At 41.4% G+C, this 54,981-nt stretch carries 58 protein-coding genes, 17 tRNA genes, 1 pseudogene and 1 other annotated feature (1 of these 77 only partly in view); of the genes and pseudogenes, 68 read left to right on the top strand and 8 right to left on the bottom strand.

Annotation, left to right across the window (positions count from 1 at the left end; translation table 11 throughout):
- The first annotated feature begins 181 nt into the window (after nucleotides 1-181).
- From ACVC7R_RS04580 to ACVC7R_RS04690, 23 genes and pseudogenes are all read left to right on the top strand, one after another.
- Nucleotides 182-254 (top strand) — tRNA-Val (locus ACVC7R_RS04580).
- A 2-nt stretch (nucleotides 255-256) separates the two neighbouring features.
- Nucleotides 257-329 (top strand) — tRNA-Asp (locus ACVC7R_RS04585).
- Between the two features lie 18 nt (nucleotides 330-347).
- A tRNA-Lys gene (locus ACVC7R_RS04590) sits at nucleotides 348-420 on the top strand.
- A 5-nt stretch (nucleotides 421-425) separates the two neighbouring features.
- Nucleotides 426-507: transfer RNA gene (locus tag ACVC7R_RS04595), tRNA-Leu, on the top strand.
- Between the two features lie 12 nt (nucleotides 508-519).
- Nucleotides 520-592: transfer RNA gene (locus ACVC7R_RS04600), tRNA-Thr, on the top strand.
- Nucleotides 593-619: 27 nt separating this feature from the next.
- Nucleotides 620-691 (top strand) — tRNA-Gly (locus ACVC7R_RS04605).
- Nucleotides 692-698: 7 nt separating this feature from the next.
- Nucleotides 699-784, top strand: a tRNA-Leu gene (locus tag ACVC7R_RS04610).
- Between the two features lie 7 nt (nucleotides 785-791).
- Nucleotides 792-865: transfer RNA gene (locus ACVC7R_RS04615), tRNA-Arg, on the top strand.
- A 14-nt stretch (nucleotides 866-879) separates the two neighbouring features.
- Nucleotides 880-953 (top strand) — tRNA-Pro (locus ACVC7R_RS04620).
- A gap of 5 nt (nucleotides 954-958) precedes the next feature.
- A tRNA-Met gene (locus ACVC7R_RS04625) sits at nucleotides 959-1,032 on the top strand.
- A 13-nt stretch (nucleotides 1,033-1,045) separates the two neighbouring features.
- Nucleotides 1,046-1,119 (top strand) — tRNA-Ile (locus tag ACVC7R_RS04630).
- 10 nt (nucleotides 1,120-1,129) lie between these two features.
- A tRNA-Ser gene (locus ACVC7R_RS04635) sits at nucleotides 1,130-1,219 on the top strand.
- Nucleotides 1,220-1,233: 14 nt separating this feature from the next.
- Nucleotides 1,234-1,307: transfer RNA gene (locus ACVC7R_RS04640), tRNA-Met, on the top strand.
- A gap of 4 nt (nucleotides 1,308-1,311) precedes the next feature.
- Nucleotides 1,312-1,384, top strand: a tRNA-Phe gene (locus tag ACVC7R_RS04645).
- 19 nt (nucleotides 1,385-1,403) lie between these two features.
- Nucleotides 1,404-1,474, top strand: a tRNA-Gly gene (locus tag ACVC7R_RS04650).
- 33 nt (nucleotides 1,475-1,507) lie between these two features.
- Nucleotides 1,508-1,581: transfer RNA gene (locus ACVC7R_RS04655), tRNA-Ile, on the top strand.
- Between the two features lie 6 nt (nucleotides 1,582-1,587).
- Nucleotides 1,588-1,675 (top strand) — tRNA-Ser (locus ACVC7R_RS04660).
- 308 nt (nucleotides 1,676-1,983) lie between these two features.
- Nucleotides 1,984-2,874, top strand: a pseudogene (locus ACVC7R_RS04665) (DUF4767 domain-containing protein); the annotation flags it as partial.
- 152 nt (nucleotides 2,875-3,026) lie between these two features.
- Nucleotides 3,027-3,731, top strand: a complete 705-nt coding sequence (locus ACVC7R_RS04670; protein WP_447263742.1) for a hypothetical protein — start codon at nucleotides 3,027-3,029, stop codon at nucleotides 3,729-3,731.
- Nucleotides 3,732-3,865: 134 nt separating this feature from the next.
- The gene (locus tag ACVC7R_RS04675) at nucleotides 3,866-4,315 is read left to right on the top strand and encodes a MarR family winged helix-turn-helix transcriptional regulator (RefSeq protein ID WP_447263743.1); all 450 of its coding nucleotides are present in this window, start codon (nucleotides 3,866-3,868) and stop codon (nucleotides 4,313-4,315) included.
- 18 nt (nucleotides 4,316-4,333) lie between these two features.
- Entirely contained in the window at nucleotides 4,334-5,188 is an 855-nt protein-coding gene (locus ACVC7R_RS04680) for an SDR family oxidoreductase (protein WP_447263744.1), read from the top strand.
- The gene (locus ACVC7R_RS04685) at nucleotides 5,181-5,909 is read left to right on the top strand and encodes an ABC transporter ATP-binding protein (RefSeq protein ID WP_447263745.1); all 729 of its coding nucleotides are present in this window, start codon (nucleotides 5,181-5,183) and stop codon (nucleotides 5,907-5,909) included. Before ACVC7R_RS04680 ends, ACVC7R_RS04685 begins: the two co-directional genes overlap by 8 nt.
- Nucleotides 5,902-7,422, top strand: a complete 1,521-nt coding sequence (locus ACVC7R_RS04690) for an ABC transporter permease/substrate-binding protein (protein WP_447263746.1) — start codon at nucleotides 5,902-5,904, stop codon at nucleotides 7,420-7,422. The genes ACVC7R_RS04685 and ACVC7R_RS04690 overlap by 8 nt, the downstream gene beginning before the upstream one ends.
- A 64-nt stretch (nucleotides 7,423-7,486) precedes the next feature.
- On the opposite strand, the gene ACVC7R_RS04695 is transcribed toward ACVC7R_RS04690, so the two are convergent.
- Nucleotides 7,487-7,849, bottom strand: coding sequence for a glucuronide permease (locus ACVC7R_RS04695; protein ID WP_075229363.1), 363 nt, complete (start codon nucleotides 7,847-7,849; stop codon nucleotides 7,487-7,489).
- 29 nt (nucleotides 7,850-7,878) lie between these two features.
- A complete protein-coding gene (locus tag ACVC7R_RS04700) occupies nucleotides 7,879-8,424 on the bottom strand; it encodes a TetR/AcrR family transcriptional regulator (protein ID WP_447263747.1) in 546 nt (181 codons plus the stop codon).
- Nucleotides 8,425-8,705: 281 nt separating this feature from the next.
- Between ACVC7R_RS04700 and ACVC7R_RS04705 the strand changes: the two genes are divergently transcribed.
- Together ACVC7R_RS04705 and ACVC7R_RS04710 are read left to right on the top strand one after the other, a co-directional pair.
- Nucleotides 8,706-9,602 carry a cation diffusion facilitator family transporter gene (locus ACVC7R_RS04705; protein WP_447263748.1) on the top strand — a complete coding sequence of 299 codons (897 nt, stop codon included), beginning with the start codon at nucleotides 8,706-8,708 and terminating at the stop codon, nucleotides 9,600-9,602.
- Between the two features lie 78 nt (nucleotides 9,603-9,680).
- Nucleotides 9,681-10,718 (top strand): zinc-binding dehydrogenase, encoded by a 1,038-nt coding sequence (locus tag ACVC7R_RS04710; RefSeq protein ID WP_447263749.1) that lies wholly within the window; start codon nucleotides 9,681-9,683, stop codon nucleotides 10,716-10,718.
- A gap of 67 nt (nucleotides 10,719-10,785) precedes the next feature.
- Here the strand turns inward: ACVC7R_RS04710 and ACVC7R_RS04715 are convergent, their stop codons facing one another.
- The gene (locus ACVC7R_RS04715) at nucleotides 10,786-11,787 is read right to left on the bottom strand and encodes a LacI family DNA-binding transcriptional regulator (protein WP_414294159.1); all 1,002 of its coding nucleotides are present in this window, start codon (nucleotides 11,785-11,787) and stop codon (nucleotides 10,786-10,788) included.
- Between the two features lie 169 nt (nucleotides 11,788-11,956).
- Between ACVC7R_RS04715 and ACVC7R_RS04720 the strand changes: the two genes are divergently transcribed.
- From ACVC7R_RS04720 to ACVC7R_RS04745, 6 genes are all read left to right on the top strand, one after another.
- On the top strand, nucleotides 11,957-13,135 hold the full coding sequence (locus tag ACVC7R_RS04720; RefSeq protein WP_447263750.1) for a galactokinase: 1,179 nt from the start codon (nucleotides 11,957-11,959) through the stop codon (nucleotides 13,133-13,135).
- 18 nt (nucleotides 13,136-13,153) lie between these two features.
- Nucleotides 13,154-14,635, top strand: coding sequence for a UDP-glucose--hexose-1-phosphate uridylyltransferase (locus tag ACVC7R_RS04725; protein ID WP_447263751.1), 1,482 nt, complete (start codon nucleotides 13,154-13,156; stop codon nucleotides 14,633-14,635).
- A gap of 69 nt (nucleotides 14,636-14,704) precedes the next feature.
- A complete protein-coding gene (locus ACVC7R_RS04730; RefSeq protein ID WP_447263752.1) occupies nucleotides 14,705-15,109 on the top strand; it encodes a PaaI family thioesterase in 405 nt (134 codons plus the stop codon).
- A gap of 178 nt (nucleotides 15,110-15,287) precedes the next feature.
- Nucleotides 15,288-16,052, top strand: a complete 765-nt coding sequence (locus ACVC7R_RS04735; RefSeq protein ID WP_447263753.1) for a DpnI domain-containing protein — start codon at nucleotides 15,288-15,290, stop codon at nucleotides 16,050-16,052.
- On the top strand, nucleotides 16,049-16,345 hold the full coding sequence (locus ACVC7R_RS04740) for a hypothetical protein (protein ID WP_447263754.1): 297 nt from the start codon (nucleotides 16,049-16,051) through the stop codon (nucleotides 16,343-16,345). The genes ACVC7R_RS04735 and ACVC7R_RS04740 overlap by 4 nt, the downstream gene beginning before the upstream one ends.
- Entirely contained in the window at nucleotides 16,342-16,509 is a 168-nt protein-coding gene (locus tag ACVC7R_RS04745; RefSeq protein ID WP_447263755.1) for a DpnD/PcfM family protein, read from the top strand. The genes ACVC7R_RS04740 and ACVC7R_RS04745 overlap by 4 nt, the downstream gene beginning before the upstream one ends.
- Before the next feature lie 107 nt (nucleotides 16,510-16,616).
- On the opposite strand, the gene ACVC7R_RS04750 is transcribed toward ACVC7R_RS04745, so the two are convergent.
- The gene (locus ACVC7R_RS04750; protein ID WP_447263756.1) at nucleotides 16,617-17,003 is read right to left on the bottom strand and encodes a bleomycin resistance protein; all 387 of its coding nucleotides are present in this window, start codon (nucleotides 17,001-17,003) and stop codon (nucleotides 16,617-16,619) included.
- An 11-nt stretch (nucleotides 17,004-17,014) separates the two neighbouring features.
- Nucleotides 17,015-17,842 carry an exodeoxyribonuclease III gene (locus tag ACVC7R_RS04755; RefSeq protein WP_447263757.1) on the bottom strand — a complete coding sequence of 276 codons (828 nt, stop codon included), beginning with the start codon at nucleotides 17,840-17,842 and terminating at the stop codon, nucleotides 17,015-17,017.
- Nucleotides 17,843-18,104: 262 nt separating this feature from the next.
- On the opposite strand from ACVC7R_RS04755, the gene ACVC7R_RS04760 reads away from it, so the two are divergent.
- The 6 genes from ACVC7R_RS04760 (at nucleotide 18,105) to ACVC7R_RS04785 (ending at nucleotide 25,847) form a co-directional block, all read left to right on the top strand.
- Nucleotides 18,105-19,850, top strand: coding sequence for an ABC transporter ATP-binding protein (locus ACVC7R_RS04760; protein WP_447263758.1), 1,746 nt, complete (start codon nucleotides 18,105-18,107; stop codon nucleotides 19,848-19,850).
- Nucleotides 19,840-21,582, top strand: coding sequence for an ABC transporter ATP-binding protein (locus ACVC7R_RS04765; RefSeq protein ID WP_447263759.1), 1,743 nt, complete (start codon nucleotides 19,840-19,842; stop codon nucleotides 21,580-21,582). Before ACVC7R_RS04760 ends, ACVC7R_RS04765 begins: the two co-directional genes overlap by 11 nt.
- Nucleotides 21,583-21,687: 105 nt before the next feature.
- A complete protein-coding gene (locus ACVC7R_RS04770; RefSeq protein WP_214261541.1) occupies nucleotides 21,688-22,380 on the top strand; it encodes a sugar transferase in 693 nt (230 codons plus the stop codon).
- 38 nt (nucleotides 22,381-22,418) lie between these two features.
- Nucleotides 22,419-23,642: a DegT/DnrJ/EryC1/StrS family aminotransferase gene (locus ACVC7R_RS04775; RefSeq protein ID WP_447263760.1), complete on the top strand. Its 1,224-nt coding sequence runs from the start codon at nucleotides 22,419-22,421 to the stop codon at nucleotides 23,640-23,642.
- Between the two features lie 41 nt (nucleotides 23,643-23,683).
- Nucleotides 23,684-23,914 (top strand) — a binding site (T-box leader).
- A gap of 160 nt (nucleotides 23,915-24,074) precedes the next feature.
- A complete protein-coding gene (gene trpB, locus ACVC7R_RS04780; RefSeq protein WP_447263761.1) occupies nucleotides 24,075-25,256 on the top strand; it encodes a tryptophan synthase subunit beta in 1,182 nt (393 codons plus the stop codon).
- 27 nt (nucleotides 25,257-25,283) lie between these two features.
- Nucleotides 25,284-25,847, top strand: coding sequence for an aminodeoxychorismate/anthranilate synthase component II (locus ACVC7R_RS04785; protein WP_447263762.1), 564 nt, complete (start codon nucleotides 25,284-25,286; stop codon nucleotides 25,845-25,847).
- A gap of 41 nt (nucleotides 25,848-25,888) precedes the next feature.
- Here ACVC7R_RS04785 and ACVC7R_RS04790 read toward each other — a convergent pair whose 3' ends face one another.
- Nucleotides 25,889-26,551, bottom strand: a complete 663-nt coding sequence (locus tag ACVC7R_RS04790; RefSeq protein WP_447263763.1) for a prepilin peptidase — start codon at nucleotides 26,549-26,551, stop codon at nucleotides 25,889-25,891.
- A 71-nt stretch (nucleotides 26,552-26,622) separates the two neighbouring features.
- Here ACVC7R_RS04790 and ACVC7R_RS04795 point away from each other — a divergent pair, with 71 nt between their 5' ends.
- The 7 genes from ACVC7R_RS04795 to ACVC7R_RS04825 all read left to right on the top strand — a co-directional run bounded on the left by ACVC7R_RS04795 (nucleotide 26,623) and on the right by ACVC7R_RS04825 (nucleotide 30,096).
- A complete protein-coding gene (locus tag ACVC7R_RS04795) occupies nucleotides 26,623-27,078 on the top strand; it encodes a GNAT family N-acetyltransferase (RefSeq protein WP_447263764.1) in 456 nt (151 codons plus the stop codon).
- A gap of 85 nt (nucleotides 27,079-27,163) precedes the next feature.
- On the top strand, nucleotides 27,164-27,913 hold the full coding sequence (gene truA / locus ACVC7R_RS04800; protein ID WP_447263765.1) for a tRNA pseudouridine(38-40) synthase TruA: 750 nt from the start codon (nucleotides 27,164-27,166) through the stop codon (nucleotides 27,911-27,913).
- Nucleotides 27,903-28,676, top strand: a complete 774-nt coding sequence (locus tag ACVC7R_RS04805) for a bifunctional hydroxymethylpyrimidine kinase/phosphomethylpyrimidine kinase (protein WP_447263766.1) — start codon at nucleotides 27,903-27,905, stop codon at nucleotides 28,674-28,676. The genes truA and ACVC7R_RS04805 overlap by 11 nt, the downstream gene beginning before the upstream one ends.
- Nucleotides 28,654-29,121 (top strand): ECF transporter S component, encoded by a 468-nt coding sequence (locus tag ACVC7R_RS04810; protein WP_447263767.1) that lies wholly within the window; start codon nucleotides 28,654-28,656, stop codon nucleotides 29,119-29,121. The genes ACVC7R_RS04805 and ACVC7R_RS04810 overlap by 23 nt, the downstream gene beginning before the upstream one ends.
- Nucleotides 29,122-29,172: 51 nt before the next feature.
- Complete coding sequence (locus tag ACVC7R_RS04815; RefSeq protein ID WP_006148960.1) at nucleotides 29,173-29,397, top strand: YqgQ family protein; 225 nt, start codon at nucleotides 29,173-29,175, stop codon at nucleotides 29,395-29,397.
- Nucleotides 29,398-29,402: 5 nt separating this feature from the next.
- The gene (locus ACVC7R_RS04820) at nucleotides 29,403-29,783 is read left to right on the top strand and encodes a rhodanese-like domain-containing protein (RefSeq protein WP_447263768.1); all 381 of its coding nucleotides are present in this window, start codon (nucleotides 29,403-29,405) and stop codon (nucleotides 29,781-29,783) included.
- 85 nt (nucleotides 29,784-29,868) lie between these two features.
- Nucleotides 29,869-30,096: a DUF4190 domain-containing protein gene (locus ACVC7R_RS04825; RefSeq protein WP_447263769.1), complete on the top strand. Its 228-nt coding sequence runs from the start codon at nucleotides 29,869-29,871 to the stop codon at nucleotides 30,094-30,096.
- A gap of 40 nt (nucleotides 30,097-30,136) precedes the next feature.
- Here ACVC7R_RS04825 and ACVC7R_RS04830 read toward each other — a convergent pair whose 3' ends face one another.
- Nucleotides 30,137-30,862 (bottom strand): 16S rRNA pseudouridine(516) synthase, encoded by a 726-nt coding sequence (locus ACVC7R_RS04830; RefSeq protein ID WP_447263770.1) that lies wholly within the window; start codon nucleotides 30,860-30,862, stop codon nucleotides 30,137-30,139.
- 161 nt (nucleotides 30,863-31,023) lie between these two features.
- On the opposite strand from ACVC7R_RS04830, the gene typA reads away from it, so the two are divergent.
- From typA to ACVC7R_RS04845, 3 genes are all read left to right on the top strand, one after another.
- Nucleotides 31,024-32,865 carry a translational GTPase TypA gene (gene typA, locus ACVC7R_RS04835; protein ID WP_447263771.1) on the top strand — a complete coding sequence of 614 codons (1,842 nt, stop codon included), beginning with the start codon at nucleotides 31,024-31,026 and terminating at the stop codon, nucleotides 32,863-32,865.
- Nucleotides 32,866-32,884: 19 nt separating this feature from the next.
- The gene (locus ACVC7R_RS04840; RefSeq protein WP_447263772.1) at nucleotides 32,885-33,130 is read left to right on the top strand and encodes a DUF3165 family protein; all 246 of its coding nucleotides are present in this window, start codon (nucleotides 32,885-32,887) and stop codon (nucleotides 33,128-33,130) included.
- Nucleotides 33,131-33,361: 231 nt separating this feature from the next.
- Entirely contained in the window at nucleotides 33,362-34,510 is a 1,149-nt protein-coding gene (locus tag ACVC7R_RS04845) for a hypothetical protein (RefSeq protein ID WP_447263773.1), read from the top strand.
- Between the two features lie 157 nt (nucleotides 34,511-34,667).
- Here the strand turns inward: ACVC7R_RS04845 and ACVC7R_RS04850 are convergent, their stop codons facing one another.
- Nucleotides 34,668-35,633, bottom strand: a complete 966-nt coding sequence (locus ACVC7R_RS04850; protein ID WP_447263774.1) for an aromatic acid exporter family protein — start codon at nucleotides 35,631-35,633, stop codon at nucleotides 34,668-34,670.
- A 228-nt stretch (nucleotides 35,634-35,861) separates the two neighbouring features.
- Between ACVC7R_RS04850 and ACVC7R_RS04855 the strand changes: the two genes are divergently transcribed.
- The 21 genes from ACVC7R_RS04855 to ACVC7R_RS04955 form a co-directional block, all read left to right on the top strand.
- Nucleotides 35,862-36,428, top strand: coding sequence for a mechanosensitive ion channel family protein (locus ACVC7R_RS04855; protein WP_447263775.1), 567 nt, complete (start codon nucleotides 35,862-35,864; stop codon nucleotides 36,426-36,428).
- A 51-nt stretch (nucleotides 36,429-36,479) separates the two neighbouring features.
- Nucleotides 36,480-37,388, top strand: coding sequence for a magnesium transporter CorA family protein (locus ACVC7R_RS04860; RefSeq protein ID WP_447263776.1), 909 nt, complete (start codon nucleotides 36,480-36,482; stop codon nucleotides 37,386-37,388).
- Between the two features lie 14 nt (nucleotides 37,389-37,402).
- Nucleotides 37,403-37,930, top strand: a complete 528-nt coding sequence (locus ACVC7R_RS04865; protein WP_447263777.1) for a YqeG family HAD IIIA-type phosphatase — start codon at nucleotides 37,403-37,405, stop codon at nucleotides 37,928-37,930.
- Nucleotides 37,931-37,932: 2 nt separating this feature from the next.
- On the top strand, nucleotides 37,933-39,039 hold the full coding sequence (yqeH, locus tag ACVC7R_RS04870; RefSeq protein WP_447263778.1) for a ribosome biogenesis GTPase YqeH: 1,107 nt from the start codon (nucleotides 37,933-37,935) through the stop codon (nucleotides 39,037-39,039).
- A 215-nt stretch (nucleotides 39,040-39,254) separates the two neighbouring features.
- A complete protein-coding gene (gene yhbY / locus ACVC7R_RS04875) occupies nucleotides 39,255-39,566 on the top strand; it encodes a ribosome assembly RNA-binding protein YhbY (RefSeq protein WP_000060171.1) in 312 nt (103 codons plus the stop codon).
- Between the two features lie 48 nt (nucleotides 39,567-39,614).
- On the top strand, nucleotides 39,615-40,244 hold the full coding sequence (locus ACVC7R_RS04880) for a nicotinate-nucleotide adenylyltransferase (protein WP_447263779.1): 630 nt from the start codon (nucleotides 39,615-39,617) through the stop codon (nucleotides 40,242-40,244).
- Nucleotides 40,244-40,837 carry a bis(5'-nucleosyl)-tetraphosphatase (symmetrical) YqeK gene (gene yqeK / locus ACVC7R_RS04885; protein WP_447263780.1) on the top strand — a complete coding sequence of 198 codons (594 nt, stop codon included), beginning with the start codon at nucleotides 40,244-40,246 and terminating at the stop codon, nucleotides 40,835-40,837. The genes ACVC7R_RS04880 and yqeK overlap by 1 nt, the downstream gene beginning before the upstream one ends.
- On the top strand, nucleotides 40,838-41,191 hold the full coding sequence (gene rsfS, locus ACVC7R_RS04890) for a ribosome silencing factor (RefSeq protein ID WP_447263781.1): 354 nt from the start codon (nucleotides 40,838-40,840) through the stop codon (nucleotides 41,189-41,191).
- A 451-nt stretch (nucleotides 41,192-41,642) separates the two neighbouring features.
- Entirely contained in the window at nucleotides 41,643-42,383 is a 741-nt protein-coding gene (locus ACVC7R_RS04895; protein ID WP_447263782.1) for a class I SAM-dependent DNA methyltransferase, read from the top strand.
- 9 nt (nucleotides 42,384-42,392) lie between these two features.
- The gene (locus ACVC7R_RS04900) at nucleotides 42,393-43,490 is read left to right on the top strand and encodes a nucleotidyltransferase (RefSeq protein WP_447263783.1); all 1,098 of its coding nucleotides are present in this window, start codon (nucleotides 42,393-42,395) and stop codon (nucleotides 43,488-43,490) included.
- Between the two features lie 285 nt (nucleotides 43,491-43,775).
- The gene (locus ACVC7R_RS04905; RefSeq protein ID WP_447263872.1) at nucleotides 43,776-44,030 is read left to right on the top strand and encodes a type II toxin-antitoxin system Phd/YefM family antitoxin; all 255 of its coding nucleotides are present in this window, start codon (nucleotides 43,776-43,778) and stop codon (nucleotides 44,028-44,030) included.
- Nucleotides 44,031-44,033: 3 nt separating this feature from the next.
- Nucleotides 44,034-44,288, top strand: a complete 255-nt coding sequence (locus tag ACVC7R_RS04910; protein WP_447263784.1) for a Txe/YoeB family addiction module toxin — start codon at nucleotides 44,034-44,036, stop codon at nucleotides 44,286-44,288.
- A gap of 216 nt (nucleotides 44,289-44,504) precedes the next feature.
- Nucleotides 44,505-46,118, top strand: a complete 1,614-nt coding sequence (locus ACVC7R_RS04915) for a ribonuclease Y (protein ID WP_447263785.1) — start codon at nucleotides 44,505-44,507, stop codon at nucleotides 46,116-46,118.
- A 135-nt stretch (nucleotides 46,119-46,253) separates the two neighbouring features.
- On the top strand, nucleotides 46,254-46,880 hold the full coding sequence (gene gmk / locus ACVC7R_RS04920) for a guanylate kinase (RefSeq protein ID WP_447263786.1): 627 nt from the start codon (nucleotides 46,254-46,256) through the stop codon (nucleotides 46,878-46,880).
- A 24-nt stretch (nucleotides 46,881-46,904) separates the two neighbouring features.
- Nucleotides 46,905-47,219, top strand: a complete 315-nt coding sequence (gene rpoZ / locus ACVC7R_RS04925; protein ID WP_006152731.1) for a DNA-directed RNA polymerase subunit omega — start codon at nucleotides 46,905-46,907, stop codon at nucleotides 47,217-47,219.
- Between the two features lie 84 nt (nucleotides 47,220-47,303).
- A complete protein-coding gene (locus tag ACVC7R_RS04930; RefSeq protein WP_447263787.1) occupies nucleotides 47,304-49,700 on the top strand; it encodes a primosomal protein N' in 2,397 nt (798 codons plus the stop codon).
- 11 nt (nucleotides 49,701-49,711) lie between these two features.
- Entirely contained in the window at nucleotides 49,712-50,647 is a 936-nt protein-coding gene (fmt, locus tag ACVC7R_RS04935; RefSeq protein WP_447263788.1) for a methionyl-tRNA formyltransferase, read from the top strand.
- Nucleotides 50,640-51,953 carry a 16S rRNA (cytosine(967)-C(5))-methyltransferase RsmB gene (gene rsmB, locus ACVC7R_RS04940; protein ID WP_447263789.1) on the top strand — a complete coding sequence of 438 codons (1,314 nt, stop codon included), beginning with the start codon at nucleotides 50,640-50,642 and terminating at the stop codon, nucleotides 51,951-51,953. The genes fmt and rsmB overlap by 8 nt, the downstream gene beginning before the upstream one ends.
- Nucleotides 51,954-51,968: 15 nt before the next feature.
- On the top strand, nucleotides 51,969-52,706 hold the full coding sequence (locus ACVC7R_RS04945; RefSeq protein WP_447263790.1) for a Stp1/IreP family PP2C-type Ser/Thr phosphatase: 738 nt from the start codon (nucleotides 51,969-51,971) through the stop codon (nucleotides 52,704-52,706).
- Entirely contained in the window at nucleotides 52,703-54,571 is a 1,869-nt protein-coding gene (gene pknB / locus ACVC7R_RS04950) for a Stk1 family PASTA domain-containing Ser/Thr kinase (RefSeq protein WP_447263791.1), read from the top strand. The genes ACVC7R_RS04945 and pknB overlap by 4 nt, the downstream gene beginning before the upstream one ends.
- A gap of 86 nt (nucleotides 54,572-54,657) precedes the next feature.
- Nucleotides 54,658-54,981: the 5' end (the start) of a threonine/serine exporter family protein gene (locus ACVC7R_RS04955; RefSeq protein ID WP_447263792.1), read on the top strand. 435 nt of this gene lie beyond the right edge of the window; only the first 324 of its 759 coding nucleotides appear in the window; the start codon lies at nucleotides 54,658-54,660; the stop codon falls past the right edge of the window.

The following is a 54,981-nucleotide window of genomic DNA, read 5'->3' on the forward strand; positions in this document are numbered from 1 at the left end:
CGAACACAGAAGTTAAGCCCTAGAACGCCGGAAGTAGTTGGGGGTTGCCCCCTGTGAGATATGGAAGTCGCTTAGCTCTAGGGAGTTTAGCTTAGTTGTAATTGAGAGGAAATCGAAATTACAATCGGCGGATGAGAGAAACGAAGTTTCTCACTGTTGGCTGAGCTAGACTCCATCCTTTGGGAGTTTAGCTCAGCTGGGAGAGCATCTGCCTTACAAGCAGAGGGTCAGCGGTTCGATCCCGTTAACTCCCATAGGTCCCGTAGTGTAGCGGTTATCACGTCGCCCTGTCACGGCGAAGATCGCGGGTTCGATTCCCGTCGGGACCGTAATAACGAAAGTTATTTGACTCGTTAGCTCAGTTGGTAGAGCAATTGACTTTTAATCAATGGGTCACTGGTTCGAGCCCAGTACGGGTCATATTTGCGGGTTTGGCGGAATTGGCAGACGCACCAGATTTAGGATCTGGCGCTTAACGGCGTGGGGGTTCAAGTCCCTTAACCCGCATAATAGAAATCAGCCGGCTTAGCTCAGTTGGTAGAGCATCTGATTTGTAATCAGAGGGTCGCGTGTTCAAGTCATGTAGCCGGCATTTTTTTTAATATAAACCAGAGTCGATGCGAACGTAGTTCAGTGGTAGAACACCACCTTGCCAAGGTGGGGGTCGCGGGTTCGAATCCCGTCGTTCGCTTATAGAGGCCGGGGTGGCGGAACTGGCAGACGCACAGGACTTAAAATCCTGCGATTGGTAACGATCGTACCGGTTCGATTCCGGTCCTCGGCATAAATGAGCACCCTTAGCTCAACTGGATAGAGTACCTGACTACGAATCAGGCGGTTAGAGGTTCGACTCCTCTAGGGTGCATTATCAATTTAATTCGGGAAGTAGCTCAGCTTGGTAGAGTACTTGGTTTGGGACCAAGGTGTCGCAGGTTCGAATCCTGTCTTCCCGATTAATGGCGGTGTAGCTCAGCTGGCTAGAGCGTCCGGTTCATACCCGGGAGGTCGGGGGTTCGATCCCCTTCGCCGCTATAATGATCTTGTTGGACCTTTAGCTCAGCTGGTTAGAGCTCTCGGCTCATAACCGAGTGGTCGTAGGTTCAAGTCCTACAAGGTCCATTGGAATGATGGAGGATTACCCAAGTCCGGCTGAAGGGAACGGTCTTGAAAACCGTCAGGCGTGTAAAAGCGTGCGTGGGTTCGAATCCCACATCCTCCTTTATTTATTATTAACGCGGGATGGAGCAGCTCGGTAGCTCGTCGGGCTCATAACCCGAAGGTCGTAGGTTCAAATCCTGCTCCCGCAATATTGGCTCGGTAGCTCAGTTGGTAGAGCAATGGATTGAAGCTCCATGTGTCGGCGGTTCGATTCCGTCTCGCGCCATATTTTTATTTAGTTTCATGCGGGTGTAGTTTAGTGGTAAAACTACAGCCTTCCAAGCTGTTGTCGCGAGTTCGATTCTCGTCACCCGCTTTGAACTTTGTTCAATTACCAAGTATTTAACTTGGGCGCGTAGCTCAGGTGGTTAGAGCGCACGCCTGATAAGCGTGAGGTCGGTGGTTCGAGTCCACTCGTGCCCATTAATAGGAGAATTACTCAAGAGGCTGAAGAGGACGGTTTGCTAAATCGTTAGGTCGGGTAACCGGCGCAAGGGTTCGAATCCCTTATTCTCCGTAATGAAAGAGCTTTTAGCTCTTTTTTTATTTTCAAATTTTCAAATTTTCATATTTTTATTTAGTTATAGGTTTCTGTTTTATTATTCTATGTCAATCTCTTTTCATTTGATATAATGTAAGAGTGATTTAAGTATCAAGTAACTGGTACTATAAAGGAGATTATTATGAAGACTAAAAAAGTCTTAGGAACCTTGTTTGTTCTGTCCTTAAGTTTATTTACAACTGGTTGTAGAGATCAAAATGCTGATATTTCAAGTTAGGATAGTAGTCTATCATATACTACTAGTCAGTCTACAACATAAAACTTTGAATGCAACTGATCGACCTATCAATAGTTGGTCAGCTGAAAATGCAGTTTTTCAAGCAGATAAAATGCGCTATGTATATTCAGATCTGAATCAAGATGGTATAGAGGAATTGCTCATCAGTGTTGAGCAATCTAGTGGTAGTTACTTTATCTCGGGACTTTATTATTCACTGAATGAGAAGCCAGTCCTATTAGCTGAAGGCTTTGTAGCAGGCCACGGTGGTGCTAGAAATGCTATGAATATCTATCAGGGTAGGGATATCCTAGAACTAAGCTGGTCTTCTGGAACAGGTGAAGGCAGAGGAGTGCTGGATCATCTGAATGCAAACCAGCAAGCTGCAAGTAAGCTACAAGTACAGGATATTCGAGTTCCAGGGAATAACAGTTTGCGTGCAAATTTTGGAAAAACAGAAGCCGAAATGCTAGATTTCAATCAACTTGATTGGCAGAAATTTGGAACTTCGACTAGCAGCAAGACTATTTCGGGTGAAGAACAAAAAGCTCCTTGGAATGCTAGTAAATCTGCTAAATTAGAAGCCTTCATAAAAGGTTGGGGGGAAAGGTTAGGACAACCCAATTATCAAAAGGGGATCGCAGGAGGAGATGTGGGGGCTGACCATCTCTATACACTTAGGGATGATGGACCAAGTGAGAAAATGAATGCTGAGAACTCGGAAACAGGTTTAGGAAATGCCCAGTACCGAATTGTAGAGCGTTATAGCAATTGGGATAAATACCCGGATGTTCATAGTTATTTCTTTGCGATAAGCAATACAGGAGAAACGATTGTCTTCCATTCGCCAACAACGAATGGTGGTGTCATGTACTTAAAGCCAACAGTAAATACAGAGATCCAAGCGGAGTTTAAACGCTTGGTGGAAGAAGAATAAAAGAAAAAGAGTTTAGTTTTTGGTTAGGCTCTATTTTTAATATCTCTTTCTATCATTTTTATATTCTTTGAGTATTTAATGGTATACTATTGTTAGATAAAATTATATAGAATTTTTAAATGTTGGTTGTATAATTTAGGAGAACATAATTCATGACAAAAAGTGTAAAGTTTCGTAGTATTTTTTATAGATTTCTTTTATTTATAATTGTTTTGTTTTTTCTAGGCTTTAATCAAATTGTTGGTCGAGGATTTCAAACGATAACATTTTATGATTACGCATTTAGTTTTGAACAAACACAGTTAGTGTATTACCTTCTTTGTTTAATTTTAGTTGGCATTGGCATAAATTTTCTTTTTCCTTGGAAATTTTATATTTCACAGGATGGGATTTACCTTAGAAGATTAGATTTATTTGTTCCTTGGAGTGATATTAGTGGAGTCTCCCATGTTTGGATTAACAAAGCAAGTAATTTTAGCAGAGGACTTATTTTTTATAATCATAAATGTTTAGTTTTCTATCGTCATGACTACAAGCCGATTTGTATCTATAATACTTCCTTATTAGCTTTATTTCTTGTCAAACTCTTTAATCCTCAGATTAAAACGAATACCATGTCAGCTAGTTTTGCTACGGGTTTAAATATCCTATTAAATGCTACAATTTTCTTTTATTTTTATTTTTTTGAGTTGAAGGATCTTAGATTTAGTTCTTTTTTACTTTTTTGCTTAGTCTACCTTATAAAAGTATTTATCATTCCTTTATGGTTGGTTTATAGTCAAAATCGTAAGTACGGTCCTTATCTAGCTCATAGTACTTTCTTTAAGAGGAATGGTTCTGATGTGATTCCTGTTTAATTTTATAAAAATGATGGCTTTCTACTTTTTAGTAGGAAGTTTTTGTTATTTCTATATCGAAACAGTTGACAGATGTAATTGAAAATATTACAATTAATGCTGTAAAGTTCTATATAGAAGAAAAAGGAGTCGAAATGAACAAGATGATAGGGGGCTACCAAGCTCTACAGATTCGTTTGTTGAATGGGCGTATCTTTCAAAAACTGCTGAGCAAGGAAGCAGATGCTCAATACCGCAGTGAACAAGGGAAAATCTTAACAGTCCTTTGGCAAAAAGAAGATGGACGAGCAACTGCGACAGATATCTCTCTTGCTTCAGGACTAGCTAACAATACTCTGACCAGTATGATTAAGAAGTTAGAAGATCAGGGATTGGTTACTGTAAAACCTAGCACTCAAGATAAACGAAAAAAATTTGTTAGTTTGACCGAATTGGGGTGGGCACAAAAAGAAATTGGTGACCGTGTCAGCAAGGAACTGGGAGAGATTTTCTACCAAGGCTTTTCGGACCAAGAAATCCGAGAATTTGAGGCCTATCAAGAGCGTATTATCGCAAATCTAAAGGCTAAAGAAAATGACGTCTAAGGAAAGGAAGTAATAGTTATGATTGGTATTACAGGGGTAACAGGAAAATTAGGTTCCTATGTGGCGAATCTTATAGATCAAAAAGGAATTGCTTCCGTCCACTTAGCACGAAGCCCAGAGCGTGCAAAGATCTATGCGTCAGCGGAAATTCGTAAAATAGTGTATGTCAATACACCAGAGGTGGTTGAAGCTTTAAAGGGTATTGATGTCTTGTTGATGGTCTCTGCTCGGGAAAATCCAGAGCGTGTGAAGGAACACAAGAGTTTTTTAGATGCCGCAAAGCTAGCAGGGGTGAAGCATATCGTCTATACCTCCTTTTATGGGGCAGATGAACAGGCGACTTTTACCTTGTCTCGGGATCATGCCCAGACGGAAGCCTATATCAAGGAGTTAGGGTTCACCTACACGTTTCTAAGAGATAATTTTTACTTGGATTTCTTGATTGATGTTGCGCTTGAGAATGGAGAAATTCGTGGTCCGGCTGGTAGTGGCCTGGTATCAGCTGTTGCTCGTAAGGATACTTCTAGAGTTGCAGCAGAAATTCTATTAAATCCTAAAAAATGGGAAAATCAAACCTTGAATCTAACAGGGTCAGAGGATCTTTCCATGGAAGAAATCGTAGCGCTTCTCTCAAGAGAGACCGGCAACTCCATCAGGTATGTAGATGAATCACTAGAAGAAGCCTATGAGTCACGGAAAAAATGGCCAGCACAAACTTGGGAGTACGATGCCTGGGTCAGTACCTATACAGCTATCAAAGTTGGGGAACAAGCTGGAGTTTCAACAGATGTCGAAAAAGTCCTAGGGCATCCAGCAAGTGGCATACTGGATATTCTTAGAGACAGAAAATCTATTGAGGAAAAACATGATTGAATACAAACATATAGTACTGCGCTACACGGATACAAATATTTTAAAAGATGTCAATCTCCGTATTGAGCAGGGAGAATTTATGGTCTTGGTAGGACCTTCAGGATCTGGAAAAACCACCATGCTTAAGATGATCAATCGCCTTTTGGAGCCGACAGATGGCAATATCTACATGGATGGAAAACGCATCAAGGACTATGATGAACGGGAGCTACGTCTGTCTATCGGCTATGTGCTTCAAGCCATTGCCCTCTTTCCAAATCTAACAGTCGGTGAAAATATTGCTTTAATTCCTGAGATGAAGGGCTGGAGCAAGGAGCAAATTGCCTCTACAACGGAAGAACTCTTGGACAAGGTTGGTCTGCCCGCTACAGATTATGCTCATCGTTTACCGAGCGAGTTATCAGGTGGGGAGCAACAGCGGATTGGCATTGTGAGGGCCATCATTGCAGAACCAAAGATTCTATTGATGGATGAGCCCTTCTCTGCTTTAGATGCTATTTCGCGCAAGCAACTACAGGCTCTTACCAAAGATTTGCACAAAGAATTCGGTATGACAACTATTTTCGTGACTCATGATACGGACGAGGCCTTGAAATTAGGCGATCGGATTGCGGTGCTACAAGAAGGAGAGATTGTACAGGTGGCGAATGCTGAGACCATTCTAGCCCAGCCAGCCAACGACTTTGTTGCGGATTTATTTGGAGGTGCTCACCATGTCTAAACTACTTGCAACTTTTCAAGAACGCTTTGGAGACTGGATCACTGCACTGGGGCAACATTTGCAACTGTCATTACTGACCTTGCTCCTTGCTATTTTTCTGGCTGTTCCACTGGCTATTTATTTAAGTACGCGCAAGAGAGCGAGCAATTGGGTTCTACAGTTAGCTGGAATCTTCCAGACCATTCCTTCTATGGCCCTTTTGGGGCTCTTCATTCCCATCATGGGGATTGGGACGCTTCCGGCCCTAACAGCTTTGGTCATCTACGCCCTTTTCCCCATCCTTCAAAATACCATCACCGGTTTGCAAGGGATTGACCCTAGTCTCGAAGAAGCAGGGGTCGCCTTCGGGATGACCAAGTGGGAACGACTCAAGAAGTTTGAGATTCCCTTGGCCATGCCCGTCATCATGTCTGGGATTCGGACAGCAGCTGTGATGATTATCGGGACGGCTACCCTTGCGGCCTTGATTGGAGCAGGGGGACTTGGTTCCTTTATCCTTCTGGGGATTGACCGCAATAATGCTAGTCTGATTTTGATCGGTGCCCTATCTTCTGCCTTCTTAGCCATCGCCTTTAACCTTCTTCTTAAATGGATGGAAAAGGCCAAATTGCGGACCATCTTTGTGGCCTTTGCTGTGATGATCCTCGGATTAGGGGCTTCTTATACACCAAGTCTTCTTCCCAAACCCAAAAAAGAAAACCTGGTCATAGCTGGTAAGTTAGGTCCTGAACCGGAAATTCTAGCCAATATGTACAAGATTTTGATCGAAGAAAATACGGATATGACAGTGACCGTCAAACCAAATTTTGGAAAGACCACCTTCCTCTATGAAGCTCTGAAAAAAGGGGATATCGCAATCTATCCAGAATTTACAGGGACAGTGACCGAAAGTCTCCTCAAGCCGGCGCCACAAGTCAGTCATGATCCAGAAACAGTCTATCAAGCGGCCCGAGATGGGATCAAGCAACAAGACGACCTAGCATTGCTCAAACCCATGGCTTATCAGAATACCTATGCGGTCGCGGTGCCTAAGAAGATTGCCCAAGAGTATGGCCTTAAGACCATTTCCGATTTGAAAAAGGTGGAAGGACAACTCAAGGCAGGATTTACGCTAGAGTTTAACGACCGAGAGGATGGGAACAAGGGCTTACAGAAGGTCTACGGACTCAATCTACAAGTCTCCACCATGGAGCCAGCCCTTCGCTACCAGGCTATCCAGTCTGGTGATATCCAGATAACAGATGCCTACTCTACAGATGCCGAGCTTGCTCGCTATGACCTCGTGGTCCTCGAAGATGATAAGCAACTCTTCCCGCCTTATCAAGGGGCCCCACTCATGAAAGCTGTATTACTCGAAAAGCATCCAGAATTAGAAGCAGTTCTCAATAAACTAGCTGGTAAAATCACAGCAGACCAAATGAGCCAGCTCAACTACCAAGTCGGTGTGGAAGGCAGGTCAGCCGAAACAGTAGCTCGTGAGTTTCTGGTTCAAGAAGGAATTCTTCAAAAATAAGAGTAGAATAGACTTTATACTAACATAAAACCCATCTTTCTTTTTTGATAAGATGGGTTTTGTATTAGAATAAAAGTAGTATAAGTGTCAATACTATAGCAAATGTAATTCTGATGATATGGTGAGACTTTTTAAAGGTTCCTTTCTGTTTGTCATTCCAATAGGCTCCGTAGCAAATCAAACCACAGCCAATCAGCCAAATAGATAGTGCGACAATCGGCAAAAAGAAGTAGCAGAAGATAGATAAGGTAGCAAAGAAGTAGAGGAAGATAGATAAGGTAGCAAGGATACTTCCGATAAGGAGAAGCTGATTTCCTAGGGGATTCCTGCCTTTTCTTAATTCTGAAAGGCTAGCCAATAAATGATGAAGAGGAAAAGCAAGAAGTAAGAAGGCTATCAAAATAACAAGAATAATAACGAAGTTCATAAGATTTCCTTTCTAGCTAGAATGATGATTTATTTTTGTTTGTTTGTCATTGCCATGACATCCAGGTAGAATCGTACTACTTGGTCTTCCTTATAAGATTTTCCTTTTTTGAGCCACCAGGTCAAGGTCTCGATGAAATTCGTAACGACAAAGTGTTGAAGATAGGATGACGGAATCTTGGGATGAACTGTTTGCAAGTATGGGACGACCATAGGATAAACATGATGTTTGAGTTCTTTTTGCAGTTGGCGGAGAAAGTAGTCATTTTTTGATAAGAGAAGGCTAGTGATATGATCTTGATTTTTCTTAAAATGTGAAAAGATATGTGCCAGGTAAGCCTCTATAGTAATATTTCCCTCGCGTTCAAAAAGATGGTGAAAGAGATAACGACAGAGTTCATCTAGGAGTAACTCTTTACTTTCATAATGGCTATAAAAAGTGGAACGACCAACATCTGCAAGGTCAATAATCTCCTGAACCGTGATAGACTCATAATCTTTTTGATTTAGTAATTGTAAAAAAGCGGAATAGATAGCTTTGCGAGTCTTGGTAATGCGACGATCTTGAGTAGTCATATAGACAGTTTGAACAAATTGTTCAGTAACTTACAAACCGAACAGTTTGCTTCTATCCTTTCTAATGATAGTATTGGATAATAGATAATGAAGAGAAGAGATAATAGACTCATTTCTCAGAATATCTATAGAAATAAATGATTGACGCAGTAGCTGATTGGTCTCTTTTTCGCTCTTTAGCTTCAAAGAGTACCTAATCAACCTTGCGGGGGTGGGAATACGAATAAATTTTTATAAAATTTATTCTGTCCCACTCCCATTATATCAAAGGATTAAGTATTATGAAGACAAAACGTGCTGTTTGGCTGGCTTTTTTCTTAAATTTGAGTTATGCCATTATCGAGTTTATCGCTGGTGGAGTATTTGGCTCTAGTGCTGTGCTGGCTGACTCAGTCCATGACTTGGGAGATGCGGTTGCAATTGGGGTATCAGCTGTTCTAGAAACAATCTCCAATCGTGAAGAGGATAGTCGTTACACCTTGGGATACAAACGATTTAGCCTTCTAGGAGCTTTGATAACAGCTGTGATTTTGATGACAGGATCTATTTTTGTCATTTTGGAAAATATCACAAAAATTTTTGATCCACAACCTGTTAATGATAAGAGCATCCTCTGGCTTGGAATCATTGCGGTTACGATCAATGTGCTAGCGACTTTAGTGGTTCGTAAAGGAAAAACAAAGAATGAGTCTATTCTTAGCCTGCATTTTCTAGAAGATACCCTTGGTTGGATAGCAGTTATCCTGATGGCCATTATTCTCCGATTTACGGATTGGTATATCTTAGACCCTCTTTTATCGCTTGTCATTTCTTTCTTTATCTTGTCAAAAGCCATTCCTCGTTTTTGGTCTACACTGAAAATTTTCTTAGATGCTGTGCCAGAAGGAGTAGACATCGAGCAAGTCAAGAGTGATTTGGAGCAATTGGACCATGTTGCTAGCGTCAATCAGCTTAATCTCTGGACTATGGATGGTTTGGAAAAAAATGCTATTATTCATGTTTGTCTCAAAGAGATTGGACAGATGGAGAGTTGTAAAGAATCCATACGAAACTTGCTCAAAGAGAGGGGTTTTCAAAATATCACTATTGAGGTGGATGCAGATGTAGCAACTCACCGAGCTCATAAGCGTAATATGGCAGAGTTAGAAGCAAGTCATGATCACGATCATCATCATTGATAAGGCGTAGCATAAATGAGCGAAAGCTTCATAAAAAGTGTATACTTAAAGTAAGCTTAGATACAGAGAGGAAATTTTATGAAATCAGCAGTTTATACCAAGGCAGGTCAGGTCGGTATTGAAGAGATTAAGCGTCCAAGTATTCAAGAAGCGGATGATGTGATTATCCGTGTGGTTCGTGCTTGCGTTTGTGGTTCGGACCTTTGGAGCTACCGCAATCCAGATATTAAAGAGGGCCACAAAAATAGTGGACACGAAGCGATTGGAATCGTTGAAGAAATTGGAGAAGCCATTACAACGGTCAAGCCCGGTGATTTTGTCATTGCCCCTTTCACACATGGTTGTGGCCAGTGTGATGCCTGTCGTTCGGGCTTTGATGGTTCTTGTGACCGACACATTGGTAACAACTTTTCTGGTGGTGTACAAGCTGAGTATATCCGTTTCCACTTTGCCAACTGGGCACTTGTCAAAATACCTGGACAACCGTCTGACTACACAGAAGGTATGCTTAAGTCTCTCTTGACTCTAGCTGATGTCATGCCGACAGGCTATCATGCAGCGCGTGTGGCTCATGTGAAACCAGGAGATAAAGTAGTCGTTATTGGCGATGGAGCTGTTGGCCAATGTGCTGTTATCGCAGCTAAGATGCGTGGAGCGTCACAAATTGTCCTGATGAGTCGTCACGAAGATCGTCAACAAATGGCCTTGGAATCAGGTGCGACAGCCGTTGTAGCCGAACGAGGTGAAGAAGGGATTGCCAAAGTCCGTGAAATCCTTGGAGGAGGAGCAGATGCAGCTCTTGAATGTGTTGGTACTGAGGCGGCTGTTGAACAGGCTCTGGGGGTCCTTCATAATGGCGGTCGTATGGGAATTGTTGGTGTGCCTCACTACAATAATCGTGCCCTTGGATCCACCTTTGACCAAAATATATCTGTTGCAGGTGGAGCGGCTTCTGCAACAACATACGATAAGCAATTCTTGCTCAAAGCTGTTCTTGATGGTGCTATCAATCCAGGTCGCGTCTTTACTTCAAGCTATAAACTGAAAGATATCGACCAAGCTTATAAGGCTATGGATGAACGCAAGACTATCAAGTCTATGATTGTGATGGATTAAAAAAAGAAAATCCTAATAGAGATCGGAGAAGTTCTCTATTAGGATTTTTTGTATTCAACTCTTGTACTTAATGTAAGGTACTTTCTCTTAAAGTTAGTTTGGTTCCAAGCATAGTGAGGCTTGGAATTTTACGTCCATGAAGAACTTCTCTGTTAAGAATATCCATTCCTGTGCGTCCCATTTCTTCGGTGTAGACTGAGATACTGGAGAGGGGTGGGAACACTTGCTTGGTTAGAATAGTATCATTAAAGGAAATAATGCTGACGCGCTCTGGTATGCTGATGCTAGCTTCTTGAAGGGCGCGAAGGGCACCGATTGCCAAACTATCACTAGCTGCAAAAAAGGCTTGTGGAAGTTTATCTCCTAATTTTTCGATAGCCTCTTTCATCAAGTCATATCCAGATTGGGCAGTAAATAGTCCTTGGAAAATGAATTTATCGTTATAAATTCCCTTTTCTTGTGTATAGGATTTAAAGTATCCTAAGCGTTTGTCTGCGATGACTTCTTCTTGGTCAGTAGTAGTTTCAAGACCGGATAAGATACCAATCTTCTTAATCCCGTGGTCTGTAAAGTAATCGACTACCTGTCTAACAGCATTATTAAAATCTGTGATGACACAGGTGTGTCCCAAGGCTATGGTGTCACTATCTAGAAAAACTAGAGGTTTTTGGTATTCTTCAAATGATGCAATCTGTGCTTGACTAAATTTTCCAATACAAAGAATTCCAATGACTTCTTCGCTAAGCGTAAAAGGTTGATCGTTGAAATAGCGCAGGATTTCGTAATCTAATTCTTGTGCCCTATTTTCGATTCCTAGTCGAATCTGGTAGTAGTAGAGGTCTTCCAACTCACCTTGCTCGCTGACCCACTGGATAATGGCAATCTTTTGTTTCAGTTTGTGACTTTCGCCTGTTTTGAGATGCTTGGTATAACCTAGTTCTTCAGCGACAGTTAAAATACGATGTCGGGTTTCTTCTGTGACAGATAGACTCTGATCGCGATTGAGGACACGGGATACAGTTGCGATTGAGACAGAGGCTAACTGAGCAATATCTTTGAGTGTAGCCATAATTCCCCTCCTTTTTAGGTTATTATATCATATTTTTTCTATCTTTTTACTCATAGTTTAGTAAAATATCGGTAAAAATGTTGACCAAAGCAAAACCCTTGGGTACAATAGAAGAAAACGATTACAAGGTAAACTTTTTTACCTGAAAAATTGTCAAAGGAGAATTCATATGACACAACATCTTACTGCTGATGCACTTCGCAAGGACTTTCTTGCTGTTTTTGGTCAAGAAGCAGACCAAACCTTCTTCTCACCAGGCCGTATTAACCTGATTGGGGAACATACGGACTACAATGGTGGCCATGTTTTCCCAGCAGCTATTTCACTAGGAACTTACGGAGCTGCACGCAAGCGCGATGACCAAGTCTTGCGTTTCTACTCAGCAAACTTTGAGGACAAGGGAATTATCGAAGTTCCTCTAGCTAACCTTAAATTTGAGAAAGAACACAACTGGACCAACTATCCAAAAGGTGTTCTTCATTTCTTGCAAGAAGCTGGGCATGTGATTGATAAAGGGTTTGATTTCTATGTCTTTGGGAATATCCCAAATGGTGCTGGTTTGTCTTCTTCTGCATCCTTAGAGCTTTTGACTGGTGTCGTGGCAGAATACCTCTTTGACCTAAAATTGGACCGTTTAGATTTGGTTAAAATCGGAAAATTGACAGAGAATAACTTTATCGGTGTTAACTCTGGTATCATGGACCAATTTGCTATCGGTATGGGGGCAGATCAACGTGCTATTTACCTAGATACCAATACTTTAGAGTACGACTTGGTTCCGCTTGATTTGAAGGATAATGTCGTTGTCATCATGAATACTAACAAACGCCGTGAACTTGCGGACTCTAAATACAATGAACGTCGTGCTGAATGTGAAAAAGCAGTAGAAGAACTCCAAGTAGCCTTGGATATTCAAACCTTGGGTGAATTGGACGAGTGGATTTTTGATGAATACAGCTACCTCATCAAAGATGAAAATCGTTTGAAACGTGCTCGCCATGCCGTTCTTGAAAACCAACGCACGCTTAAAGCGCAAGCTGCTCTTCAAGCAGGCGATTTGGACAAATTTGGTCGTTTGATGAATGCATCTCACGTTTCTCTTGAGCATGATTATGAAGTGACTGGCTTGGAATTAGACACCCTTGTGCATACGGCTTGGGCTCAAGAAGGTGTTCTTGGTGCTCGTATGACAGGAGCAGGTTTTGGCGGTTGTGCGATCGCCTTGGTTCAAAAAGATGCTGTTGAGTCCTTCAAGGAAGCTGTTGGCAAGCACTATGAAGAAATCGTTGGCTACGCTCCAAGCTTCTATATCGCTGAAGTAGCAGGTGGAACTCGCATTCTTGATTAGTCAAAAGGAGGTTGTCTAGTGACCTTAGTAGAAAGATTTGTGACCAAAGTCATTGCAGAAAGTAGCTTTGAAGAGTTGGATCGGATTTATCTGACCAATCGTGTCTTGGCCTTGGTTGGTGAAGGAGTTTTTGACGTTGAGGCTGACCAGGACAGCTTGATTGACCTCAAAGACCAGCTTGTCGAGGAAGCCGTTCGAATCGAAACGATTGAAGATAGTCAAGCTGCGCGTGAGATTCTCGGTGCTGACCTCATGGACTTGGTAACTCCTTGTCCGAGTCAGGTCAATCGTGTCTTTTGGGATACCTATGCCCAGTCACCAGAGCAGGCGATTGCGGACTTCTACCAACTCAGTCAGAAGAATGACTACATCAAACTAAAGGCTATCGCAAAGAATATTGCCTATCGTGTACCGTCTGACTACGGGGAACTGGAGATTACCATCAATCTCTCGAAGCCTGAAAAGGATCCAAAGGAAATTGCGGCGGCCAAGTTGGTCAAGTCGAGTAACTATCCTCAATGTCAGCTCTGTATGGAAAATGAAGGCTACCATGGTCGTGTCAATCATCCAGCTAGAAGCAATCACCGGATTATACGTTTTGATATTTCTGGGCAGGAGTGGGGCTTCCAGTATTCGCCTTACGCTTACTTTAATGAGCACTGTATTTTCCTAGATAGCCAACATCGCCCTATGGCCATTAGTCGCCAAAGTTTCGAACGTTTGTTAGCCATTGTGGAGCAGTTCCCTGGTTATTTTGCAGGTTCTAATGCTGATTTGCCAATCGTGGGTGGCTCCATCCTGACGCACGATCATTATCAAGGCGGGCGACATGTCTTTCCAATGGAAGTAGCTCCTTTGCAGAAGAGCTTTACCTTTGAAGGTTTTGAAACTATCAAAGCAGGGATTGTCCAGTGGCCTATGTCAGTCATTCGATTGACTTCAGATTCAAAAGAAGATTTGACGGACCTTGCTGAGAAAATCTTACTGGCTTGGCGACAATACTCAGATCCAAGTGTTCAGGTTTTGGCAGAAAGCGATGGGACAGCACATCATACTATTACACCGATAGCCCGTAAACGAGATGGGCAGTTGGAGTTGGATTTGGTCTTGCGGGACAATCAAACCTCAGCAGAGCATCCAGATGGCATCTATCATCCCCATAAGGATGTCCAACATATCAAGAAGGAAAATATCGGCTTGATTGAGGTTATGGGTTTGGCAATCTTGCCACCACGCTTGAAGGAAGAAGTGGAGCAAGTAGCAGCTTACCTAGTCGGAGAGGATGTTTCAGTTGCAGATTATCACCAAGAATGGGCGGATGAGTTGAAGGAAAATCACCCAGACTTAAGAGACAAAGTCCAAGCGCTTGAAATCGTCCAAGAGTCTGTTGGGAACATCTTTGCTCGTGTTTTGGAAGATGCAGGAGTTTACAAGCAAACAGAAGAAGGACAAGAGGCCTTTATGCGGTTTGTAAATCATGTTGGGATTTTACCCGAATAAGTGCTTCTCCCTTGCACAGAGTCTTTAAAAGTAGTATTATAGTGTCGTTTGAAACATCAGGAGGAAAGTATGAAAGATTTTCACTTTGACGCTATTGCTGCCTTTGAAAACTACGAAATTGAAAAAATGAGAGATGGCCACGTTGTGGTGACGACAAAAGTGGTGGACTCTTCCCTAAACTACTATGGGAATGCCCATGGTGGCTATCTATTTACCCTTTGTGACCAAATCAGTGGACTTGTGGTGATTTCGCTTGGATTAGATGGTGTGACGCTCCAGTCTTCTATCAACTATTTGAAAGCTGGAAATCTAGGGGATGTTCTCACCATCAAGGGGGAATGTGTCCATAAAGGTCGCACAACCTGTGTCGTTGATGTAGATATCACCAACCAAGATGGCCGAAATGTCTGCAAGGCAACCTTTACCATGTTTGTCACAGGACAACGATCTGAAGATAGACAGGTGAGGATATAAAAGAAAGAATGAGTAGGAAAAATTATCCTACTCATTTTAATTTGTTAAAGAAGTTCCAGAGAAATATATAAGAGCAGTGAAATACCGAGCTAATGGTTACTTATATGTGGTATAATAATCTTAGTTTATTTTAATAGCTAATATCAAGTGAATTCTCATTTGTGTGAGGAAATTTTTAATGAATTTACAGTTTAATTTAGAATTAGTAGAAATTTATAAAAGTAATAGCCAAAAGTCTCGTATCTTAACAGAGGACTGGGTTTATCGTCAATCTTATTGTCCCAATTGTGGAAAGAAATCGTTAAATCATTTTGAAAACAATCGGCCTGTAGCAGATTTTTTCTGTCATCACTGTAGTGAGGAGTTTGAGCTAAAAAGTAAAAAAGGAAATTTCTCATCAACAATCAATGATGGTGCTTATGCAACAATGATGGAGCGTGTACAAGCAGATAATAATCCTAACTTCTTTTTTTTAACTTACACAAAAAATTTTGAGGTAGATAATTTTCTTGTCCTTCCGAAACAATTTGTTACACCGAAATCAATTATTAAAAGGAAACCACTAGCGCCCACTGCTATACGAGCAGGCTGGATTGGTTGTAACATTGATTTGTCGCAAGTCCCTTCCAAAGGGAGGATATTTCTTGTGCAAAATGGGCAAGTTAGAGATCCCGAAAAAGTTACAAAAGAATTTAAGCAAAGTTTATTTTTAAGGAAGGATTCTCTTTCATCAAGAGGATGGACAATAGAAATTCTAAATTGTATAGATAAGATAGAGGGTTTAGAATTTACTCTTGAAGATATGTATCGTTTTGAAGATGACTTAAAAAATATCTTTGTTAAGAACAATCATATCAAAGAAAAAATTCGGCAACAGCTTCAAATACTAAGAGATAAAGAAATAATAGAATTTAAAGGTAGAGGAAAGTATCGGAAATTATGAAAACGAAACAACTTATTGCACCTGAAGAGGTGTATGATTTCTTAAAAGTCATCTGGTCTGATTATGAAACAGAGAGTAATTATGAAAACTTAAGTATAATGGTCTATACTTTATCAGACCCTGATTGTGTGAAATGGATATCTGCAAATATAGAATTTGGTGATGAGGAACAACTTTCTTTATTGAATAAAAAATATAGCTGGGAATATGGAGATGAATTACCAGAGTGGTTGGAAAGTCCAAAACATAGATTATTACTAATAAGTGAGTTATTGGAGAGAAACTTAAGATGAAAAAGTATACTATAGAAATTACTGAAACTCTAACTAGTTTAGTCAGTATAGAAGCTGAAACTGAATATGAGGCAGAACGTATTGTGAGAGAAAAGTATAAGAATGGTGAAATAGTTCTTGATGCTGATGATTTTGTGGGCTATGAAACCCATATATTTGAATAGGTGAGCTTTTATTCTCATTTTTCAATAATTGTTATTTTGTTTTCACCAACATAAAAAAGAGGCATCTGCCTCTTTTCTTATTTTTTCCACTGAAGTGCTCGATTATCCTATTCACTAAATCTTAAAAAATAGCCATCTGGGTCTAAAATTGCAAATTCATGGGGATAAATAAAGCTATCCCCCACTCGAAATTTTCTTTTTGTCAGCGGACGATGGACGGGATAATCAGCTTCCAGCAGTTTTTGATAGAGACTAGGGACATCCTTGATGCCAAAGGAAATATTGACACCGCGTCCGAAAGGATAAGTCAATTGGCCTAATTCTTCTGTACTGCCTTCTTCTAGCATAAGTTGGCAGTCTTCAAGCGAGAGGAAGAGAAATTTCTCCTCTGGACGCTCGTATTCGACAGAGAATCCCAGCAAGTCACAGTAGAAGTGGTGTGACTTTTCGATGTCGGATACTACAAATTCAGGAATGACAGCTTGATAGTCCATTAGCTTTCTCCTTACAGTTCAATCTCCAAGACAATCGGTGTGTGGTCTTGGCGTGGGCCTGAGTCGATCATGTCTGACTTGGTAACCTTATCTGCCACACGGTTAGAAGTGAGCCAGTAGTCGATTCTCCAGCCTGTGTTGTTGATTTTTGAAGTCTTGCTGCGTTGTGCCCACCAAGTGTAGCGTTCTGAAACGTCGCCATGGATATGGCGGAAGGTATCTGTAAATCCTTTGGCTAAAAGGTTTGTAAATCCCTCACGTTCTTCGTCTGTGAAACCTGGTGAACGGCGGTTGCTTGCTGGGTTAGCAAGGTCAATTTCCTTGTGGGCAACGTTGTAGTCCCCAGTTGCTAGGACAGGTTTTTTCTTGTCTAGTTCTGCCAAGTACTCCGCATATTTGACATCCCAGATTTGACGTTCTTCCAAACGTTTGAGGCCGTCACCAGCATTAGGTGTGTAGACCTGAGTCACGAAAAATGTATCAAATTCTAAAGTGATGATGCGACCTTCAGAGTCCATGGTAGAAGGAGCACCGATTTCTGGAAAGCTGATCGTTGGAGTGAGTTCTTTCTTATAGAGGAACATAGTTCCAGCATAGCCTTTACGAGCAGGTTCTTGAGAGGAACGCCAAGTATTTTCATACCCAGGGAAGAGTTCTTCTAACACCTCGAGATGTTTTTTAGTAGGTCCTGTAGCTGAAAGCTTGGTTTCCTGGATAGCGATGATATCAGCATCTTCGGCTACCAAGGTTTGGAGGACGTCTTGTGACAATTTCGCACGCGCAGAGTCGCTCGTCAATGCTGCATTGAGGGAATCAATATTCCATGAGATCAATTTCATAATGTTTACCTTTTCATTCAGATTATAGACAATATTATACCAGAAAAAGAAGTATTTCCCCAGCGTATAGTTTGAAAAATCCAGGTCATTCCTATATAATAAAGAATGATTTATGTAAAGGATTGAACATGAATGAAATGTTTCTCCTATGAATATCTTTATTGATGAGTATGACAAATTTCAAGTAAGTGTTGTCACCTATGAATAAGAAAAACCTGAGGTAGTCGCCTCAGGTTTCCATTTGTCATTAGAAAGGAATACTATGTCCATCATCCAAAAACTTTGGTGGTTTTTTAAATTAGAAAAACGCCGTTATCTAGTTGGAATTGTAGCTCTGATTTTGGTTTCTGTGCTCAACCTCATCCCACCTATGGTCATGGGACGAGTGATTGATGCCATCACTTCTGGGAAATTAACACAAGATGAGCTCTTGCTTTATCTCTTTTATCTCTTGCTAGCTGCTTTTGGGATGTATTATCTGCGTTATGTTTGGCGCATGTATATCCTAGGAACCTCCTACCGACTTGGGCAAATCATGCGTTCAAGACTATTTGAGCATTTTACAAGGATGTCTCCTGCTTTTTATCAGAATTATCGAACTGGAGATTTGATGGCTCACGCAACCAATGATATCAATGCTCTGACTCGTCTAGCAGGTGGTGGTGTCATGTCGGCAGTGGATGCCTCTATCACAGCCTTGGTGACTCTGTTGACCATGCTCTTTAGCATTTCTTGGCAAATGACCTTGGTTGCCATCATTCCCTTGCCATTTATGGCCTATGCGACTAGTCGTCTGGGGAGAAAGACCCATAAGGCTTTCGGAGAATCCCAAGCAGCCTTTTCTGAACTCAACAATAAAGTTCAAGAATCTGTAGCTGGTATCAAGGTAACCAAGTCCTTCGGATATCAGTCTGATGAGTTGGCATCTTTCCAGGAAGTCAATGATTTGACCTTCCAAAAGAATCTGCAAACCATGAAATATGATAGTCTCTTTGACCCCATGGTTCTACTCTTTGTTGGTTCTTCCTATGCCTTAACACTCTTAGTTGGTGCCTTTATGGTGCAAGCAGGACAGGTAACTGTCGGAAATCTGGTCACCTTTATATCTTACTTGGATATGTTGGTCTGGCCTTTGATGGCGATTGGTTTCCTCTTTAATATTACTCAAAGAGGGAAGGTTTCTTATCAACGGATTGAGAGCCTCTTATCTCAAGAATCACCTGTGAAAGACCCAGAATCCCCACTTGACGGGATTGAAAATGGATGCTTGGACTATGCTATTGATTATTTTGCCTTTGAAGACGAAGAGACGCTGAGAGATATACACTTTAGTCTCGAAAAAGGGCAAACTCTGGGCTTGGTTGGACAGACTGGTTCAGGGAAAACAGCTTTGATTAAGTTGCTCCTACGTGAGCATGATGTTAACCAAGGGGCCATTTATCTAAATGGTCACGATATTCGCGACTACCGACTAGCTGACTTGCGTAGTTTGATGGGATACGTGCCACAGGACCAATTTCTGTTTGCTAGTTCTATCTTAGATAATATTCGTTTTGGGAATCCCGACCTGCCTTTCTCAGCAGTAGAAGAAGCGACGAAGTTGGCTCAAGTCTATCAAGATATTCAAGACATGCCTCAGGGATTTGATACAGTTATCGGCGAAAAGGGTGTCAGTCTATCTGGTGGACAAAAACAACGTCTGGCTATGAGTCGGGCTATGATCTTAAATCCCGATATCTTGATTTTAGATGATTCCTTGTCAGCGGTGGATGCTAAGACAGAGTTCGCAATCATTGATAATCTCAAGGCAACTCGCAAAGATAAAACGACTATCATCACTGCCCATCGTCTCAGTGCAGTTGTTCATGCAGATTTGATTTTGGTCATGCAGGATGGTCGCATCATTGAACGAGGTAGGCATGAAGACTTACTAGCCTTGGATGGTTGGTATGCCCAAACCTACCAGTCTCAACAGTTAGAAATGAAAGGAGAAGAAGATGCGGAATAAACAAGAACAGTGGACTGTATTGAAGCGTTTGTTGTCCTATCTCAAGCCCTATAGTCTCCTCACCTTTTTAGCCCTTGCTTTTCTCCTTGCGACGACTGTTATTAAGAGTGTTATCCCCTTGGTTGCTTCGCACTTTATTGACCAGTATCTAAGCAACCTCAATCAGCTTGCGGTTACAGTTTTGTTGGTTTACTATGGTCTCTATATTCTTCAAACTATTGTCCAATATGTGGGGAATCTCCTTTTTGCGCGCGTGTCCTACAGCATCGTTAGAGATATTCGACGTGATGCCTTTGCCAATATGGAGAGGCTAGGCATGTCTTACTTTGATAAAACACCTGCAGGTTCTATCGTTTCTCGCTTGACAAATGACACCGAGACTATCAGTGATATGTTTTCGGGGATCTTGTCAAGCTTTATCTCAGCAGTCTTTATATTCGTGACGACCCTTTATACCATGTTAGTTCTGGACTATCGTCTGACTGCTTTAGTCTTGCTCTTTCTGCCTTTGATTTACCTTTTGGTCAATCTCTACCGTAAAAAATCTGTCAAGGTCATTGAAAAAACCAGAAGTCTACTGTCAGACATTAACAGTAAACTGGCAGAAAATATCGAAGGAATTCGTATTATTCAAGCCTTTAATCAAGAAAAACGTCTGCAAGAAGAGTTTGATGAGATAAACCAGGAACACCTAGTCTACGCTAACCGTTCAGTAGCCTTGGACTCTCTCTTTTTACGTCCAGCTATGAGTTTGTTGAAGCTGTTGGGATATGCGGTTTTGATGGCTTATTTTGGCTATCGCGGACTTTATCTAGGAATAACCGCAGGGACCATGTATGCCTTTATCCAGTACATCAATCGTCTCTTTGATCCTCTTATCGAGGTAACGCAAAACTTTTCTACTCTTCAGACATCCATGGTGTCAGCAGGTCGTGTCTTTGCACTCATCGATGAGACCAACTATGAACCTGTCCAAGAAAATGGTCAATCCAAGATTCAAGAAGGAAATATCAGCTTTGAGCATGTGTCCTTCTCTTATGATGGGAAGCATCAAATTCTAGATGATATTTCCTTTACCGTCAATAAAGGTGAAACCATCGCCTTTGTCGGTCATACGGGATCGGGTAAATCTTCTATCATTAATGTTCTGATGCGCTTTTATGAATTTCAGTCAGGACGAGTTCTCATAGATGGTGTGGATATTCGAGAGTATAGTCAAGAGGAGTTGAGAAAAAACATCGGTTTGGTTCTACAGGACCCCTTCCTCTATCATGGGACCATTAAGTCCAATATCGCCATGTACCAAGATATCAGCGATGACCAAGTCAAGGCTGCAGCAGAATTTGTCGATGCAGATTCCTTCATTCAAGATCTTCCTTTAGGTTATGATGCTCCTGTATCTGAGCGTGGTTCGAGTTTTTCAACCGGTCAACGTCAGCTTCTTGCATTTGCTAGAACTGTTGCCAGTCAACCTAAAATCCTGATTCTGGATGAAGCAACAGCCAATATCGACTCTGAAACAGAAGCTCTGGTCCAAAATTCTCTAGCTAAGATGAGACAAGGTCGGACCACCATTGCCATCGCCCATCGTCTTTCTACCATTCAAGACGCTAACTGCATCTATGTCCTTGATAAGGGACGCATCATTGAAAGTGGAAGCCACGAGGACCTCCTAGCATTGGGTGGAACCTATCACAAGATGTATAGTTTGCAGGCAGGTGCTCTGTCCTGAGGGAGAATTCCTTTAAAACACAGATTTCTTATACCGCCTCTTTCATTTTGTGGTATAATGTAGAATGTTAATAAAGATTATCTATAAAAACAGAGGAGAATGTGCATGCTGAAATGGGATGAACTACCTCAAGAAATGCAATTGAGCGAGGTAAAACCATACTACCAGCTTGTGTCTAGAAGAAAAGGCTCACTGATTCTCAAGCGTTGTCTAGATTTATTTTTAGCCTTAGTCTTGTTAATCTTGACCTCACCCTTATTTCTGATTCTAAGCATTTGGATCAAGCTCGATAGCAAGGGTCCAGTTATTTACAAGCAAGTGCGGGTAACCCAGTACAACCGACATTTCAAGATTTGGAAATTCCGGACCATGGTAACGGATGCGGACAAGAAAGGGAGTCTGGTAACTTCTGCAAATGACAGCCGTATCACAAAAGTTGGAAATTTCATTCGACGTGTCCGTTTGGATGAATTGCCGCAACTGGTAAATGTCCTCAAAGGAGAGATGTCCTTTGTGGGAACTCGTCCAGAAGTACCACGCTACACAGAGCAATATAGCCCTGAAATGATGGCGACCTTGCTCTTACCTGCAGGGATTACTTCTCTTGCAAGCATTAACTATAAGGATGAGGATGCCATCATCAGTCAAATGACTGCAAAAGGTATGACTGTTGACCAGGCTTATGTGGAAAGAGTCCTTCCAGAAAAAATGCACTTTAACCTAGCCTACCTACGTGATTTTAATTTCTTCGGAGATATCAAGATCATGTTCCAGACTGTATTTGAAGTTTTAAAATAAGTAGTCACAAGAGTGAATACAGTAAAAGGAGTAAATCAATGACCAAGTATAATATTCCATTTTCACCACCTGATATTACCGAAGCTGAAATTGCTGAGGTAGCAGATACCCTTCGTTCTGGTTGGATCACAACAGGTCCAAAAACAAAAGAATTGGAACGTCGTTTGTCTCTCTATACTCAGACACCTAAGACTGTCTGCCTCAACTCTGCAACAGCAGCTCTTGAATTGATCTTGCGCGTTCTTGAAGTAGGGCCTGGCGATGAAGTTATCGTTCCAGCTATGACTTATACAGCATCATGTAGTGTCATCACTCACGTAGGTGCGACACCAGTTATGGTTGATATCCAAGAAGATACTTTTGAGATGGATTATGACCAACTGGAGCAAGCTATCACAGAGAAGACTAAGGTTATCATCCCAGTTGAGCTAGCAGGTATCATCTGTGACTATGACCGTTTGTTTCAAGTTGTAGAGAAGAAACGTGACCTATTTACAGCTGCTAGTAAGTGGCAAAAAGCTTTTAACCGTATCGTGATTGTCTCTGATAGTGCCCATGCTTTGGGTTCAAGCTACAAGGGACAACCAGCCGGTTCAATTGCAGACTTCACATCATTCTCCTTCCACGCAGTTAAGAATTTCACAACTGCAGAGGGGGGAAGTGCAACTTGGAAAGCAAATCCAGCAATTGACGATGAAGAAATGTACAAGGAATTCCAAATCCTATCTCTTCATGGTCAAACCAAAGATGCACTTGCTAAGATGCAACTAGGTTCATGGGAATACGATATCGTAACTCCTGCCTACAAGTGCAATATGACAGATATCATGGCTTCGCTTGGTTTGGTTCAATTGGATCGTTACCCTGCGCTACTACAACGTCGTAAGGACATCGTGGAACGCTATGACCGTGGTTTTGCAGGGACTCGTATTCACCCATTAGTACATGAAACTGCTACGGTCGAATCTTGTCGTCACCTCTACATCACCCATGTAGAAGGAGCAAGTCTCGAACAACGTAACCAAATCATTCAAGAATTGGCCAAAGCTGGAATCGCAAGTAACGTCCATTACAAACCGCTTCCGCTTTTGACAGCCTATAAGAATCTTGGCTTTGACATGGCAGATTATCCGCGAGCTTATGCTTTCTTTGAAAATGAAATTACATTACCGCTTCACACGAAATTAACGGATGAAGAAGTAGACTATATCATTGAGACTTTTGTTAGAGTTTCTGAAGAAATTCTTGCTTCTTCAAAATAATCGTTTAAAAATCATTGACAAAGAATAGATAATGACATATAATAATTTCAACAAATCAGAAAAGTAATTATTTTTAATCTTCAGGGAGCCTGTGGTTGCTGCGAACAGGTGGTTGGAACTAGTGAAATTGGGCTGATTTGAAAAATGAATTTGAAACAATGAAAATTCGGTAGGCACACCTTACAGTGCAACTTGTTGTTAGACAAGGCAGAGATGTAAAGGGGATAGTCTCTTTACAATTGAGGTGGTACCGCGTTACAAACGCCCTCACATGGAAATATATTCCGTGTGTGGGCTTTTTCTATCCGTCATTTTGTTTATCTTTTATTAGGGCGTTAAGTCGCTTTGATGAACTTGAGTTCTATCTACAGCTTCTTGCCTACTACTAAAAGCAAACAAAAAGTCGGATTCATACAGAAGGAGGAAAAATTTATGACAACAAAAGGATATTTCGGACAATTTGGTGGTAGTTTTGTACCAGAACCAATTCAGGCTTTGCTAGATGAATTGGAAGTGACATTTGAAAAATACAAGGATGACCCAGAATTTTTAGCTGAGTTTCGCCATTACTTGAAGGACTATTCAGGTCGTGAAACACCGTTATACTATGCAGAGAGTTTGACAGAGCACCTAGGTGGAGCTAAGATTTATCTCAAGCGTGAAGACCTGAACCACCTTGGTTCACATAAGCTTAATAATGTTTTGGGACAAATCCTTCTTGCTAAACGCATGGGTAAAAAACGTGTCATTGCAGAAACAGGAGCTGGTCAGCACGGCGTTGCGACTGCAGCTGCTGCAGCTAAGTTTGGTATGGCTTGTGACGTCTACATGGGGGCAGAAGATGTGGAGCGTCAACGTCTCAATGTCTTCCGCATGGAGATGATGGGAGCAACTGTTCACGCAGTTGAAACAGGAACACGTACACTGAAGGATGCGGTTGATGCAGCCTTTGGAGCCTGGATGAATGACCTTGAAGCCTTCTACGTTTTAGGTTCTGCTGTGGGCCCTCACCCTTATCCAACGATTGTTCATGAATTCCAAAAAGTCATCAGTGAAGAATCTCGTCGTCAAATCTTGGAAAAAGAAGGGCGCCTGCCAGATTACGTTATTGCCTGTGTAGGTGGTGGTTCTAATGCCATCGGTGCCTTTTCACAGTATGTAGCTGATGAAGAAGTGAAATTGGTCGGGGTAGAGGCTGCTGGTCATGGTCTAGATACTGATAAACACGCAGCAACTATGACCAAAGGTAGTGTAGGTATCGTCGATGGAATGAAAACCTATGCAGTCTTTAAGGAAGATGGAGAACTTGCTCCAGTCTACTCTATCTCAGCTGGTTTGGACTATCCAGGGGTTGGTCCAGAACATGCCTTCTTTAAAGACTCTGGTCGTGTCGAGTATGTTGCAGCAACAGACGCAGAAGCTGTCCAAGCCTTGCTCTTACTTAGCAAGACTGAAGGTATTATTCCAGCGATTGAAAGTTCACACGCTATCGCTGAAGCAGTCAAACGTGCACCAAAACTAAGCAAGGATGAGATTATCATCATCAATGTCTCAGGTCGTGGAGACAAGGACGTAGCTGCCATTGCAGATTATCTTGAAGCTAAAAATAACTAATCATTCCAAGATTAAAGGGAGAAAATTGTGATTTTATTGATTGATAATTATGATTCTTTTACCTACAATCTAGCTCAATATATCGGAACTTTTTCTTCTGTTGAGGTCTTGCGAAACGACGATCCTCGTCTCTATCAAGTAGCAGAAAAGGCAAGAGCTCTTGTCTTTTCTCCTGGACCTGGTTGGCCAGCTGATGCTGGAAAAATGGAGGATATGATTCGAGATTTTGCTGGGGAAAAGCCAATTTTGGGGATTTGCTTGGGACATCAGGCTATTGCAGAGGCTTTTGGTGGAAAACTAGGTTTGGCTCCAAAGGTCATGCATGGTAAACAAAGTCAGCTCCAATTTGAAGCCCCATCCATTCTTTATCAGGGTATAGAAAATAACTGTTCAGTCATGCGTTACCATAGTCTTATGGTGGAGGAATTACCCGCAGACTTTGAAGTTACCGCTCGTGCGATAGACGATCAGGTTATCATGGGTTTTCAACACAAGAAGCTCCCTATCTATGGCTTTCAATATCATCCAGAAAGTATAGGAACACCAGATGGATTATCAACCATACGAAACTTCATTGAAAAGGTTATCTAAGGAATAGGACGATAAAATAAAAGCCCTCATAGAGGGCCTGACTATCCTATAAGCAGTAGCTTACCAAAAATAATCACACAAGTAGCCAGTAAGAGGAAAGGCACGAAAGGAAGCCTTTCCCTTTTCTTTAGTAGGAGAAAGGCTAGAATGCCAGTTGTGGAAGCAAATTGAATCAAAATCAGCATCTCGGTTAGGCTAAAAACAAGAGCACAAGAGGCTAGAAAGAGAAAATCCCCTGCACCTATGCGGATATCGATAAAGTGAGCTAAAATTCCCAGAATAAGAAAGAAAATCATGACTAGATTCCAACCACAGGAAACCATGAGAATTAGGTGAAAGGTCAGCCAGACTAGCAAGGGATATTCCTGATGACGAAAGTCGTAGATGCCCAAAGTCAAGCCGGCAGTTATCAAGATGACTTGCCCCAAAGTTAAAAATCCCACAGACTCAGCTAGAAAGAGCAGTCCCAAGGACAACTCAAAGAAAGCATACCAGACAGGATAGCTTGACTTGCAATAGCGACAACGAAAGCGATTGAATACCTGTGAGAGAAATGGAATCAAATCCAGTGGTCTCAAGCGAGTCTGACAAGAATCACAGTGACTAGCAGGGAAAACAATAGACTGCTCAGGGAAGCGATCAATGACCAAGCCTAGAAAGGAAGCAAGAATAGTTCCAACAAGAAAAAAATAAAAATGAATCATACTTATTCATTCGTGAAAAAAAGGGAGAAATAGTATAATAGTTGGATATAGGAGAAGTTTTAATAGCAAATATGAAAATTCACTTTGAAAAAGGACTTCAGTTAGAAAATGCTCAACTCATTTGTCAGTGGTCCAACTCTCTTGGCAAAGCTTTTCAAGAACAATGGATGGGAACAATGATTTCTTTTCCCTTGACCATTCAAGTCTTGCAAGATTTGGAAGGAATTTTTTCAATCTTTGATGGACAAGAGTTTGTGGGGCTTATCCAGATAATCAGGCTAGAAGACAGGAATCTTCATATCGGGAGATTTTTTATCAATCCTCAGAAACAGGGGCAAGGCTTAGGTAGCCAGGCTTTAAGGAGATTTGTTAGTTTGGTCTTTGAAAATGGAGACATAGATAGTATTTCTCTGAATGTCTACGAGGCAAATCAAAGAGCTCAGAAACTTTACCAAAAAGAAGGATTTGAAATCGTTCAAATAGTTGAAGAACCTGTACGAAAATATATAATGAGAAAATCGAGGTAAGGACTAGTTGATATCTAAAACTGCACCCGTACAATTTTTGGTTTTCAAACTTGTTGCAGAGAAATTTTCTTGATAAAATAGATACATGACTAGATATAAAGCAATCATTTCCTATGATGGCTACGCCTTCGCTGGTTTTCAGCGGCAACCACACGCGCGTAGTGTCCAAGAAGAAATTGAAAAAACTTTAACCAAATTAAATAAAGGTCAGTCCATTACCATTCATGGTGCTGGGCGAACGGACAGTGGGGTCCATGCCTTAGGGCAGGTTATCCACTTTGATCTTCCCTATCAGATGGATGAGGAGAAACTTCGTTTTGCTCTCGATACCCAAAGTCCTGAAGACATCGATGTGATTTCGATTGAGATAGTGGCTGATGATTTTCATTGTCGTTATGCCAAACACAGCAAGACCTATGAGTTTATCGTGGATAGGGGGCGTCCTAAAAATCCCATGCGTCGTCATTATGCCACCCATTATCCCTATCCACTAGATGTGGAGCGGATGCAGCTTGCTGTAAAAAAACTAGAGGGGACACATGACTTTACTGGTTTTACAGCATCAGGAACTAGCGTGGAGGACAAGGTAAGAACGATCACGGAAGCTAGCCTTAGGGTGGATGAAACCGGTCAGTTTTTGACCTTTACCTTCTCTGGCAATGGTTTCCTCTATAAGCAGATTCGAAATATGGTTGGAACACTGCTTAAAATAGGCAACAATCGGATGCCTATTGAGCAGATTGACCTCATCTTGGAGAAAAAAGACAGACAGTTGGCAGGTCCAACTGCAGCACCTAATGGTTTATATTTGAAGGAGATTCGTTATGAAGAATAATCGTATTTTAGCACTTTCAGGAAATGATATTTTTAGTGGTGGTGGATTGGCAGCTGACCTTGCGACCTATACTTTGAATGGTTTGCATGGTTTTGTGGCTATGACCTGCTTGACTGCCTTAACGGAAAATGGTTTTGAAGTCTTTCCGACAGATGAAACTATTTTCCAACAACAGTTGGATAGTCTTAAGAACGTGGACTTTGGAGGGATTAAGATTGGTCTCTTACCGACTGTCGGTGTTGCTGAGAAAGCTCTCAATTTTATCAAGGACCGTGCAGAAGTGCCTGTTGTATTGGACCCTGTTCTTGTTTGTAAGGAAACGCACGACGTTGCTGTCAGCGAGCTCTGTCAAGAATTGATTCGCTTTTTCCCTTATGTGTCTGTCATTACACCCAATCTACCTGAGGCAGAATTGCTTGCAGGCCAAAAGATTGAAACCTTGGACGATATGAAGGATGCAGCGCAGAAATTACATGACTTGGGTGCGCCAGCAGTGATTATCAAGGGTGGAAATCGTCTCAGTCAAGATAAGGCATTAGATGTATTTTATGATGGAAAGAACTTTACAGTTTTGGAAAATCCAGTCATCCAAGGACAAAATGCTGGTGCAGGATGTACCTTTGCCTCAAGCATTGCCAGCCAGTTAGTCAAGGGAGAGGGGCTATTACCTGCGGTTGAGAGTTCTAAAGCCTTTGTTTACCGTGCTATCGCACAAGCAGATCAATATGGAGTAAGACAGTATGAAGCAAACCAAAACAAGTAAAATCGCCCTATTATCAATACTGACTGCCCTATCGGTAGTTTTAGGTTATATTGTAAAAATCCCAACTCAAACAGGAATCTTAACTCTTTTAGATGCTGGTATCTTCTTCACCGCTTTTTATTATGGTCGCCGGGAAGGAGCCGTTGTCGGAGGGCTAGGAGGTTTCATTATTGACTTGATTTCAGGTTATCCTCATTGGATGTTCTTCAGCTTGCTTTTCCATGGCTTGCAGGGTTACTTTGCAGGTTTTAAAGGGAAATGGCAATGGCTTGGATTAGTTTTGGCAACTTTTGTCATGGTAGCCGGTTATGCATGTGCGACTTCTTGGATGAAAGGTTGGGGTGTAGCTCTGACAGATATTCCTCACAATTTGTTGCAGAATTTTGTTGGAATGATTGTTGGGTATCTTCTCCATCAGAGTATTAAGAAAATTAGTAAGCAGTAAAAAGGGAATCTTCCCTGGGAACTATTGAAAAAAATCTGATTATTTGCTAGAATGAAAGCTATGAAAACACTCTACGATGTGCAACAATTTCTCAAACAGTTCGGTATTCTTGTCTATATGGGCAAACGTCTTTATGACATTGAACTAATGAAGATAGAACTTTCTCGTATCTATGATGCAGGCTTGATGGACAAGCTGGATTATCTTGAAGCAGAAGCAATTTTGCGTAGAGAGCACAAACTAGAATTAGACTATTTAGAAAAAAATGGAGATTAAGTATTATGGTAACTTGGGTATTATGGGGACTTATAGTGGCGATGTTGGCATGGATGGGTTACAACTATCTTCGTATTCGTCGTGCGGCAAAAATTGTAGACAATGCAGAGTTTGAGTCTTTGATTCGTACCGGTCAGTTGATTGACTTGCGTGATCCAGCTGACTTCCACAAAAAACACATCCTCGGAGCTCGTAATATTCCTTCAAATCAATTGAAGACAAGTCTTGCAGCTCTTCGCAAGGATAAACCTGTCCTTCTATATGAAAACCAACGTGCGCAACGTGTAACCAATGCAGCACTTTTCTTGAAAAAACAAGGTTTCTCAGAAATTTATATCCTATCTTACGGATTGGATTCTTGGACAGGAAAGGTCAAGACTAGCTAATCTTATATAAAAAGCTGTCGAATGATAGATAAAGCTAGCGTATTATGGTATAATTAATTTGTATTAAATTTAAGGAGTTTTTACTATGCAAGAAAAGAAAAAACCTTCATTAGTTTTAGGTATCCTATCTATCGTCCTTGGTTTGTTATCTCCAATAGTAGGTCTGATTTTGGGTATCGTAGGATTGGTCTTAGCTAGTTCACATCAAAAAGAATCTGAACTAGACTATAAAACAGAAAGAATTCTCAATATCGTAGGGATTGTAGTTTCTGTTCTTAACTGGATTGTAGCCGTCGCAGTAGTTTTTAGATAAGCAAAAAATAAAAAAGCTTTAGATTTAAAGCTTTTTTATTTTATCCACTTTTCTCTAAATAGTTTTTAATGACTTCCAATTCCTCTTGGTTCAAGGAGCGGTATTGACCTTCTGCTAGCTCTGAATCTAATGTGAAATCCCCAAACTGAACTCGTTTGAGGGCAGTGACCTTGACACCAACTGAGAGGAACATCTTCTTGACCTGATGAAATTTCCCTTCGGAGATGGTGATGCTGGCTCGGCTGAGACTAGAACTTGAAGATAGAATCTCAAGCTGAGCAGGTTTACAAATAGTTCCATCAAGAAAGACAATCCCGTTTTTGAACTGCTGGATGTGATCTGGTGTGAGCAAGCCGTTCACCTCAACTTGATAAGTTTTATCGACATGATATTGAGGGTGGAGAAGTTGAAAACCAAGAGGGCCATTATCGGTTAAGAGAAGAAGACCTGTTGTGTCTCGATCCAGTCGACCAATTGCATAGAGCTGTTCCGACTGTAGGTGTTGAGGCAGTAGGTCCATGACTGTTGGCAGTTTCTTGTCCTTGCTTGCTGTTACGACACCAGTTGGCTTATGAAGCATGAGGTAGGTGTGGTCATACCCTTGGATTTTTCTTTCTTTAAAAATCAGCTCTTGCAATCCTGTATCGATATTCTGTGCAAGGGAAGTAGCAGGGCCTCCATCTACTAAGATTTCTTTTTTCAGAAGAGCCTGTTTCATGGCTTTTCGACTGATTTTTTCCTGGGCCAATAAATTATCTAAACGCATACCAGCTTATCTTATCACAAGTCGGGATTTTTGAAAAGAAAAGAGAAATCATGAATTTTCTTTTGAAAACATTTACACTTACTTGAGTTAAGTCATTTACCTAAAATTGTGGTATAATCGTTCAGTTAGAAAATAAATTTTTGAATACAATAGAGGAAATCATGACAAAATTAAGAGAAGATATCCGTAATATCGCGATTATCGCACACGTCGACCACGGGAAAACAACCCTTGTTGACGAATTACTAAAACAATCTGAAACACTTGATGCACGTACAGAATTAGCTGAGCGTGCTATGGATTCAAACGATATTGAAAAAGAGCGTGGAATTACAATCCTTGCGAAGAATACAGCAGTTGCCTACAACGGAACTCGTATTAATATCATGGACACGCCAGGACACGCGGACTTCGGTGGAGAAGTTGAGCGGATCATGAAAATGGTTGATGGTGTTGTTTTGGTCGTAGATGCTTACGAAGGGACTATGCCACAGACTCGTTTCGTATTGAAAAAAGCCTTGGAACAAGACCTTGTGCCGATCGTTGTCGTTAACAAAATCGATAAGCCATCAGCTCGTCCAGCAGAAGTAGTAGATGAAGTCTTGGAACTTTTCATCGAGCTTGGTGCGGATGATGACCAGCTTGACTTCCCAGTCGTTTATGCATCAGCGATCAACGGAACATCTTCCTTGTCAGATGATCCAGCAGACCAAGAAAAGACGATGGCGCCAATTTTTGACACCATTATTGACCACATCCCAGCTCCGATTGATAACTCAGATGAGCCTCTTCAATTCCAAGTGTCACTCTTGGACTATAATGACTTCGTTGGTCGTATTGGTATCGGACGTGTCTTCCGTGGGACAGTAAAGGTTGGAGACCAAGTTACCCTTTCTAAACTCGATGGTACAACCAAGAACTTCCGTGTTACAAAACTCTTTGGTTTCTTTGGTTTGGAACGTCGTGAAATCCAAGAAGCCAAAGCGGGTGACTTGATTGCCGTATCAGGTATGGAAGATATCTTCGTTGGGGAAACCATTACTCCTACAGATGCAGTTGAGGCATTGCCAGTTCTTCACATCGATGAGCCAACTCTTCAAATGACTTTCTTGGTCAACAACTCACCATTTGCTGGTCGTGAAGGAAAATGGGTGACATCTCGTAAAGTTGAAGAACGTTTGCAAGCTGAGTTGCAAACAGACGTATCTCTTCGTGTTGAACCAACAGATTCACCAGATAAATGGACCGTTTCAGGACGTGGAGAATTGCACTTGTCAATCCTCATCGAGACTATGCGTCGTGAAGGTTACGAGCTTCAAGTGTCTCGTCCAGAAGTGATCATCAAAGAAATTGATGGAGTCAAATGTGAACCATTTGAACGTGTCCAAATCGATACTCCAGAAGAATACCAAGGTTCAGTTATCCAAAGTCTTTCTGAGCGTAAGGGTGAAATGTTGGATATGATTGCAACTGGAAACGGTCAAACTCGTTTGGTCTTCCTAGTTCCTGCGCGTGGTTTGATTGGATACTCAACTGAGTTCTTGTCAATGACACGTGGTTATGGTATCATGAACCACACCTTTGACCAATACTTGCCAATGATTCCAGGTGAAATCGGTGGACGTCACCGTGGTGCCCTCGTTTCTATCGATGCTGGTAAAGCAACAACTTACGCAATCATGTCTATCGAAGAACGCGGTACGATCTTTGTCAACCCAGGTACTGAGGTTTACGAAGGAATGATCATTGGTGAAAACTCTCGTGAAAATGACTTGACCGTTAACATCACTAAGGCTAAACAAATGACTAACGTTCGTTCAGCTACTAAGGACCAAACAGCAGTTATCAAGACTCCTCGTATCTTGACTCTTGAAGAATCACTTGAGTTCTTGAATGACGATGAGTACATGGAAGTAACGCCTGAATCGATTCGTTTGCGTAAACAAATCCTTAACAAGGCAGAGCGTGAGAAAGCAAACAAAAAGAAAAAATCAGCTGAATAAGAGCTAGAAAGAGATAAAGATGGTCTATTTAATCATAGGGATACTCTTATTACTACTCTATATATTTGCGACACCTCAAAGTATCAAGGGGACGGTCAATGTTGTAATATTAGTTTTTGGACTTGTAGCCCTCGTAATCTTGTTGCTCTTGTCTGCCCTGCAGATTTTCCAACTTCCAGCAGAAATCTTTATCACATTGGGGATGCTTGCTCTTGCCTACTTTAGCTTAAGAGATATCAGTCTCATGTCTGTTGGAAAGAAATAGCTAGTAAGTTCAGGGACTGCTAAAAGACAAACTCTCAAATTAAAATAACAAAACACAAGTGATGTCAGAGTTATTCTGACCTTACTTGTGTTTTTTTAAAAAACATGATAAGACAGTTGCTAGTTACTAGCTATCTAAAAAGAAGCTTACTTTTGTAGTGTTTGGCTTGTGCTTGCTAATAGATTGAGGGAAGGATATAATAAGGATAAGAAATAAGAAGGAAGAAGTCTTATGAAGTCAAAGAAGGTTAGAAATTTCATTCTGTTTTCGGTGGGATTATCAGTCTTAGGTTTGGGATTTTATGGCGGAAAGTATCAGCTAGAAAAATCTACTAAGGAGATAGACAAGTATGACTATGTAGTAAGCTCCTATTCTTATGATGATCGACAAACAAAGCTCTTTTTCATGAACAATCAGGGTCAAGTACGAGAACATAATTTTAATGGATTCTCAGGTGGCCGTCTCTACCAAGAAGGAAAGAATCTTTATGTCTATTCTTTTAGAAGAGGACCGCATAAGGTGTTTCATGGGGCTACTATTAGTACACCTTATTTTGGGAAATTTTCCTTTACCAATTATATTACTCGGTTTGCTACTAAGGGTGAGAGAGGTCGGATTGAGGGTTTGGATATTGATGATGGAATGGTCGGCATACTGAGAAGCCGAATTCGCTATACCAATTCAAACAATAAAAACTTACTCTCGCCAGTTATTCATCTCGGTATCTCCAAAGGTCTAGAAGTTGATTCAAAAATCTTCCTTACAGGATTTGAATTGGTGAGGGATGAGATGGAATTCCTTTACTTAGACGAGATGACCAATAAATTTCAGGAACTGAAGTTGAACAATCCCTACCAATCTGATTTTCAAGAACTCCTACTGGTGGATGGGAAAGTTATGACAGTTGGGAACCCTCATTTTAACAGATTTGATGATGAAAATAAGCGTAAGGAAAAGAAAAATAAGATTAGTCTAGCTAGTGTTGATCCAAAAACATTGGAAGTAAAGGAAGAAACATATGAAGCTAAACGAGTCTTGTTTGCCTACCCTTTCAAGAATCGCCTTCGCTTTTTGACGTCGGATTATCACTTAGTAGAATATAGCAGTGACTTAGAAGCTATTGCTGAAAAGGATTTATCAGCTACAGAATTAGCTAAGTTCTTCAGTGATGCAGATTCCAAAGTCCAGGCAATTCGCTACACTGAAGACAAGCTTATCGTCTTGATGACACCAGAAAAATCTTCTTCACAAGCAGTGGGTATAATTGCAGAATTTGATGCGGATAGCCTAAGCCTAAAAAATCAAGTGACAATTCCTCTGTCAGAAGATAAGGAATGGAAGACCGAATTTGCAGACTTGCTAGTCCTTGAAGGTCGCTAACAAGGGAGATTAAAGAGCGAGATAGGTGGCTGAAAAATCACAGTCACCCTTCAGCTTGACTACACCTCTGTTCTGTGTACTGCCTCCCAAAAGTTAGATTTTTCTGTCTAACTTTTGGGGTACAGTTCATAGAAGAAAGGTGTTTTTTTGTCTTCAATCATTCTTTTGTATGTTTAGGGTAACGTTGGTAGAAATCTACTTTAATTTGGATAAAGTGCTCTAATTCACGAAAGAGTTGTAATAGGGTAGCCCGTGTCTCAAATTCTTCTCTTGTTTTAGGGAGAGAACGATTGCGAAATACCTGCAGGTAGTTCTCGATATCTTCCAATAAGTTGTAGGCTGGATTGGTTTGACTCAGTTGGTTAGCTGTTTTTGAAAAGAGCTGAGCAACGATCAGGCTTTCGCTTGCTGCTAGTTGGCAGGTGTTAATCTGTTGAGCCATGTTTCTCAAGATACGAGTTTGTCTTTGGCGCATCTCAAAGTAGTGGATATGATAATCTGTCTGATGAAAGAGATGGTCAGAGTGGTCCAGATAGACTAGATTAAGGGCTTCCTCCAATAGTTGGTCAAGTTCGTTGACTAGTTGAGCTTGATTTCTCCCATCCCCTCTTTTCAGATAGTAAGAAAGCCGTAGAAGAACATCTTTGAGTTTTTCTTCAACAAGTCTATGATAATGCTGAATTTCTTTTTCTCGTGAAGGCATATAGAGATTGACCAGAAGTGCAAAGCCAGTACCGATTAGGAAGAGTAAGAGCTCATTTAGTAAAAGTGCTGGTGCTGTTGATTGTTGGATTAAGAGATGGCTAACCAAGACGCTACTTGGAGTAATTCCAATTTCCCAACCCAGTTTATAGGCTAGAGGAACATAGATTGCTAAGTAAAGTCCAAAGCTCCAGATATGATAACCAGTTAGTTGAAAAGCAATAACACCGATTGTCAGAGCAAGCAAGGTTGAAAAAAGACGATTGCGGGCTAGCTTGATCGTGCTTCTTCGAGTATCAGAAAGACTCAAGATAGCAATGATACCAGCTGATACAGCTGATGACAAATCAAAAAAGTAGGCTAGTAAACAAGCAAAACAGGTTGCCAGGACTAGTTTAAGAGTACGTTGTGTGATAGACATAGAAAGCTCCCTTGAGATAAATGATTTAAAGTTATAATGGTAAGTAGGGAAGAAAGGTCTATTTCAATAGAATTATTGAGAAACTAATGAGTTCTCCTTGTAGTGGTTTGATTATAGTATAAATATGTTTTGAAATCAAGTGAATCTAATAATAGTATAGGCAGAATGAATATTTACCAAACTGGTTCAGATATCGTTTTATGGTATAATTAATAAAAGGAGTTTTACATGCAAGATTTTTTTAAAAGTTATTTTAATAAGCTAGATTTAACAACGGTATTTGAGAATCTTTTAACAAAAGTGATTTCTCTTTTAATTTTATTTGTGCTATTTTACATAGCTAAACAGCTTCTCCATGCAGCTGTCAAGAGAATTGTGAAGCCTTCACTTAAGTATTCAAAGCGTGATGCAGGTCGACAAAAGACAATCTCGCGTTTATTAGAAAATATTTTTAATTACACCCTTTATTTCTTTTTAGTTTACTGCATTTTGTCTATCCTAGGATTACCTGTATCTAGTTTACTAGCTGGTGCTGGGATTGCTGGGGTTGCAATTGGTATGGGGGCACAGGGTTTCTTATCAGATGTTATCAATGGCTTCTTTATTCTCTTTGAACGCCAGTTGGATGTAGGGGATGAAGTTGTTTTGACAAATGGTCCCATTACTGTATCGGGAAAAGTAGTTAGTGTTGGAATTCGAACCACTCAACTAAGAGGTGAAGACCAGGCTCTCCACTTTGTTCCCAACCGTAATATTACTGTGGTTAGCAATTTTTCAAGAAAAGAAGAGAACTGAAATTTTCCTTGATTTGTGGTACAATAGAAAGAGTTTGGTAAAGGAGAAACGATGTTTTTAGATGAGCAATTAGGAAATGGTTGTGTTTGGATCAATCTAGATGTAGAAAAAATTAAAAATCTTGAAGATTTATCTGAAATCTACGGATTGGATAAGGAAACCATCGAATATGCGCTGGATAAAAATGAACGTGCCCACATGGATTACAACCGTGAGAATGGGACTGTGACCTTTATCTACAATGTTCTGGACTTAGAAAAGGACAAGGATTACTATGAAGCGATTCCCATGACCTTTATCGTTGAAAACAAACGAATGATTACCATCAGTAACCATAAGAATGCTTATGTCATTGATCAGATGTTAGCTTATCTAGATAGCCATGAGTCGCTTTCTATTTACAAATTTCTTTTTGCTAGTCTAGAAATCATTAGTAACGCCTATTATCCAATCATTGAAAAGATGGATAAGAGTAAAGATGAAGTCAACAGCTTACTTCGTCAGAGAACAACCAAGAAAAATCTCTTTGCCCTTTCTGACTTGGAGACAGGTATGGTTTATCTAACGGCAGCTGCCAAACAAAACCGTATCTTACTGGAACATATCCAAGGGCATGCCCTCTATCGTCGTTTGGATGAAATTGAAAAAGAGCAGTTTGATGATGCTATGATTGAGGCTCATCAGTTGGTATCTATGACAGATTTGATTTCTCAAGTTCTCCAACAACTGTCTGGCTCATACAATAATATCCTAAACAACAACCTGAATGATAACTTGACAACCTTGACCATCATTTCAGTTTTATTGGCCGTGCTTGCGGTTATAACAGGATTTTTCGGGATGAATGTTCCTCTTCCATTGATGGAGGACAAGCATGCATGGATTTACATCACTTTGGCCAGCGCTGTCTTGTGGCTTGTTCTATCCCATTTTCTCAAAAAAATTGCAAAAATAAGTTAAGAGAAGGAGCCAGAATGGCGATTGAAAATTACATGCCAGATTTTGCTGTAGAAGCAGTTTATGATTTGACAGTAGAAAGCCTGCAAAAACAGGGAATAAAAGCTGTTTTGGTGGATTTGGATAATACTCTGATTGCTTGGAATAACCCTGACGGGACTCCAGAGATGAAGAAATGGCTACACGATCTTCGTGATGCTGGTATTCGCATTATCGTAGTGTCCAATAACTCTAAAAAACGAGTTCAACGTGCCGTTGAAAAATTTGGGATTGACTATGTGTATTGGGCTTTGAAGCCCTTTACTTTCGGGATTGACCGTGCCATGAAGGAATTCCACTATGAAAAAAACGAAGTGGTCATGGTTGGGGATCAACTCATGACGGATATTCGAGCTGCTCACCGAGCAGGGATTCGTTCTATTTTGGTCAAACCCTTGCTCCAGCATGACTCTATCAAAACACAGATTAACAGAGCTCGTGAGCGCCGTGTCATGAAACAAATCACTGAAAAATATGGCCCTATCACATATAAAAAAGGAATTTAACTATGGAAGAAATTCTCTGTATTGGTTGTGGAGCAAGCATTCAGACGACAGATAAAACTGGTCTAGGGTTTACGCCTCAGTCAGCACTTGAAAAAGGTTTGGAAACTGGTGAAGTCTATTGCCAACGCTGTTTTCGTCTTCGTCATTACAATGAAATCACAGATGTGCAGTTGACGGATGATGATTTCCTAAAACTCTTGCACGAGGTGGGAGACAGTGATGCCTTGGTGGTCAATGTTACTGATATTTTTGACTTTAATGGTTCTGTTATCCCAGGCTTGCCACGTTTTGTATCCGGTAATGATGTGCTCTTGGTTGGTAATAAAAAAGATATCCTCCCTAAGTCAGTTAAACCTGGCAAGATTAGCCAATGGCTCATGGAACGAGCCCACGAAGAGGGCTTGCGTCCTGTCGATGTCGTCCTAACTTCCGCACAAAACAAGCATGCTATCAAGGAAGTCATTGATAAAATTGAGCACTATCGTAAGGGTCGTGACGTCTATGTAGTTGGGGTTACCAATGTTGGGAAATCAACTCTTATCAATGCAATTATCCAGGAAATTACGGGTGACCAGAACGTCATCACAACATCACGTTTTCCAGGGACAACCTTAGATAAGATTGAGATCCCACTTGATGATGGTTCTTATATTTATGATACACCGGGAATTATCCATCGTCATCAGATGGCCCACTACTTGACGGCTAAAAACCTCAAGTATGTCAGCCCTAAAAAGGAAATCAAACCTAAAACCTACCAGCTCAATCCAGGGCAAACTCTATTTTTAGGAGGCTTGGGACGATTTGATTTCATTGAAGGAGAAAAGCAAGGATTTACAGCTTTCTTTGACAATGAACTCAAACTTCACCGTACCAAACTTGAAGGGGCAAGTGCTTTTTATGATAAGCACCTTGGAACCCTCCTCACACCACCAAATAGCAAGGAAAAAGAAGATTTTCCAAAATTGGTCCAACATGTCTTTACTATCAAGGACAAGACAGATTTAGTCATTTCAGGACTCGGCTGGATCCGTGTAACAGGAATCGCCAAAGTCGCCGTCTGGGCACCAGAAGGTGTAGCAGTCGTCACACGAAAAGCAATTATTTAAACACAGAAAGGAAAGGGTTGTCTTTATAAAGGCGAGCATTGCGAGCCCCATAAAGAATACTTTTCGCCGTGGTGTTAGTTGGTACAAGTGATTGTACCAACTTCGGAAAATTTGAGACCTTAGGCTCAAATTTTAGTCATGAAAGTCCAAAGGACTTTGCTGACGTCCGTCATCACCTAAGAAAAGTATGAAAAGAAACTCTTTTATTTAAGATAATGTCATTAACATCAAAACAACGTGCCTTCCTCAACAGCCAGGCACACACCCTCAAACCCATCATTCAAATCGGGAAAAATGGACTCAACGACCAAATCAAAACTAGCGTTCGTCAGGCACTGGATGCCCGCGAGTTGATCAAGGTTACTCTCTTGCAAAATACAGATGAAAACATCCACGAAGTAGCTGAAATCTTGGAGGAAGAAATCGGCGTGGATACAGTCCAAAAAATCGGACGTATCTTGATTTTGTATAAACAATCAAGCAAGAAAGAAAATCGCAAGATTTCTAAAAAAGTCAAAGAAATCTAAAACGCTACTCCAAAACTGTTTTTACAGAAAAGTAAAGGAGATTAACCTATGGCAATCGAATTATTAACTCCCTTTACAAAAGTGGAGTTAGAGCCAGAAATCAAGGATAAAAAACGCAAGCAAGTTGGAATCTTAGGAGGAAACTTTAACCCTGTTCACAATGCCCACCTGATCGTCGCAGATCAAGTGCGTCAGCAGTTGGGATTGGATCAAGTGTTGCTGATGCCTGAATACCAACCACCTCACGTAGACAAAAAGGAAACCATTTCTGAACACCACCGTCTTAAAATGCTTGAATTGGCGATTGAGGGGATTGAAGGACTGGCCATTGAGACAATCGAGCTAGAGCGCAAGGGTATTTCCTACACCTACGACACCATGAAACTCTTGACAGAGAAGAATCCAGATACAGATTATTACTTTATCATCGGTGCCGATATGGTAGACTATTTACCTAAGTGGTATAGAATTGATGAACTGGTTGACCTCGTTCAGTTTGTAGGAGTTCAACGACCACGCTACAAGGCTGGGACTTCTTATCCAGTCATTTGGGTAGATGTGCCCCTGATGGACATTTCATCGAGTATGGTGCGTGATTTTATTGCCCAAGGACGTACACCTAACTTTCTCCTACCAAAACCAGTACTAGACTATATCGAGAAGGAAGGTCTCTACTAATGGCATATAAAGACTACATCAACTGTTCCCGCGAGGAATTGTTGGAAAAAATGGCAGAGCTTATACCCGAGAAACGTTTAACCCATTGTCTAGGTGTAGAGCGTGCAGCCATGGAATTGGCTCAGCGCTTTGGTGTAGATGTTGAAAAGGCAGGTTTGGCAGGTCTCCTTCATGACTATGCTAAAAAACTATCCGATCAGGAATTTATAGACTTGATTGAACGTTATCAGCTAGACCCTGACCTCAAAAATTGGGGTAACAATGTCTGGCATGGCATGGTCGGCATCTACAAGATTCAGGAAGATTTGGATTTGCAAAATGCTGAAATCCTGCGAGCTATTGAAATCCATACAGTTGGAGCTAGTCAGATGACGGACCTAGACAAGGTCATCTACGTCGCAGACTATATCGAGCATAATCGTGCCTTTCCAGGTGTGGATCAGGCGCGTGAAATTGCAAGTTTATCGCTTAATAAGGCAGTAGCCTATGAAACAGCTCGTACCGTGGAGCATTTGGCTCACCAGGGATTTCCTATCTATCCCCAAACCCTTGAAACCTATAACGCCTATGTGCACTATTTGAAAGAGGATTAAATGAACGAAAAAGAATTACTAGAACTAGTCGTGAAAGCGGCTGATGAGAAACGTGCTGAGGATATCCTCGCACTTGACGTACAAGAATTGACCAGTGTAACAGACTACTTTGTCATCACTAGCTCTATGAATAGCCGTCAATTGGATGCTATCGCTGAAAATATCCGTGAAAAAGTAGCCCAAGCTGGCTTTAAAGGTAGCCATGTCGAAGGTGATGCAGCTGGAGGCTGGGTCTTGCTAGACCTCGGTGGAGTCGTTGTGCATATCTTCTCAGAAGAAATGCGTGCCCACTATAACCTAGAAAAACTATGGCATGAGGCGGATTCAGTAGACTTATCTGAAACTTTGGCCTAGAAGATGACTTGAACTTCGGCTGGGAATTGCTTTGAAATTCGACAATGTATTGAGATTATTCTTATTTTCTGAGTGCGAAGTGAGAAATTACCGAGACTTTCCGTTGTGATAAAAACTTCTTGAAGCGATAATGTTTCAAGAAGTCGGGAGTTTTGTGACCTTAGACTCAAAACTAAGTCTTGGAACTTCGAAGAAGGTCGCAGACGTCCGAAATCACCTAAGGAAAGTCTTAAAAAGGCTTTGTCTTCAATCGAACTCAGTTGCAGTCAACTGAGTTTCTTTGCTTATTTTAGAAAAAATGTTAGAAAGGTGAGGGCGTCGTGTTTGGTTGATGTTGAAACTGAACACGAGCTAAAAGCTGTGATAAAAAGAGTAACTTTCTTTTTATCTGATGATACGGCAGAAAGTTTCCTATTTTCTCTTTGCTTTTAACGCTCTTTGTATCTTAATTATGGCGACTTATGAAACCTTTGCGGCTGTTTACGATGCTGTGATGGACGATAGTTTATACGATAAATGGACGGATTTTTCCCTCCGTCATTTGCCAAAGACTAAGGAGAGAAAGAAACTCTTGGAGTTGGCTTGTGGGACAGGCATCCAGTCCGTTCGCTTTTCTCAGGCTGGTTTTGATGTAACTGGATTGGATTTGAGCGCGGACATGTTGAAGATTGCGGAGAAGAGAGCAGTTTCAGCCAAGCAAAAGATTGATTTTATTGAAGGCAATATGCTAGATTTATCCAAGGCAGGGAAATATGACTTTGTCACTTGTTATTCGGACTCTATTTGCTACATGCAGGACGAAGTAGAAGTAGGGGACGTCTTTAAAGAAGTCTATAATGCCCTCAATGAAGATGGTGTTTTTATCTTTGATGTGCATTCGACCTACCAGACTGACGAAGTTTTTCCAGGCTATTCTTACCATGAAAATGCAGAAGACTTTGCCATGCTTTGGGATACCTATGAGGATGAAGCCCCTCACTCTATCGTGCATGAACTGACTTTCTTTATCAAGGAAGCAGACGGGTCCTTTAGTCGTCACGATGAAGTGCATGAAGAACGGACATACGAAGTCTTGACCTATGATATTTTGCTGGAACAGGCTGGTTTTAAATCCTTCAAACTTTATGCTGACTTTGAGGACAAGGAGCCTACAGAAACTAGCACCCGTTGGTTTTTTGTGGCGCAGAAGTAGGAGAATATCATGACCATCACTGGTATTATCGCGGAGTTCAATCCCTTTCATAATGGCCACAAATACCTGCTAGAACAGGCGGATGGGCTGAAGATTGTTGCCATGTCTGGAAATTTTATGCAGCGTGGAGAGCCTGCTATTGTAGATAAGTGGACTCGGGCCCAGATGGCACTGGAGAATGGGGCAGACTTGGTAGTAGAATTGCCCTTTTTAGTCAGTGTTCAGGCGGCGGATTTCTTTGGGCAAGGAGCTGTGGATATCTTGGCCCGGCTGGGGATTGATACTCTAGGCTTTGGGACAGAGGAAGTTCTAGATTATCAGAAAATCGCTGACTTATATGCAGAGCGTAGTCAAGAGATGGAGCGCTATATTGCAGAATTACCTGATTCTCTCTCCTACCCTCAGAAAACCCAAGCCATGTGGAAGGAATTTGCAGGTCTTGATTTTTCAGGTGATACGCCCAATCATGTCCTTGCTCTTGCCTATGCCAAGGCAGTTGCTGGACGAAACATCAAGTTGTATCCGATTCAACGTCAGGGGGCAGGCTACCATTCTGTGGACAAGGATGTGGCCTTTGCCTCAGCGACAGCCATCCGTCAGCATCAAGCAGACTCAGATTTCTTAGGACGCTTTATGCCTTCTGTTGAGGTCTTTAAAGGTGCTATTAAAGTGAGCTGGGAAGATTATTTTCAACTCTTACGCTATCAAATCTTGTCAAATTCAGACCTAACCGCCATCTATCAGGTCAATCAAGAAATGGCAGTGCGCATTAAGGAAGCCATCAAAACAGCCCAGTCTGTGGACGAATTGGTGGAAGCTGTTGCGACCAAACGGTACACTAAAGCGCGTGTCAGACGCCTTTTGACCTATATCTTGGTTCAGGCTAGAGAAAGTGATTTGCCAGTAGGTATACATGTTCTTGGATTTACTGAAAAAGGCAGGCAACACCTCAAATCTCTGAAAGAGCAAGTTAATCTAATCAGCCGAATTGGGAAAGAGCCCTGGGATGCCATGTCCCAAAAGGCAGACCAGATTTACCAACTAGGACAACCAAGCATAGCAGAGCAGAATTTTGGCCGAGTGCCAATTAAAATTCAATCAAATTAAGTCTACTGAGAGGTAGGCTTTTTAATACTCTTCAAAAATCTCTTCAAACTACGTCAGCTTCGTCTTGCCGTATGTGTAGGATAACTGACTACGTCAGTTCTATCTACAACCTCAAAACAGTGTTTTGAGCAACCTGCGGCTCGCTTCCTAGTTTGCTCTTTGATTTTTATTGAGTATAAGTTTTTTTCGAATAAATAGATAGAAAAGGAAAATCTTGTACAAGTTCCTGAAAATTTTTTTCTTTTCGTGTATAATAGTGGAAAAGAGGTAAAACGAGGTATGGTTATGGAAGCAGTTCTTTACTCAACATTCCGAAATCATTTAAAAGACTACATGAAGAAGGTAAACGATGAGTTTGAGCCTTTGACGGTGGTCAACAAAAATCCTGACGAGGATATTGTAGTCCTTTCAAAAAGTGAGTGGGATAGTATTCAGGAAACTTTGAGAATCGCTCAGAATAGGGAACTTTCTGACAAGGTCTTGCGAGGAATGTCCCAAGTTCGTGCAGGACAAACTCAGGTCCGTGTGATTGAGGAGTGATGGATGCTACTCAAGTTTACAGAAGATGCTTGGGCGGATTATTGCTACTGGCAAACTCAGGACAAAAAAACGCTAAAAAGAATCAACAAACTAATTAAAGATATTCAACGCGATCCATTTACAGGAATTGGTAAACCAGAACCGCTCAAATATGATTTCCAAGGAGCTTGGTCACGTCGTATTGACGCAGAAAATCGCATCATCTATATGATGGATGGAGATAGTATCGCTTTCTTATCCTTTAAGGATCATTACTAAGTCTACTGAAAGGTAGGCTTTTTTCTTATATTTTCTAAAAAAATCTTTAAAAAAATAGCTGGATTGCAGAAGCCTATTTTACAGGGAAAAATGAAGATATGACCTCTAAAAATAAGTAAAATAACTTCCATTTAAGGTTTGTTAAAAATATTTTTTTGTGGTAAAATGTATAAGAATGCATGTCATTCAGATAAACAAATAAATTGAGGTAAAAACATGGAAATCATAACAATTGCGATTGTTGTTTTTGCCGTCATCATTGGTTTAGTCATTGGATATGTCAGCATCTCAGTCAAGATGAAATCATCACAAGAGGCTGCAGAGTTGATGCTTTTAAATGCTGAACAAGAAGCAACTAATTTACGAGGACAAGCTGAGCGCGAAGCGGATTTATTAATTAATGAAGCTAAGAGCGAAAGCAAATCCCTTAAAAAAGAAGCACTATTGGAGGCTAAAGAAGAAGCCAGAAAATACCGCGAAGAAGTGGACGCTGAATTTAAGTCAGAGCGTCAAGAACTCAAGCAAATCGAAAGTCGTTTGACGGAGAGAGCTGCGAACCTTGACCGTAAAGACGATAATTTGACGAACAAAGAAAAAACACTTGAACAAAAAGAACAAAGTATTTCTGATAGAGCAAAAAACCTTGATGTACGTGAAGAGCAACTAGAGGAAATTGAAAAGCAAAAGCAAGCTGAACTTGAGCGTGTCGGAAGTCTGACACAGTCAGAGGCAAAAGACATTATCTTAGCACAGACAGAAGAAAACTTGACCAAGGAAATTGCTAGCCGTATTCGTGAGGCTGAGCAAGAAGTCAAGGAGCGTTCAGATAAGCTTGCCAAGGATATCCTGTCCCAAGCTATGCAGAGAATTGCCGGTGAGTATGTAGCTGAGTCTACTAACTCGACAGTGCATCTGCCTGATGATACCATGAAAGGTCGTATCATTGGTCGTGAAGGGCGTAATATCCGGACCTTTGAAAGTTTGACAGGGGTCGATGTCATCATTGATGATACGCCAGAAGTGGTAACCTTGTCCGGTTTTGATCCTATCCGCCGTGAGATTGCCCGTATGACGATGGAAACCTTACTTAAGGATGGACGTATTCACCCAGCTCGTATCGAAGAGTTGGTAGAGAAAAACCGCCAAGAAATTGATAATAGAATTCGTGAATATGGTGAGGCTGCTGCTTTTGAAATCGGTGCGCCGAACCTTCACCCTGACTTGATGAAGATTATGGGTCGCTTGCAGTTCCGTACTTCATACGGACAAAACGTCTTGCGTCACTCCATTGAAGTGGCTAAGTTGGCTGGTATTATGGCTAGTGAACTTGGTGAAAATGCGGCTCTCGCTCGTCGTGCAGGATTCCTCCACGATATCGGTAAAGCCATTGACCGTGAGGTGGAAGGCAGCCACGTTGAGATCGGTACAGAGTTGGCTCGCAAGTACAAGGAACACCCAGTTGTGATTAACACGATTGCTAGTCACCACGGAGATGTAGAACCTGAAAGTGTGATTGCAGTTCTTGTTGCTGCAGCGGATGCCTTGAGTGCAGCCCGTCCAGGAGCTCGTAGTGAATCGCTTGAAAGCTACATCAAACGTCTTCATGATTTAGAGGAAATTGCTAATAGCTTTGAAGGTGTTCAAAATAGCTTTGCCCTTCAAGCAGGACGTGAAATCCGTATCATGGTAAACCCTGGTCAAATCAAGGACGACAAGGTCACAATCTTGGCTCACAAAGTTCGTGAGAAAATCGAAAACACTCTTGATTACCCAGGAAATATCAAGGTAACCGTGATTCGTGAACTTCGTGCAGTTGATTATGCAAAATAAATAAGAAAGAGCAGTTGAAAAATTACTGCTTTTTTGTTACACTAGATAGAAAGATTGTAGTAAGCAGAAATGGCTTTACACTGTGAATTCTGATGAATTTTCGAGTCATTTCACAAACTATCCAAAGGAGACATCATGGCAGACCGTGGCTTACTAATCGTTTTTTCAGGTCCTTCTGGAGTTGGAAAAGGAACGGTTAGACGAGAAATTTTTGAGAATTCTGAAAATCAATTCCAATATTCTGTATCTATGACAACACGGGCTCAACGTCCAGGTGAAGTAGACGGAGTTGACTATTTCTTCCGTACGCGTGAAGAATTTGAAGAATTGATCCGTCAAGGACAAATGTTAGAGTATGCAGAGTATGTAGGAAACTACTATGGAACTCCTCTGACTTATGTTAATGAAACCCTTGATAAGGGGATTGACGTCTTCCTTGAAATTGAAGTCCAGGGAGCTCTTCAGGTTAAGAAAAAAGTTCCAGATGCAGTCTTTATCTTTTTGACACCGCCAGATTTGGAAGAATTACAAGACCGTCTCGTTGGTCGTGGTACGGATAGCGCAGAAGTGATTGCCCAACGTATCGAAAAAGCCAAAGAAGAAATTGCTTTGATGCGTGAGTACGACTACGCCATTGTCAATGATCATGTTTCTCTTGCTGCAGAACGTGTTAAACGTGTGATTGAAGCTGAACATTTCCGTGTGGATCGTGTCATCGGCCACTATCAAGATATGCTACCAAAGTCTCCGACTATTCGATAAACTATAGAAAACAGGTACAAACAAATGATGCTTAAACCCTCTATTGATACCTTGCTTGACAAGGTACCATCAAAATATTCACTCGTAATTTTGGAAGCAAAACGTGCTCATGAGTTAGAAGCAGGAGCACCTCCAACACAAGAATTCAAATCTGAAAAATCAACTCTTCGTGCTTTGGAAGAAATTGAATCTGGGAATGTAACCATCCATCCAGATCCAGAAGGAAAACGCGAAGCTGTTCGTCGTCGAATCGAAGAAGAAAGACGATTGAGAGAGGAAGAAGAAAAGAAAATCAAAGAGCAAATCGCGAAAGAAAAAGAAGAAGGTGAAAAAATTTAAGGTTGGGGGGACTCAATCTTATTTTTTCTATTGCAAGAATACTCAATCAATTGAAACGATTTAAGTAGAGAAGGAGGTGAGGATATGGTTATTGCAAAAATCATTGTGGATGTTCCCTTGATGCAGACAGACCAACCATATAGTTACAAGGTCCCTGAGGAATTTGTAGATATGCTGGAAGTTGGCATGCGGGTTCATGTCCCTTTTGGGAAGGGCAATCGCTTGATTCAGGGGATTGTTCTAGGATTTGAACAAGAGTCCGATGAGGAAGTGGCGGACGAGGATTTGAAAGAGATTGTAGAAGTACTTGATTTTTCTCCAGTCTTAACGGAGGAACAACTCTGGTTGGCCGAAGAACTACGTAAGTCAGTCTTTTCATACAAAATTTCGATTCTTAAAGCCATGCTTCCTGGGTTTTTGAACTCTAGTTATGATAAAATCCTCTATCCTCTGGAAGGCTTGAGTCCGGAAGATAAAGAGCGTTTATTCGGCTCGCAAGAATCTTTAGCCTTTTCATCACTCGACTTAGAAAAGCAGGCTGAGATGATGCGATTGACTCGAAAAGGACTCTTGAAACTCGAGTATCAGGCTGTAGATCAGAAGAAGATTAAAACACAGTCTTGGGTTCAAGTGAATCTTGAGAACTTAGAAAAGCTTGAAATCTCAAACCGTGCTAAGAAGAAATTGGAATTGCGAGATTATTTATTAGCTCATCCTGAAAGTACTCCATTATCAGTCTTATTAGAAAATTACTCACGGGAACAAGTTAACTTCTTTGTGGAACAGGGTGCCTTGACGATCCTTCAAAAGGAAGTCCAACGTTCAGCTGCCTACTTTGAAGGCATTGAGGCCAATCAAGCCTTAGAGTTAAACCCAGAGCAAAAACAAGCCTGTGAGGCAGTTGTAGGGGCGATTGGGAAGCAACACCCTCCCTTTCTTCTACAAGGAATCACTGGAAGTGGGAAAACCGAGGTTTACTTGCAGATTATCCAAGGTGCCTTGGATATGGGAAAAACAGCGATTGTTCTAGTTCCGGAAATCTCTCTGACACCTCAAATGACGGAGCGCTTTATTGCTCGTTTTGGTGAGCAAGTTGCCATCCTCCACTCAGGCTTGTCCAATGGTGAAAAGTATGATGAGTGGCGCAAGGTGGAGCGTGGAGAAGCGCAGGTAGTTGTTGGGGCTAGATCTGCTATTTTTGCCCCTTTGAAACATCTAGGTGTGATCATTATCGATGAGGAGCACGAGGCCAGCTACAAGCAAGATAGCAATCCTCGCTATCATGCTAGAGATGTGGCTATTTTACGAGCCCAGTACAATCAAGCTGCCCTAGTCCTTGGTTCTGCAACACCAAGTCTAGAAAGTCGTGCGCGTGCTGGCAAGGGTGTTTATCAACATCTGCGCCTGACACAAAGGGCCAATCCTTTAGCAAGTATTCCTGAAGTTCAACTGATTGACTTCCGAGATTATATTGGGCAGAATGAGACATCGAACTTCACACCACCTCTGATTGAGGCAATTCAAGATCGTCTGGACAAAAAAGAGCAGGTGGTTCTCATGCTCAATCGCCGTGGTTATTCAAGTTTTGTCATGTGCCGAGAATGTGGGACTGTTGATACCTGTCCTAACTGCGATATTTCTTTGACGCTGCACATGGATACCAAGACTATGAACTGCCACTATTGTGGTTTTTCCAAGGAAATTCCTCATGTCTGTCCTAACTGTCAGAGCCGCAGTATTCGTTACTATGGGACGGGTACTCAGAAGGCCTACGATGAGCTAGTGGAGCTCTTTCCTCAAGCACGTATTCTGCGCATGGATGTGGACACTACTCGTAAGAAAGGCAGTCACCAAGCCTTACTGGAGCAGTTTGGAAAAGGCGAGGCTGATATTTTACTTGGCACCCAGATGATTGCCAAGGGCTTGGATTTTCCAAATGTGACCTTGGTTGGAGTTCTCAATGCAGATACGGCTTTGAACCTACCTGATTTCCGTTCGTCAGAGAGAACCTTCCAACTCTTGACCCAGGTGGCAGGACGTGCAGGTCGCGCTGAAAAGGCAGGTCAGGTCTTGATTCAGTCCTACAATCCTAATCATTATGCTATTCGCTTTGCCAAGGACCAGGACTATGAAGGTTTTTATGCTTATGAAATGAGTATCCGACGTCAGCTAGGTTATCCACCTTATTATTTTACGATTGGAATTACCCTCTCTCACAAGAAGGAAGAAGAGGTTGTCAAACGTGCTTATGAAGTCATGGAGATTTTGCGGTCAGGTTTATCGGATGCTTGTATCATCCTTGGACCAACGCCAAAACCTATTGCCCGTACTCATAACCTCTATCACTATCAGATTTTAATTAAATATCGTTTAGAAGATAAGTTAGCTTCAACCCTGAATCAGGTCTTGGCTCTAACTCAAGAACGGGAAAATAGCGAGCTTCGTCTCAGTATTGACCACGAACCGCAGCAATTTTTATAAAAGGAGAAAAGATGACAAAACTAATCTTTATGGGAACTCCCGAGTTTTCAGCGACCGTTTTAAAGGGTCTTTTGACAGATGACCGTTATGAGATTGTAGCGGTTGTAACTCAGCCAGATCGAGCTGTCGGCCGTAAGAAAGTTATCCAAGAAACCCCAGTCAAACAAGCTGCTAAAGAAGCAGGACTTCCTATCTACCAACCAGAAAAATTATCGGGCAGTCCAGAGATGGAAGCTATCATGAATTTGGGTGCTGATGGGATTGTGACGGCGGCTTTTGGACAATTTCTCCCAAGTAAACTCCTTGATAGCATGGACTTTGCAGTCAATGTTCATGCTTCCCTCCTTCCAAAACACCGTGGTGGAGCTCCGATTCATTATGCCTTGATTCAAGGTGACGAGGAAGCAGGAGTGACCATTATGGAAATGGTCAAGGAAATGGATGCAGGAGATATGATTTCCCATCGGAGCATCCCTATTACAGATGAGGATAATGTCGGTACCTTGTTTGAAAAATTGGCGATAGTGGGTCGTGATTTGCTTTTGGAGACTCTTCCTGCTTATATAGCTGGTGACATTCAGCCTCAACCGCAAGATCCAAGCCAAGTAACTTTCTCACCAAATATCAAACCTGAGGAAGAAAAATTAGACTGGAACAAGACCAACCGTCAACTCTTTAACCAAATCCGTGGTATGAATCCGTGGCCAGTTGCCCATACCTTCCTCAAAGGAGAACGCTTTAAAATCTATGAAGCACTGCCTGTAGAAGGCAAGGGGAATCCAGGTGAGATACTCTCCATCGGTAAGAAAGAATTGATTGTCGCAACAGCAGAAGGAGCTCTGTCACTCAAACAGGTTCAACCAGCAGGAAAACCTAAGATGGATATTGCTTCCTTCCTTAACGGTGTAGGACGGACTTTGGCAGTAGGAGAACGATTTGGTGACTAAAGTAGAAACGGCTAGAAGTTTAGCCTTGGAGGTGCTAGAGGACGTCCTTGTCAATCAGGCATACTCAAATATCGCCTTAAATAAACACCTCAAGGGAAGTCAACTGTCAGCAACTGACAAAGGTTTGGTGACAGAGCTGGTGTATGGAACCGTAGCTCGAAAACTAACCTTAGAGTGGTATCTATCCCATTTTATCGATGATAGAGACAAGCTAAATAGCTGGCTTTACGTTCTGCTTCTCATGAGCCTTTATCAACTCCAATACCTAGATAAGCTACCTGACCATGCAGTGGTCAATGAAGCAGTTGAAATCGCAAAATTTCGTAAGAAGGGTAGCGAAAAATTAGTCAATGCGGTTCTGCGCCGTATCTTGCGTGAGGGATTGCCAGACATCGCCAGTATCAAGCGTATAAATAAGCGTGATTCGATTGCCTACTCTCTTCCAGTTTGGTTGGTTTCTAAGCTCAAGGAAGAGTACGGGGAGGAGCGAGCGCAAGCGATTTTTGAGAGTCTATTAAAGCGCAATAAAGCCAGTATCCGTGTGACAGATGTGAGTCGAAAAGAGGAAATCAAAAAATTGCTCGGAGCCAGTGATTCCATGCTGTCGGCTACAGGTTTGGTCAAAGAGCAGGGGCATTTTGCTGGTCATGACTTGTTTGCTGAAGGGGCTATTACTATCCAAGATGAGTCTAGTCAACTGGTTGCACCAACTCTTGAATTACAAGGCACTGAGCAGATTTTGGATGCTTGTGCAGCACCAGGTGGGAAGACAGCCCATATGGCGTCTTATCTGACGACAGGTCAGGTGACTGCATTGGATCTCTACGACCATAAACTCACTTTGATTCAAGAGAATGCAGAGCGTTTAGGCCTAGCAGACCGTGTACAAACGCAAAAACTAGATGCTAGAAAGGTCCACGAGTTTTTTGGCAAGGATCAATTTGATAAAATTCTAGTCGACGCCCCTTGCTCAGGGATTGGTCTATTGCGTCGGAAACCAGATATCAAATACAACAAAGACACTGCTGATTTCGCGTCATTACAGGAAATTCAGTTGGAAATATTAGGTAGTGTTTGTCAAACGCTACGTAAAGGTGGTATAATAACTTATAGTACCTGCACTATTGTCTCTGAGGAGAACTTTCAAGTTGTTCAAGCATTTTTAGAAAGCCATCCCGAGTTCGAGCAGGTTAAACTAGAACACGAATGCAAGGATATCCTGAAAGATGGTTGCATCCTCATTACTCCTGAATTGTATGGAAGTGATGGATTCTTTATCAGCCAATTTCGGAAGGTATCCAATTAGGAAGGAACTGACACAATGGAGATTTCATTATTAACAGATGTGGGTCAGAAACGTACAAATAATCAAGACTATGTCAATCTTTTTGTCAACCGTGCTGGTCGCACGATGATCATCTTGGCTGACGGGATGGGAGGACACCGAGCGGGTAATATTGCCAGTGAGATGGCGGTAACGGATTTAGGTGCTGCCTGGGTAGATACTCAGATTGACACTGTGAATGAAGTTCGAGAATGGTTTGCAGAACACCTAGAAATTGAAAATCAAAAGATTTATCAATTGGGGCGTGATGAAGCATATAAAGGAATGGGTACAACTCTAGAAGCCCTTGCAATCATTGATAACCAAGCTATTTATGCTCATATTGGTGATTCTCGTATCGGCTTGGTTCGTGGTGAAGAGTACCACCAATTAACGAGTGATCATTCATTAGTTAATGAGTTGCTCAAGGCAGGTCAATTAACCCCTGAAGAAGCTGAAGCGCATCCACAAAAAAATATCATTACTCAGTCTATTGGACAAAAAGATGAGATTCAACCTGATTTAGGGATTGTGAGCTTGGAGCCGGGTGACTACCTCGTTATAAATAGTGATGGTCTGACCAACATGATTTCGGGTAGCGAAATCTATGATATCGTGACAAGTGATATTTCGCTTGATGACAAGGCGGCAACCTTAGTGCGTTTTGCAAACAATGCCGGAGGACTTGACAACATTACTATTGCCTTGATTGCGATTGAGGAGGAATCAAAATGATCCAGATCGGCAAGATATTTGCCGGACGATATCGGATTATCAAACAAATTGGCCGCGGAGGGATGGCAGATGTCTACCTGGCCAAAGATTTGATTCTGGATGGGGAAGAGGTTGCGGTGAAGGTCCTGAGGACCAACTACCAAACCGATCCTATCGCTGTAGCACGTTTTCAGCGTGAAGCACGTGCGATGGCAGACCTAGATCATCCTCATATCGTTCGAATTACGGATATCGGTGAAGAAGACGGTCAACAGTACCTAGCTATGGAATATGTAGCTGGGCTTGACCTTAAACGCTACATCAAAGAACACTATCCTCTATCAAATGAGGAAGCTGTTCGTATCATGGGTCAAATTCTCTTGGCGATGCGTTTAGCGCATGCAAAGGGGATTATTCACCGTGATTTAAAACCTCAAAATATACTCTTGACTCCTGATGGAACTGCAAAAGTGACTGACTTTGGGATTGCAGTGGCCTTTGCAGAAACCAGTTTGACACAGACCAACTCCATGTTGGGGTCTGTTCATTATCTATCACCTGAGCAGGCGCGTGGGTCTAAGGCGACTATACAGAGTGATATTTATGCAATGGGAATTATCTTTTTCGAAATGTTGACAGGTCATATCCCTTATGATGGAGATAGTGCTGTTACCATTGCTCTTCAGCATTTCCAAAAACCACTCCCTTCTGTCATTGCTGAAAATCCATCCGTACCACAATCCTTGGAAAACGTCGTTATAAAAGCGACAGCTAAAAAGTTAACAGACCGTTATCAAACTGTCTCAGAAATGTATGTTGACTTATTGAGCAGCCTTTCTTATAACCGTCGAAATGAACCAAAGTTAGTATTTGAAGATACGAGTAAAGTTGATACAAAAACTTTACCGAAAATGACTCAGTCTACCTTAACAGCGATTCCTAAAGTGCAACCGAAGGAAGAAGCTCCACAGAGTCAAAATTCGACTAAAAAGGCAACTAGTAAAGAAACTGTTGCAAAACCAGTCAAGAAACGTCGTTTTAAAGCGAGATATTTGGTGCTTTTAGCCAGCTTTATACTTGTTTTGGCTTCTCTATTTTGGATTGTAACGAAGACACCAGCAACCGTTGAAATTCCAAAAGTAGCAGGTCAGACTGTAGCAGAAGCTAAGGAAAATCTTAAAAAAGCTAATTTTGAAATTGGTGAGGAGAAGTCCGAAGCTAGTGATACAGTAGAAGAAGGCCGAGTTATTCGAACGGATCCAGATGCTGGTTCAGCTCGAAAAGAAGGAACTAAAGTTAACCTCATCATCTCTTCAGGTCAGCAATCGTTTAAGATTGGAAACTATATTGGACGCAAATCTACGGACGTCATTGCAGAACTGAAAGGGAAAAAAGTCCCTGAAAATCTCATTAAGATTGTAGAAGAAGAATCAAGTGAAACAGAGGCAGGCCTTGTTATGAAACAGAGCTTGCCAGAAGGAACCACTTATGATCTCAGTAAGGCGACAGAGATTACTTTGACAGTAGCTAAGAAGGTAACAACTGTTCCTATGCCAAGTTATATTGGATCAAGCCTTGAATTTACCAAGAATAACTTGATTCAAATAGTAGGTGTAAAAGAGGCTAATATTGAAGTGGTAGAGGTCTCTACAGCTCCTGAAGGAACTGCTGAAGAGACTGTGGTTAGTCAAAGTCCAAAACCAGGTGAAGGTGTAGATTTGAATACAACTCGGATTAAGATTTCTATTTATAAACCGAAAACAACTACGACAACCACAAATCCTTCACAAGTAAATCCAAATCGTGGAGAGACATCACCACAGATTAGAGAACCACAGACTAATCAAACTACCACAACTTCAGATATCCATCAAGGTGATCACTAATCAATCTTTGTCACAGTTTTTGTGGCAAAGATTTTTTTTCCTTAAAATTTATGATAAAATAAAAGAAGTTTAAAAAGGAGGGGAAGATGGACGAATCAAAAAAACTGAACGCAGTCATTGATGTCATCATGCTTGCAGGAACGATTCTGCTTCGCAATGGTTCTGAAATCTATCGTGTTGAAGATACGATGATTCGGATTGCGCATTCACAAGGCATTATGGATTGTAATGTTTTGGCCATGCCTGCAGCCATTTTTTTCTCCATTGAGAACACAAATATCTCTCGAATGAAACGAGTGACTTCCTCTTCCTATAATATTGAGAAGGTTTGTGATGTCAATCAGATTTCACGGCAACTTGTATCAGGGCAGCTTGATTTGGAGACAGCCTTTATTCGACTCAAAGAATTG

It is taken from the genome of Streptococcus sp. Z554 (genome assembly GCF_053010305.1).

Coding starts and splice junctions, on each gene's coding strand:
- ACVC7R_RS04670 (WP_447263742.1), top strand. CDS start 3,027: ATGACAAAAAGTGTAAAGTTTCGTAGTATTTTTTATAGATTTCTTTTA.
- ACVC7R_RS04675 (WP_447263743.1), top strand. CDS start 3,866: ATGAACAAGATGATAGGGGGCTACCAAGCTCTACAGATTCGTTTGTTG.
- ACVC7R_RS04680 (WP_447263744.1), top strand. CDS start 4,334: ATGATTGGTATTACAGGGGTAACAGGAAAATTAGGTTCCTATGTGGCG.
- ACVC7R_RS04685 (WP_447263745.1), top strand. CDS start 5,181: ATGATTGAATACAAACATATAGTACTGCGCTACACGGATACAAATATT.
- ACVC7R_RS04690 (WP_447263746.1), top strand. CDS start 5,902: ATGTCTAAACTACTTGCAACTTTTCAAGAACGCTTTGGAGACTGGATC.
- ACVC7R_RS04695 (WP_075229363.1), bottom strand. CDS start 7,849: ATGAACTTCGTTATTATTCTTGTTATTTTGATAGCCTTCTTACTTCTT.
- ACVC7R_RS04700 (WP_447263747.1), bottom strand. CDS start 8,424: ATGACTACTCAAGATCGTCGCATTACCAAGACTCGCAAAGCTATCTAT.
- ACVC7R_RS04705 (WP_447263748.1), top strand. CDS start 8,706: ATGAAGACAAAACGTGCTGTTTGGCTGGCTTTTTTCTTAAATTTGAGT.
- ACVC7R_RS04710 (WP_447263749.1), top strand. CDS start 9,681: ATGAAATCAGCAGTTTATACCAAGGCAGGTCAGGTCGGTATTGAAGAG.
- ACVC7R_RS04715 (WP_414294159.1), bottom strand. CDS start 11,787: ATGGCTACACTCAAAGATATTGCTCAGTTAGCCTCTGTCTCAATCGCA.
- ACVC7R_RS04720 (WP_447263750.1), top strand. CDS start 11,957: ATGACACAACATCTTACTGCTGATGCACTTCGCAAGGACTTTCTTGCT.
- ACVC7R_RS04730 (WP_447263752.1), top strand. CDS start 14,705: ATGAAAGATTTTCACTTTGACGCTATTGCTGCCTTTGAAAACTACGAA.
- ACVC7R_RS04735 (WP_447263753.1), top strand. CDS start 15,288: ATGAATTTACAGTTTAATTTAGAATTAGTAGAAATTTATAAAAGTAAT.
- ACVC7R_RS04740 (WP_447263754.1), top strand. CDS start 16,049: ATGAAAACGAAACAACTTATTGCACCTGAAGAGGTGTATGATTTCTTA.
- ACVC7R_RS04745 (WP_447263755.1), top strand. CDS start 16,342: ATGAAAAAGTATACTATAGAAATTACTGAAACTCTAACTAGTTTAGTC.
- ACVC7R_RS04750 (WP_447263756.1), bottom strand. CDS start 17,003: ATGGACTATCAAGCTGTCATTCCTGAATTTGTAGTATCCGACATCGAA.
- ACVC7R_RS04755 (WP_447263757.1), bottom strand. CDS start 17,842: ATGAAATTGATCTCATGGAATATTGATTCCCTCAATGCAGCATTGACG.
- ACVC7R_RS04760 (WP_447263758.1), top strand. CDS start 18,105: ATGTCCATCATCCAAAAACTTTGGTGGTTTTTTAAATTAGAAAAACGC.
- ACVC7R_RS04765 (WP_447263759.1), top strand. CDS start 19,840: ATGCGGAATAAACAAGAACAGTGGACTGTATTGAAGCGTTTGTTGTCC.
- ACVC7R_RS04770 (WP_214261541.1), top strand. CDS start 21,688: ATGCTGAAATGGGATGAACTACCTCAAGAAATGCAATTGAGCGAGGTA.
- ACVC7R_RS04775 (WP_447263760.1), top strand. CDS start 22,419: ATGACCAAGTATAATATTCCATTTTCACCACCTGATATTACCGAAGCT.
- trpB (WP_447263761.1), top strand. CDS start 24,075: ATGACAACAAAAGGATATTTCGGACAATTTGGTGGTAGTTTTGTACCA.
- ACVC7R_RS04790 (WP_447263763.1), bottom strand. CDS start 26,551: ATGATTCATTTTTATTTTTTTCTTGTTGGAACTATTCTTGCTTCCTTT.
- ACVC7R_RS04795 (WP_447263764.1), top strand. CDS start 26,623: ATGAAAATTCACTTTGAAAAAGGACTTCAGTTAGAAAATGCTCAACTC.
- truA (WP_447263765.1), top strand. CDS start 27,164: ATGACTAGATATAAAGCAATCATTTCCTATGATGGCTACGCCTTCGCT.
- ACVC7R_RS04805 (WP_447263766.1), top strand. CDS start 27,903: ATGAAGAATAATCGTATTTTAGCACTTTCAGGAAATGATATTTTTAGT.
- ACVC7R_RS04810 (WP_447263767.1), top strand. CDS start 28,654: ATGAAGCAAACCAAAACAAGTAAAATCGCCCTATTATCAATACTGACT.
- ACVC7R_RS04815 (WP_006148960.1), top strand. CDS start 29,173: ATGAAAGCTATGAAAACACTCTACGATGTGCAACAATTTCTCAAACAG.
- ACVC7R_RS04820 (WP_447263768.1), top strand. CDS start 29,403: ATGGTAACTTGGGTATTATGGGGACTTATAGTGGCGATGTTGGCATGG.
- ACVC7R_RS04825 (WP_447263769.1), top strand. CDS start 29,869: ATGCAAGAAAAGAAAAAACCTTCATTAGTTTTAGGTATCCTATCTATC.
- ACVC7R_RS04830 (WP_447263770.1), bottom strand. CDS start 30,862: ATGCGTTTAGATAATTTATTGGCCCAGGAAAAAATCAGTCGAAAAGCC.
- typA (WP_447263771.1), top strand. CDS start 31,024: ATGACAAAATTAAGAGAAGATATCCGTAATATCGCGATTATCGCACAC.
- ACVC7R_RS04840 (WP_447263772.1), top strand. CDS start 32,885: ATGGTCTATTTAATCATAGGGATACTCTTATTACTACTCTATATATTT.
- ACVC7R_RS04845 (WP_447263773.1), top strand. CDS start 33,362: ATGAAGTCAAAGAAGGTTAGAAATTTCATTCTGTTTTCGGTGGGATTA.
- ACVC7R_RS04850 (WP_447263774.1), bottom strand. CDS start 35,633: ATGTCTATCACACAACGTACTCTTAAACTAGTCCTGGCAACCTGTTTT.
- ACVC7R_RS04855 (WP_447263775.1), top strand. CDS start 35,862: ATGCAAGATTTTTTTAAAAGTTATTTTAATAAGCTAGATTTAACAACG.
- ACVC7R_RS04860 (WP_447263776.1), top strand. CDS start 36,480: ATGTTTTTAGATGAGCAATTAGGAAATGGTTGTGTTTGGATCAATCTA.
- ACVC7R_RS04865 (WP_447263777.1), top strand. CDS start 37,403: ATGGCGATTGAAAATTACATGCCAGATTTTGCTGTAGAAGCAGTTTAT.
- yqeH (WP_447263778.1), top strand. CDS start 37,933: ATGGAAGAAATTCTCTGTATTGGTTGTGGAGCAAGCATTCAGACGACA.
- yhbY (WP_000060171.1), top strand. CDS start 39,255: ATGTCATTAACATCAAAACAACGTGCCTTCCTCAACAGCCAGGCACAC.
- ACVC7R_RS04880 (WP_447263779.1), top strand. CDS start 39,615: ATGGCAATCGAATTATTAACTCCCTTTACAAAAGTGGAGTTAGAGCCA.
- yqeK (WP_447263780.1), top strand. CDS start 40,244: ATGGCATATAAAGACTACATCAACTGTTCCCGCGAGGAATTGTTGGAA.
- rsfS (WP_447263781.1), top strand. CDS start 40,838: ATGAACGAAAAAGAATTACTAGAACTAGTCGTGAAAGCGGCTGATGAG.
- ACVC7R_RS04895 (WP_447263782.1), top strand. CDS start 41,643: ATGGCGACTTATGAAACCTTTGCGGCTGTTTACGATGCTGTGATGGAC.
- ACVC7R_RS04900 (WP_447263783.1), top strand. CDS start 42,393: ATGACCATCACTGGTATTATCGCGGAGTTCAATCCCTTTCATAATGGC.
- ACVC7R_RS04905 (WP_447263872.1), top strand. CDS start 43,776: ATGGAAGCAGTTCTTTACTCAACATTCCGAAATCATTTAAAAGACTAC.
- ACVC7R_RS04910 (WP_447263784.1), top strand. CDS start 44,034: ATGCTACTCAAGTTTACAGAAGATGCTTGGGCGGATTATTGCTACTGG.
- ACVC7R_RS04915 (WP_447263785.1), top strand. CDS start 44,505: ATGGAAATCATAACAATTGCGATTGTTGTTTTTGCCGTCATCATTGGT.
- gmk (WP_447263786.1), top strand. CDS start 46,254: ATGGCAGACCGTGGCTTACTAATCGTTTTTTCAGGTCCTTCTGGAGTT.
- rpoZ (WP_006152731.1), top strand. CDS start 46,905: ATGATGCTTAAACCCTCTATTGATACCTTGCTTGACAAGGTACCATCA.
- ACVC7R_RS04930 (WP_447263787.1), top strand. CDS start 47,304: ATGGTTATTGCAAAAATCATTGTGGATGTTCCCTTGATGCAGACAGAC.
- fmt (WP_447263788.1), top strand. CDS start 49,712: ATGACAAAACTAATCTTTATGGGAACTCCCGAGTTTTCAGCGACCGTT.
- ACVC7R_RS04945 (WP_447263790.1), top strand. CDS start 51,969: ATGGAGATTTCATTATTAACAGATGTGGGTCAGAAACGTACAAATAAT.
- pknB (WP_447263791.1), top strand. CDS start 52,703: ATGATCCAGATCGGCAAGATATTTGCCGGACGATATCGGATTATCAAA.